At 72.4% G+C, this 57671-nt stretch carries 50 protein-coding genes (2 of these 50 cut by a window edge); 34 read left to right on the top strand and 16 right to left on the bottom strand.

What is annotated here, in order from left to right; translation table 11 throughout:
- The 8 genes from G7072_RS19680 to G7072_RS00310 all read left to right on the top strand — a co-directional run.
- Nucleotides 1-234: the final stretch of a hypothetical protein gene (locus tag G7072_RS19680; protein ID WP_206063229.1), read on the top strand. 594 nt of this gene lie to the left of the window's left edge; the window shows 234 of its 828 coding nt (coding positions 595-828); its start codon lies off the left edge, out of view; the stop codon is at nucleotides 232-234.
- A 166-nt stretch (nucleotides 235-400) separates the two neighbouring features.
- Nucleotides 401-688: a DUF2516 family protein gene (locus tag G7072_RS00280; protein WP_166083659.1), complete on the top strand. Its 288-nt coding sequence runs from the start codon at nucleotides 401-403 to the stop codon at nucleotides 686-688.
- 398 nt (nucleotides 689-1086) lie between these two features.
- Nucleotides 1087-1716: a TetR/AcrR family transcriptional regulator gene (locus G7072_RS00285; RefSeq protein ID WP_166083660.1), complete on the top strand. Its 630-nt coding sequence runs from the start codon at nucleotides 1087-1089 to the stop codon at nucleotides 1714-1716.
- A 70-nt stretch (nucleotides 1717-1786) separates the two neighbouring features.
- Entirely contained in the window at nucleotides 1787-2770 is a 984-nt protein-coding gene (locus tag G7072_RS00290) for an ATP-binding cassette domain-containing protein (protein WP_166083661.1), read from the top strand.
- The gene (locus tag G7072_RS00295; RefSeq protein WP_166083662.1) at nucleotides 2767-3630 is read left to right on the top strand and encodes an ABC transporter permease; all 864 of its coding nucleotides are present in this window, start codon (nucleotides 2767-2769) and stop codon (nucleotides 3628-3630) included. The genes G7072_RS00290 and G7072_RS00295 overlap by 4 nt, the downstream gene beginning before the upstream one ends.
- 212 nt (nucleotides 3631-3842) lie before the next feature.
- Nucleotides 3843-4643 (top strand): hypothetical protein, encoded by an 801-nt coding sequence (locus tag G7072_RS00300; protein ID WP_166083663.1) that lies wholly within the window; start codon nucleotides 3843-3845, stop codon nucleotides 4641-4643.
- Nucleotides 4644-4647: 4 nt separating this feature from the next.
- On the top strand, nucleotides 4648-6420 hold the full coding sequence (locus tag G7072_RS00305) for a serine/threonine-protein kinase (protein ID WP_166083664.1): 1773 nt from the start codon (nucleotides 4648-4650) through the stop codon (nucleotides 6418-6420).
- A gap of 65 nt (nucleotides 6421-6485) precedes the next feature.
- A complete protein-coding gene (locus G7072_RS00310) occupies nucleotides 6486-7103 on the top strand; it encodes a calcium-binding protein (protein ID WP_166083666.1) in 618 nt (205 codons plus the stop codon).
- A 683-nt stretch (nucleotides 7104-7786) separates the two neighbouring features.
- On the opposite strand, the gene G7072_RS00315 is transcribed toward G7072_RS00310, so the two are convergent.
- On the bottom strand, nucleotides 7787-8092 hold the full coding sequence (locus G7072_RS00315) for a GIY-YIG nuclease family protein (protein WP_240917069.1): 306 nt from the start codon (nucleotides 8090-8092) through the stop codon (nucleotides 7787-7789).
- 229 nt (nucleotides 8093-8321) lie between these two features.
- Nucleotides 8322-9518 (bottom strand): phosphoglycerate dehydrogenase, encoded by a 1197-nt coding sequence (serA, locus tag G7072_RS00320; RefSeq protein WP_206063230.1) that lies wholly within the window; start codon nucleotides 9516-9518, stop codon nucleotides 8322-8324.
- A 49-nt stretch (nucleotides 9519-9567) separates the two neighbouring features.
- Here serA and G7072_RS00325 point away from each other — a divergent pair, with 49 nt between their 5' ends.
- The 4 genes from G7072_RS00325 (at nucleotide 9568) to G7072_RS00340 (ending at nucleotide 13173) form a co-directional block, all read left to right on the top strand.
- Nucleotides 9568-10089, top strand: a complete 522-nt coding sequence (locus G7072_RS00325) for a macro domain-containing protein (RefSeq protein WP_206063231.1) — start codon at nucleotides 9568-9570, stop codon at nucleotides 10087-10089.
- Between the two features lie 463 nt (nucleotides 10090-10552).
- Nucleotides 10553-11164 carry a TetR/AcrR family transcriptional regulator gene (locus G7072_RS00330; RefSeq protein WP_240917315.1) on the top strand — a complete coding sequence of 204 codons (612 nt, stop codon included), beginning with the start codon at nucleotides 10553-10555 and terminating at the stop codon, nucleotides 11162-11164.
- A gap of 245 nt (nucleotides 11165-11409) precedes the next feature.
- Nucleotides 11410-12741 carry an MFS transporter gene (locus G7072_RS00335; protein WP_166083669.1) on the top strand — a complete coding sequence of 444 codons (1332 nt, stop codon included), beginning with the start codon at nucleotides 11410-11412 and terminating at the stop codon, nucleotides 12739-12741.
- 75 nt (nucleotides 12742-12816) lie between these two features.
- Nucleotides 12817-13173 carry a phosphomannose isomerase type II C-terminal cupin domain gene (locus G7072_RS00340; protein WP_166083670.1) on the top strand — a complete coding sequence of 119 codons (357 nt, stop codon included), beginning with the start codon at nucleotides 12817-12819 and terminating at the stop codon, nucleotides 13171-13173.
- A 154-nt stretch (nucleotides 13174-13327) separates the two neighbouring features.
- Here the strand turns inward: G7072_RS00340 and G7072_RS00345 are convergent, their stop codons facing one another.
- Nucleotides 13328-16765, bottom strand: coding sequence for an adenylate/guanylate cyclase domain-containing protein (locus G7072_RS00345; protein WP_240917070.1), 3438 nt, complete (start codon nucleotides 16763-16765; stop codon nucleotides 13328-13330).
- Nucleotides 16766-17350: 585 nt separating this feature from the next.
- Here G7072_RS00345 and G7072_RS00350 point away from each other — a divergent pair.
- The 4 genes from G7072_RS00350 (at nucleotide 17351) to G7072_RS00365 (ending at nucleotide 20632) form a co-directional block, all read left to right on the top strand.
- Nucleotides 17351-17797, top strand: a complete 447-nt coding sequence (locus G7072_RS00350) for a MarR family transcriptional regulator (RefSeq protein WP_166083673.1) — start codon at nucleotides 17351-17353, stop codon at nucleotides 17795-17797.
- A gap of 118 nt (nucleotides 17798-17915) precedes the next feature.
- Entirely contained in the window at nucleotides 17916-19127 is a 1212-nt protein-coding gene (fdhA, locus tag G7072_RS00355) for a formaldehyde dehydrogenase, glutathione-independent (RefSeq protein WP_166083674.1), read from the top strand.
- A 97-nt stretch (nucleotides 19128-19224) separates the two neighbouring features.
- Nucleotides 19225-19803, top strand: a complete 579-nt coding sequence (locus tag G7072_RS00360; RefSeq protein ID WP_166083675.1) for a hypothetical protein — start codon at nucleotides 19225-19227, stop codon at nucleotides 19801-19803.
- A gap of 7 nt (nucleotides 19804-19810) precedes the next feature.
- Nucleotides 19811-20632, top strand: coding sequence for a hypothetical protein (locus tag G7072_RS00365; RefSeq protein ID WP_166083676.1), 822 nt, complete (start codon nucleotides 19811-19813; stop codon nucleotides 20630-20632).
- A gap of 33 nt (nucleotides 20633-20665) precedes the next feature.
- On the opposite strand, the gene G7072_RS00370 is transcribed toward G7072_RS00365, so the two are convergent.
- The 3 genes from G7072_RS00370 to G7072_RS00380 are packed head-to-tail and all read right to left on the bottom strand — an operon-like array spanning nucleotide 20666 to nucleotide 25597.
- A complete protein-coding gene (locus tag G7072_RS00370) occupies nucleotides 20666-21001 on the bottom strand; it encodes an antibiotic biosynthesis monooxygenase (RefSeq protein ID WP_166083677.1) in 336 nt (111 codons plus the stop codon).
- A gap of 34 nt (nucleotides 21002-21035) precedes the next feature.
- Nucleotides 21036-22931, bottom strand: a complete 1896-nt coding sequence (gene typA / locus G7072_RS00375; RefSeq protein WP_166083678.1) for a translational GTPase TypA — start codon at nucleotides 22929-22931, stop codon at nucleotides 21036-21038.
- Between the two features lie 53 nt (nucleotides 22932-22984).
- Complete coding sequence (locus G7072_RS00380) at nucleotides 22985-25597, bottom strand: PxKF domain-containing protein (protein ID WP_166083679.1); 2613 nt, start codon at nucleotides 25595-25597, stop codon at nucleotides 22985-22987.
- 287 nt (nucleotides 25598-25884) lie between these two features.
- On the opposite strand from G7072_RS00380, the gene G7072_RS20160 reads away from it, so the two are divergent.
- The 3 genes from G7072_RS20160 (at nucleotide 25885) to G7072_RS00395 (ending at nucleotide 30326) form a co-directional block, all read left to right on the top strand.
- Nucleotides 25885-28005, top strand: coding sequence for a GAF domain-containing protein (locus G7072_RS20160; protein WP_166083680.1), 2121 nt, complete (start codon nucleotides 25885-25887; stop codon nucleotides 28003-28005).
- Nucleotides 28006-28097: 92 nt separating this feature from the next.
- Nucleotides 28098-28880, top strand: coding sequence for a 3-hydroxybutyrate dehydrogenase (locus G7072_RS00390; RefSeq protein WP_166083681.1), 783 nt, complete (start codon nucleotides 28098-28100; stop codon nucleotides 28878-28880).
- Between the two features lie 81 nt (nucleotides 28881-28961).
- Nucleotides 28962-30326, top strand: coding sequence for an MFS transporter (locus G7072_RS00395; protein ID WP_166083683.1), 1365 nt, complete (start codon nucleotides 28962-28964; stop codon nucleotides 30324-30326).
- Nucleotides 30327-30438: 112 nt separating this feature from the next.
- Here G7072_RS00395 and G7072_RS00400 read toward each other — a convergent pair whose 3' ends face one another.
- Nucleotides 30439-31869 (bottom strand): cation:dicarboxylase symporter family transporter, encoded by a 1431-nt coding sequence (locus G7072_RS00400; RefSeq protein ID WP_240917071.1) that lies wholly within the window; start codon nucleotides 31867-31869, stop codon nucleotides 30439-30441.
- Between the two features lie 155 nt (nucleotides 31870-32024).
- On the opposite strand from G7072_RS00400, the gene G7072_RS00405 reads away from it, so the two are divergent.
- Complete coding sequence (locus tag G7072_RS00405) at nucleotides 32025-33614, top strand: sensor histidine kinase (RefSeq protein WP_206063232.1); 1590 nt, start codon at nucleotides 32025-32027, stop codon at nucleotides 33612-33614.
- A complete protein-coding gene (locus tag G7072_RS00410; protein ID WP_166083684.1) occupies nucleotides 33611-34321 on the top strand; it encodes a response regulator in 711 nt (236 codons plus the stop codon). The genes G7072_RS00405 and G7072_RS00410 overlap by 4 nt, the downstream gene beginning before the upstream one ends.
- A gap of 126 nt (nucleotides 34322-34447) precedes the next feature.
- Here G7072_RS00410 and G7072_RS00415 read toward each other — a convergent pair whose 3' ends face one another.
- Nucleotides 34448-35821, bottom strand: a complete 1374-nt coding sequence (locus G7072_RS00415) for a cation:dicarboxylase symporter family transporter (RefSeq protein ID WP_166083685.1) — start codon at nucleotides 35819-35821, stop codon at nucleotides 34448-34450.
- Nucleotides 35822-35937: 116 nt separating this feature from the next.
- Between G7072_RS00415 and G7072_RS00420 the strand changes: the two genes are divergently transcribed.
- Nucleotides 35938-36702 carry a Sir2 family NAD-dependent protein deacetylase gene (locus G7072_RS00420; RefSeq protein WP_166083686.1) on the top strand — a complete coding sequence of 255 codons (765 nt, stop codon included), beginning with the start codon at nucleotides 35938-35940 and terminating at the stop codon, nucleotides 36700-36702.
- A gap of 751 nt (nucleotides 36703-37453) precedes the next feature.
- Nucleotides 37454-37738 (top strand): DUF559 domain-containing protein, encoded by a 285-nt coding sequence (locus G7072_RS00425; RefSeq protein ID WP_166083687.1) that lies wholly within the window; start codon nucleotides 37454-37456, stop codon nucleotides 37736-37738.
- Between the two features lie 48 nt (nucleotides 37739-37786).
- On the opposite strand, the gene G7072_RS00430 is transcribed toward G7072_RS00425, so the two are convergent.
- The gene (locus tag G7072_RS00430; RefSeq protein ID WP_166083688.1) at nucleotides 37787-38476 is read right to left on the bottom strand and encodes an amino acid racemase; all 690 of its coding nucleotides are present in this window, start codon (nucleotides 38474-38476) and stop codon (nucleotides 37787-37789) included.
- Nucleotides 38477-38546: 70 nt separating this feature from the next.
- Between G7072_RS00430 and G7072_RS00435 the strand changes: the two genes are divergently transcribed.
- The 6 genes from G7072_RS00435 (at nucleotide 38547) to G7072_RS00460 (ending at nucleotide 45956) form a co-directional block, all read left to right on the top strand.
- Complete coding sequence (locus G7072_RS00435; protein WP_166083689.1) at nucleotides 38547-39395, top strand: methyltransferase domain-containing protein; 849 nt, start codon at nucleotides 38547-38549, stop codon at nucleotides 39393-39395.
- Between the two features lie 210 nt (nucleotides 39396-39605).
- Complete coding sequence (locus G7072_RS00440; protein WP_166083690.1) at nucleotides 39606-40373, top strand: GntR family transcriptional regulator; 768 nt, start codon at nucleotides 39606-39608, stop codon at nucleotides 40371-40373.
- Complete coding sequence (locus G7072_RS00445) at nucleotides 40370-41044, top strand: sterol desaturase family protein (RefSeq protein ID WP_166083691.1); 675 nt, start codon at nucleotides 40370-40372, stop codon at nucleotides 41042-41044. Before G7072_RS00440 ends, G7072_RS00445 begins: the two co-directional genes overlap by 4 nt.
- Nucleotides 41045-41181: 137 nt before the next feature.
- Nucleotides 41182-44121, top strand: a complete 2940-nt coding sequence (locus tag G7072_RS00450; RefSeq protein ID WP_166083692.1) for an AMP-binding protein — start codon at nucleotides 41182-41184, stop codon at nucleotides 44119-44121.
- A 43-nt stretch (nucleotides 44122-44164) separates the two neighbouring features.
- Nucleotides 44165-45415, top strand: coding sequence for a D-inositol-3-phosphate glycosyltransferase (gene mshA, locus G7072_RS00455; protein ID WP_240917317.1), 1251 nt, complete (start codon nucleotides 44165-44167; stop codon nucleotides 45413-45415).
- Nucleotides 45416-45473: 58 nt separating this feature from the next.
- Entirely contained in the window at nucleotides 45474-45956 is a 483-nt protein-coding gene (locus G7072_RS00460) for a YbjN domain-containing protein (RefSeq protein ID WP_240917318.1), read from the top strand.
- A gap of 111 nt (nucleotides 45957-46067) precedes the next feature.
- On the opposite strand, the gene G7072_RS00465 is transcribed toward G7072_RS00460, so the two are convergent.
- Nucleotides 46068-46745 carry a response regulator transcription factor gene (locus G7072_RS00465; protein WP_166083693.1) on the bottom strand — a complete coding sequence of 226 codons (678 nt, stop codon included), beginning with the start codon at nucleotides 46743-46745 and terminating at the stop codon, nucleotides 46068-46070.
- Complete coding sequence (locus G7072_RS00470; protein ID WP_240917072.1) at nucleotides 46742-47950, bottom strand: ATP-binding protein; 1209 nt, start codon at nucleotides 47948-47950, stop codon at nucleotides 46742-46744. The genes G7072_RS00465 and G7072_RS00470 overlap by 4 nt, the downstream gene beginning before the upstream one ends.
- Before the next feature lie 132 nt (nucleotides 47951-48082).
- Here G7072_RS00470 and phoU point away from each other — a divergent pair, with 132 nt between their 5' ends.
- Both phoU and G7072_RS00480 read left to right on the top strand, forming a co-directional pair.
- Nucleotides 48083-48739: a phosphate signaling complex protein PhoU gene (gene phoU / locus G7072_RS00475; protein WP_166083694.1), complete on the top strand. Its 657-nt coding sequence runs from the start codon at nucleotides 48083-48085 to the stop codon at nucleotides 48737-48739.
- A gap of 65 nt (nucleotides 48740-48804) precedes the next feature.
- A complete protein-coding gene (locus tag G7072_RS00480; protein ID WP_166083695.1) occupies nucleotides 48805-49626 on the top strand; it encodes a maleylpyruvate isomerase N-terminal domain-containing protein in 822 nt (273 codons plus the stop codon).
- Nucleotides 49627-49739: 113 nt separating this feature from the next.
- On the opposite strand, the gene G7072_RS00485 is transcribed toward G7072_RS00480, so the two are convergent.
- Genes G7072_RS00485 through G7072_RS00495 form a run of 3 tightly spaced genes read right to left on the bottom strand, consistent with a single transcriptional unit; the run spans nucleotide 49740 to nucleotide 51862 of the window.
- The gene (locus G7072_RS00485; RefSeq protein WP_166083696.1) at nucleotides 49740-50492 is read right to left on the bottom strand and encodes a phosphoglyceromutase; all 753 of its coding nucleotides are present in this window, start codon (nucleotides 50490-50492) and stop codon (nucleotides 49740-49742) included.
- A gap of 4 nt (nucleotides 50493-50496) precedes the next feature.
- Nucleotides 50497-51096 carry a hypothetical protein gene (locus G7072_RS00490; protein ID WP_166083697.1) on the bottom strand — a complete coding sequence of 200 codons (600 nt, stop codon included), beginning with the start codon at nucleotides 51094-51096 and terminating at the stop codon, nucleotides 50497-50499.
- A 49-nt stretch (nucleotides 51097-51145) separates the two neighbouring features.
- The gene (locus G7072_RS00495; protein ID WP_166083698.1) at nucleotides 51146-51862 is read right to left on the bottom strand and encodes a UbiA family prenyltransferase; all 717 of its coding nucleotides are present in this window, start codon (nucleotides 51860-51862) and stop codon (nucleotides 51146-51148) included.
- A 180-nt stretch (nucleotides 51863-52042) separates the two neighbouring features.
- Between G7072_RS00495 and G7072_RS00500 the strand changes: the two genes are divergently transcribed.
- Nucleotides 52043-52528, top strand: coding sequence for a CarD family transcriptional regulator (locus G7072_RS00500; RefSeq protein ID WP_166083699.1), 486 nt, complete (start codon nucleotides 52043-52045; stop codon nucleotides 52526-52528).
- 183 nt (nucleotides 52529-52711) lie between these two features.
- Here G7072_RS00500 and ispF read toward each other — a convergent pair whose 3' ends face one another.
- Entirely contained in the window at nucleotides 52712-53212 is a 501-nt protein-coding gene (ispF, locus tag G7072_RS00505; RefSeq protein WP_166083701.1) for a 2-C-methyl-D-erythritol 2,4-cyclodiphosphate synthase, read from the bottom strand.
- Nucleotides 53213-53313: 101 nt separating this feature from the next.
- Between ispF and G7072_RS00510 the strand changes: the two genes are divergently transcribed.
- On the top strand, nucleotides 53314-54960 hold the full coding sequence (locus G7072_RS00510) for a molybdopterin-dependent oxidoreductase (protein WP_240917073.1): 1647 nt from the start codon (nucleotides 53314-53316) through the stop codon (nucleotides 54958-54960).
- A gap of 3 nt (nucleotides 54961-54963) precedes the next feature.
- On the opposite strand, the gene G7072_RS00515 is transcribed toward G7072_RS00510, so the two are convergent.
- Nucleotides 54964-56304, bottom strand: coding sequence for a peptidase C39 family protein (locus G7072_RS00515; protein WP_166083703.1), 1341 nt, complete (start codon nucleotides 56302-56304; stop codon nucleotides 54964-54966).
- A gap of 94 nt (nucleotides 56305-56398) precedes the next feature.
- Between G7072_RS00515 and cysS the strand changes: the two genes are divergently transcribed.
- Nucleotides 56399-57671: the 5' portion of a cysteine--tRNA ligase gene (cysS, locus tag G7072_RS00520; RefSeq protein WP_166083704.1), read on the top strand. 134 nt of this gene lie beyond the right edge of the window; the window shows 1273 of its 1407 coding nt (coding positions 1-1273); its start codon is at nucleotides 56399-56401; its stop codon lies off the right edge, out of view.

A 57671-nucleotide genomic window follows, 5' to 3' on the forward strand; every position in this document is an offset into this window, starting at 1 on the left:
AAGGCCGCCGCCAAGAAGTCGCAGGCGAAGTCGGCCGTGACCAAGAAGTCGTCCGCCGCGAAGTCGACCGCCGCGAAGAAGTCGTCGGCCGCGAAGTCGACCACGGCGAAGAAGACCTCCGCCGCGAAGTCGACGGCCACCAAGAAGACCTCCGCTGCGAAGTCGACGGCGACCAAGAAGACCTCCGCTGCGAAGTCGACGGCCGCGAAGAAGGCTCCTGCCACTTCCGCGTGAGCCGCTCGCCGGCGCTGACGCCGGTCGATCCCGGACCAGTCGAGCTCGTCTGACCCTCCACATCGGCGATCTCGACTGCCAGCAGGGCGTGACCTCGACCTCCCGTGAGGTCGGGGTCACGCTGCGTCTGAGGAGGTTGATCGGCCTCGGCGGCTAGGCTGAGGCGGTGGACCTCTTCGCCCTGCCCAGCCTGATCCTGCTGGTCGTCAAGCTGGCGACCTTCGTGCTGCAGGCGTTCGCGTTCGTCGACGCGTTGACCCACCGTGCCGAGGCCTACGTCGCAGCGGACAAGCTCACCAAGCCGGCCTGGTGCATCATCCTCGGCGTCGCCACCGCGTCGCAGCTCGTCTTCCGTGACCCGATCAACCTGTTCAACCTGGCGGGCACGATCGCTGCTCTGGTCTACGTGCTCGACGTACGCCCCACCCTGCGCGAGCTGACGCGTCGTCGCTGAGCCGGGCTCTCGTCTCGGGGACGGGCGTCAGTCCGACGGGCGGTCGGTGCCCGCTGTGCTGCCGCCCTGTCGCTGGCGCGGGACGCTGATGCTCGTCTCCGTGACCGTGTAGGGCGCCAGGCGCAGCTCGAGCCGGTCGCAGGGAGAGTCGATCGTGGTCGCCTCCGGCTGCTGACGGTGACCTACGACGCTGGCAAGCGCATCTCTGATACTCATCTGGATCCCCCGTGATCCTTCTAGTGCATCGGACCGATTGCCGAGTGCCATCGGCGAGCGCTAGGTGGCTTCGACGGTAACACCGACGGGTGGTGCGATCACCACCCGAAAGGGCCACGGGTCGGTCTCGTTCTCGCATCGCCCCTGGACGCCGTACCAACTGGTTGGTATGTTCCGTGGCCATGACGACGCGCACCGCCCGGGGGACCGCACGCACGCGGCTGCTCGAGGCTGCCCTGCGCGTCATCCGCGAGCGCGGTCTGCACGCCACCACGGTCGACGACCTCTGCGCCGCGGCCGGCGTCACCAAGGGAGCGTTTTTCCACCACTTCGCCTCCAAGGACGAGCTGGCCGTCGCGGCCGCCGACCACTGGAGCTCCTCGACCGGCGCGATGTTCGCCGCCTCCGACTTCCGCGCGCTCACCACCCCGTGGGAGCGCATCATGGGCTACCTCGAGCTGCGGGAGAACCTGCTCGACGGCGACGTCGCGGAGTTCACCTGCCTGGTCGGCACCATGGTCCAGGAGGCCTACGCCACCCACCCCGAGGTCCGCGACGCCTGCCGGGCCAGCATCCTCGGCCACGCCGGCACGCTGGTCTCCGACTTCGGTGACCTCATCGCGACGTACGGCGCGCCCGCCTCGGTCACCGCGACCGGGCTGGCCGAGCACACCCAGACCGTGCTCCAGGGCTCGTTCGTGCTGGCCAAGGCCACCGACGACGCCTCCGCCGTCATCGTCGCGATCGACCACCTGCGCCGCTACCTCGAGCTGCTCTTCCCCGCCGCTGCCGCCCCCAAGGAGACCCCGTGACCGTCGCCGTCCTGCTTCCTGTCCCGTTATCCGCTCGCATCCTGTCGGTGCCGTCTGTTGAGGTGTCCTCATGACCACGTACGCAGTCGAGGCCGACGACCTCGTCAAGAAGTTCGGCGACACCCTGGCCGTCGACCACGTCAGCTTCCAGGTGCCGGAGGGCTCGGTCATGGGCGTCCTCGGGCCCAACGGAGCCGGCAAGACGACCACGGTGCGGATGCTGACCACGATGTCGCGCCCCACCAGCGGCACCGGACGGGTCGCCGGCCACGACATCGTCGGCGACCCCGAGGCGGTCCGGCGGTCGATGGGGCTGACGGGCCAGAGCGCCACCGTCGACGAGCTGCTGACCGGGCGGGAGAACATCCGCCTCATCGGCCGCTTCGCCGGCCTCTCCAGCGCCGCGGTGAAGCGCGTCGGCGACGACCTGCTCGAGCGGTTCTCGCTCACCGACGCCGCCGACCGCACGGCGAAGACCTACTCCGGCGGCATGCGGCGGCGCCTCGACCTCGCGGTCAGCCTCGTCGCCACCCCGCCGGTGCTGTTCCTCGACGAGCCCACCACCGGGCTCGACCCCCGCAGCCGCACCGAGCTGTGGGAGGTGCTGCGCGGGCTGGTCCATGACGGCACCACGCTGCTGCTGACCACGCAGTACCTCGAGGAGGCCGACCAGCTCGCCGACGACATCATCGTCATCGACAAGGGCCGCATCATCGCCCAGGGCACCCCGACCCAGCTCAAGCAGCAGTCGGGCCAGGCCAGCGTCGTCGTCCACGTCGCGACGGCCGCGGACCTCGAGCGTGCCGCCGCCGTCGTACGCCGCTGCGCGCCCGAGGTGCACGTCGACGACGCCTCGCGCCGCATCACCGCGAAGGCCGACGGGCTCGGCGACATGATCCTGATCAGCGAGGCGATCAACGCCGACGGTGTCGATGTCGACGACATCGGCCTGGCGCGACCCAGCCTCGACGACGTGTTCCTGCACCTCACCGGCCACCGGGCCGAGGACGAGACCGACGGCTCCGCGGAGCTCATCGAGGAGGGTGTCCGATGACGACCACCACCACCCCGGCCCACCTGGGCACCCAGCCCGCGGAGGGGCGCGAGCCGCTGTCGCCGCCGAGCTACGCGGCCGCCTGCCTCCTCGTGGTGCGGCGCAACCTGCTCCACATCAAGCGGATGCCTGAGCTGCTGCTCGACGTCACCATCCAGCCGGTGATGTTCGTGCTGCTCTTCGCGTTCGTCTTCGGCGGCGCCATCGCGATCCCCGGCAGCGACGTCGAGTACCGCGAGTACCTCATCCCCGGGATCATGGCCCAGACGATGGTGTTCAGCTCGTTCATCGTCGCGCTCGGGCTCGTCAACGACCTGCAGAAGGGCTTCGTCGACCGGCTGAAGTCGCTGCCGATCGCGCGCTCCTCGATCCTCGTGGGACGCAGCATCTCCAGCATCCTGCACTCCTCGATCGGCATCACCGTCATGGCGCTCACCGGTCTGGCCATCGGCTGGCGGATGCACGAGGGCGTCGGCAAGGCGGTGCTCGCGTTCGGGCTGTTCCTGCTCGTCGGCTTCGCGATGATCTGGGTCGGCATCCTCGTCGGCTCGACCTTCAACTCGGTCGAGGCCGTGAACGGCTTCATGTTCACCGTGATGTTCCCGCTGACGTTCCTGGCCAACACGTTCGCGCCGCCGGAGGCCATGCCCGACGTGCTCCGTGTGATCGCCGAGTGGAACCCGGTCTCGTCGCTGACCCAGGCGGCTCGCGAGCTGTGGGGCAACGGCCCGGTCGCGTCCCCCGACGCGCAGCTGCCGCTCCAGCACCCGGTGCTCTTCACCATCGGCTGGGCGCTGCTCATCACCGCCGTGATCGCCCCGCTGGCGCTGCGCCAGTTCCGCAACAAGGCCCGCGACTGACCCCAGCGTTCGTCGATCTCGACGAGCTCGATCCAAGGAGCAGCGAGCGCCAGCGAGCGTCGTCGGGACCCGGGGAGCGTGGCGGTCCCCTAGGCCTTTCGACCCCCGGGCCCTTGCCCTTCGGCCCTGCATCTGAGATTCCCGGCGGCGGAGTCTGGCTGGAGGGGGAGGTCAGGCGGGCTCATGTCATCGGACAAGGGGGGTGGACGGCTGTGCATCTCGGGCAGCAGGCGGCGAAGCGGTCGACCCATCTCGAGTACTCCGTGCTCGACGGCGAGGCACGCTCCGTCGACCTCGCGGCGGGTGAGCCCTGGACCTTCGGCCGCAGCCCCGGCTGCTCCGAGACGCTGGCGCTGCCCGCGCTGAGCCGGGTCTCGCTGGTGCTCCAGCACGTCGAGCCCGGGCTGCTCCGCGTCGTCTCCCGCCAGAGCAACCACGGACGCGTCCTGGTGAGGTCCGAGGACGAGGTCGAGCAGCACGTGATCGGCCTCGGCTCCGGACCGGTCCACCTCGCCGGCGGCAACTACACCCTCAAGGTCGAGCTGCCGCCCGTCGTGCTCCGCCTCCATGCCGCCGTACCGCTGCCCGTGGGCGACGCACGCAGCGTGCCGCGGCCGCGCGGGGTGAGCCCCGCCGCCGAGCGGACCGGTCTGAGCTGGGAGCCCCGTCCGAGCGCCTCCGCCGGACCGGACTGGATCGCCGTCACGGCGCTGGCGGTGACCCTGGCGCGCTACCCCCGGCTGCGGCAGCCCGGACCGGGGGAGCCCGGTGCCGGCGCCACCCGCACCAGCGAGACGCTGCGTCGCGCGGTCGCGCTGTGGTGCGGCCACACCAGCAGGTACTGGGTGAACGAGCGGCTCAAGGAGGCGGCCGAGGCCGCGGACCTCGACGTCAAGGACGGCGGCGACCGGGTCGCGGCGGTCGTCGCCCACTACGCCCCGATGTTCCCCGACGTCGTCCTGCGCGGAGTGCGCGACGACCTGCTGCGGCTGGGACTGCAGGAGGCCGGGTGAGCTGATGTCCTTGAACCTCGCGCCCGGCTCCGTCCTGGGCCGCTACCGCATCAGCGGCACGCTCGGCCGCGGCGGCATGGGCGTCGTCTACGCCGCGGTGCGCGAGGACCTGGACCGCAAGGTCGCCGTCAAGGTGCTCGCGCCGGAGCTGACCGGGGACCCGGCCTTCCGCCGCCGCTTCGCGCGGGAGGCGCAGACCCTGTCGGAGGTCTACTCCCCGCACATCATCGACATCTACGAGCACGGCGAGCAGGACGGCTGTCTCTTCATCGCCACCCCGCTCGTCAACGGCGGGGACCTCCGGGGTCTCCTGACCGAGCACGGCGGGCTGCCTCCTCTCGAGGCGCTCGACCTCGTCCAGCAGGTCGCCTCCGCGCTCGCCGACGCCCACGCCGCCGGCGTCATCCACCGCGACATCAAGCCCAGCAACGTGCTGCTGCACCGGTCCCCGGACGGAGAGCGCTTCGCCTACCTCGCCGACTTCGGGATCGCGCGCAGCCTCGACGACGAGGCCACGCTGACCGGTCGCCTGTCGGGCACCCGGGGCTACCTCGCCCCGGAGTGCCACGCCGGGGCGCGGTCCACCGTCGCCTCCGACGTCTACGCGGTGGGCTGCCTGCTCGTCGCCACCCTCACCGGCGCCCCTCCCTACGACGGCACGGACGTGCAGGTCGCGATGCAGCACCTGCGTGGACCCGTGCCGCACTACCCCGAGCCCGGGGTGGTGGCCGGGGCGGTCAACGCGATCCTCCAGCGCGCGATGGCCAAGGACCCCCGGGAGCGCTACGACTCCGCTGCCGAGCTGCGGGCCGACCTCCGGCGGGCGTGGGCGCTGGCGCAGAGCCACCCCGGCGAGGTGCTCGACGCGGACAGCCTGACCAGCGACCCGGAGCCGACGGCGCCTGGACTCGCCCCGCTCCCGCCGTACCGATCCAGCGGGACGCAGCGGCGCCGTCCCGGGGCCCGGCCGCAGGCTCGGCGCCCGCGCGGCGCCCGCGCCGTCTGGACCGCCACCTTGGTGGCCGCCGCTGTCGTGGCTGCCGTCCTCGTGCCGTGGGAAGGCTTCGTCGACCTCCGGGCCGAGCCGGGCCTCGACTGCGTGGCCGCCGACTCGGCCGGCACCGTCACCAGGCTCGGCACGGCCGGCGGCGCCGTGCGGGGCGCCGGCCGCAGCGGCGGCGCGACCGGGGCCGACTGCCAGCAGGCGAGCTCGAGCACCCCGACCCCTCGGGGCAAGCACACATGCTGGGACGGGACGCCGGTGCAGCACCGCGTCGACTGCCTCGAGCCGATGGGTCTGCGCGGCCTGCTCTGGGTCTTCCCGTCGCTGCGCCGCGACCTCGGCCGCTGCGAGCAGCTCGTCGACCCGACGGTGGACCCGTCCCTGCGGCAGTGGCGCTGCACGGTGCCGCTCGGCAGCGACGACCCGGTCGGTGCGGTCACCTACTCCGAGTGGCGCGAGCCCCGCGACGCCTGGGAGTACTTCGACGGCCGCTTCGCGCGGCCCGCGGTGAACTTCCGGGTGGGCGACAAGGCGGCCGGCTACCGCTGGTGGTCGGAGACCCGGGACGAGGCCGGCCGGCTGGCGATGGCGGTGGCCTACCTGCAGATCGGGTTCTCCGCCACCATGGTCTCGCGCACCTCCGAGGGTCTCGACCGCGTCTGCAGCACCGTGCGCGCTCGCTCGCCGCGCACCTTCTACGGCGAGCCCATCGTCTGCACCCGCCAGACTCCCAGGCCGCCCCAGGTGCCTGGGTGGAGTCAGAACGCGGTCTGACGTCGCTGGGCCTGCGCGCGGTCCCGCTCCATGCTGCTGCTCCACGAACTACCGAGGAGGCAGACATGAGGAGCACCAGGATCCTGGCCGGGGTGGCCAGCGCATGCGGGTTGCTGATGGTCGCGGCGAGCCCGGCCCAGGCCGAGTTCATCGGAGGCACGGACGGGGCCGACACCCTCGTCGGCACCCGCTTCTACGACGCCATGCTGGGACGGCACGGTGACGACGTACTCCGCTCGCTGCGGGGACCCGACGAGGTCTACGGGCAGGGGGAGAACGACCGGCTCGAGCTCGGCTACGGCGACGACTTCGGCCACGGCGGCAGCGGGAACGACGTGATCGCCGCCGGCCCGGGCGCCGACTACGCGGTCGCCGGTGGTGGGACCGACACGCTGTACGGCGGGCCCGGGGGCGACGCGCTGTGGAGCGGGGCCGGCAGCACCACGATGGTCGGCGGCGACGGTCGCGACCGGATCTTCATGGAGCCGGGGAACCACGAGGCCTCCGGCGGGGACGGCGACGACGTGATCCGCGTCCTGGCCGACGCCACCGACGCCCGGGACGACATCGCCTGCGGGCCCGGCGAGGACACCGTGCGCTACCTCGAGGACTTCGGGGAGCCCGGACCGACCGACCCGACGGACGTGCTGACCGGCTGCGAGAACGTGCTGGCGGCGCCGTGACCTGACGCACCAGGGGGCGAAACAGGGCGGTGCGCCAGGGGGGCGCACCGCCCTTCCCGGTGGTCGAGCAGCGAGCGCCAGCGAGCGTCGTCGAGACCCAGTCCCGGTGGTCGAGACATGGTCCCGGTGGTCGAGCAGCGAGCGCCAGCGAGCGTCGTCGACCCAGTCCCGCTGGTCGAGCAGCGAGCGCCAGCGAGCGTCGTCGAGACCTGGTGAGGGTCTCGACAACGGTTGCTGCGCAACCGGCTCGACCACCGTGCGTCGTCGAGTCCCGGTCCCGGTGGTCGAGCAGCGAGCGCCAGCGAGCGTCGTCGACCCAGTCCCGGTGGTCGAGCAGCGAGCGCCAGCGAGCGTCGTCGAGACCTGGTGAGGGTCTCGACAACGGTTGCTGCGCAACCGGCTCGATCACCGTGCGTCGTCGAGACCCCAGTCCCGGTGGTCGAGCAGCGAGCGCCAGCGAGCGACGTCGAGACCTGGTGGGCATGGGGTGGATCTCGACAGCGGTCGCTGCGCGACCTGCTCGATCACCGTGAGTCGCGACCTGCTCGATCGCCGTGAGTCGTCGAGACCCAGTCCGGGTGGTCGAGCAGCGAGCGCCAGCGAGCGTCGTCGAGACCTGGTGGGCATGGGCTGGATCTCGACAACGGTCGCTGCGCGACCTGCTCGATCATCGGGGTTCACGATCACAGCGGTCGGCGGTTGTGGCCCCGCGCAAGGCGAGGCAGGGCGTCGTACTCGCCCTTGATCAACGCCTCACGCTTCGCGCGTGACCAGTTCTGGTACTGCTTCTCGAGGCCGAAAGCCTCGGCTACTGACTCGCACTCCTGGGACCAGGCGAGCTCGACGGGGAGTCGGCGGCGGGTGTAGGCCGCACCTCGGCCCTGCTGGTGCTCGTAGACGCGGACCTCGAGGTTCGTGGTGCTGCCGACGTAGTAGCTGTCGTCTGCGCAACGCAGGATGTACACCCAGGCCATGGGGGAGTTGAGCATGGCGGCGGGGTGGGTGCGGGGGCTGTGGTGATGACTGTGGAGAACTCGATGGGTCTCGACGACGCTCGCTGCGCTCGCTGCTCGACCACCGGGTGGGTCCCTGCCTGGCTTGCGGGGTCTCGACGACGCTCGCTGCGCTCGCTGCTCGACCACCGGGTGGGTCCCTGCCTGGCTCGCGGGGTCTCGACGACGCTCGCTTCGCTCGCTGCTCGACCAACGGGGTGGGGGGTCAGGTCAGGGAGCGCATGCGGATGGTGCCGTCGAGGTCGCCCAGGGCGGTGAGGGCCTCGGGCGTCACGGGGGAGTCGGTGTCGGTGACGACGTACCCCTGGTGGCCACGGGTGGCGAGCACCTGGCCGATGATGTTGATGTGGTGCTCGGCCAGCCGCTGGTTGATGCAGCCCAGGACGCCGGGGTTGTTCTCGTGCAGGTGCGCGATGCGCTGCGCGAAGGGCGCGGTCGTCGGGGTCAGGCCGGGCAGGTTCACCGACAGGGTGGTGCTGCCCAGGGCGACGTAGTCGCGCAGCTTGCCGCCGACGAAGCGCCCGATGTCGGCCTGCGCCTCCTCGGTGGAGCCGCCCACGTGCGGGGTGAGGATGACGTTGGGGATGCCCTGCAGCGGCGACTCGAACGGGTCGCCCTGGTGCTTCGGCTCGGCGGGGAAGACGTCGATCGCGGCCCCCGCGATGTGGCCCGACTTCAGGCTCTCGGCCAGCGCGTCGTAGTCGGTGACGAAGCCGCGCGAGAGGTTGAGGAACAGCGAGCGCGGCCGCATCATCGCGAACTGCTCGGCGCCGAAGATGCCCGCGTTGCCCAAGCGTCCGTCGACGTGCAGCGTGACGGTCTCGACCGTCTCGAGGAGCTCCTGCAGGGAGCCGCAACGGCGGGCGTTGCCGAGCGCCAGCTTGTCCTCGGCGTCGTAGAAGTAGACGTGCATGCCGAGGGTCTCGGCCACCACGGACAGCTGTGAGCCGATGTTGCCGTAGCCGACGATGCCGAGCTTGCGACCGCGCACCTCGTGGCTGCCGACGGCCGACTTGTCCCACACGCCGGCGTGCATGGCCTTGTTCTTCTCGGTCAGCTGCCGGCCCATCGCGATGATCTCGGCGATCGCCAGCTCCACCACCGAGCGGGTGTTGGAGAACGGCGCGTTGAACACCGCGATGCCGCGCTCGGCGGCCGCGGCCAGGTCGATCTGGTTGGTGCCGATGCAGAAGGCGCCGATCGCGGTCAGGTGCGGGTGGGCGGCCAGGACACGCTCGGTGACGACCGTCTTGGAGCGGATGCCGAGCAGGTCCACCTCGCCGAGGGAGGAGAGCAGCTCCTCCTCGTCCATCGCCCCCGAGCGGGCGTCGACCTCGTGGCCGGCGTCTGTGAGGATCTTGGTGGCCAGGGGATGCAGGTTCTCCAGCAACAGTGCGCGCACACCGAGACTGTAGTCGCGGCGCGACCGGCACCCGGACGGAGGGAACAGCGTGGACATCGAGGTCGTCCGTGGGGACATCACCCGCCTGCAGGTGGACGCGATCGTGAACGCCGCCAACAACAGGATGCGCGGTGGAGGAGGTGTCGACGGGGCGATCCACGCCGCCGCGGGGCGCGGGCTGCTGGCCGAGTGCGTGGAGCGCTTCCCCGACGGCCTGGCCACCGGTGCCGCCGGGTGGACCACCGGTCACCGGCTGCCGGCGCGCTGGGTCGTGCACGTCGTCGGGCCGGTCCACGACGGCACGGGGCGCAACCGCGACCAGCTCGTCAGCTGCTACACCTCGGCTCTCGCGGTGGCCGACGAGCTCGTCGAGCAGCACGGTCTCGCGTCGTTCACCATGGCCTTCCCGTTGGTCAGCGCCGGCGTCTACGGCTGGCCGGTCGAGGACGCCGTACGGGTGCAGGTCGAGACGCTGTCGACCACGCCGACCGCGGTCGACCGGTGCGTGCTCGTGGGGTTCTCCGAGTCGACCACCCGGCTGCTGCAGGCGGCCGCCGACGCTCGGTCCTGACCCCGGCGTGGCGGGCCGAGGGCCCGATGGGCTGACTCGCGAGTCAGCCTAGGGTCACGATCGACGCGAAGTTGACTGGACCGGTCGCGAAGCGTCCCGACAGCTGCCGAAATGGTCCATACCGGGGGTTTCGAATGCGGCATCCGTTGCGCAGAGCCGGTTGCACGACGTTCGACTGACCACGCCCGTGCCCTTTTCATGACATGGTCGGGTCGAGCTCGTCCTGGTCGCTTGACCAAGACCCTCGTCCGGTGCACGCTTGTCCCCAGCGTGACTCTCCTGTCTTGGGAGGACAGAGGATTCCGCTGTACGGTAGTTGACGGCTGATGCCCGGTCTGACCCCCCGCAGACCGCGCGTGAACCGCCCCGGTGCACCTGTCGGGGCAACGTCAAGGGAGCAGCGTCCGGCCTCTCGGTAGCCGGACGTTCTCCACGTCCGAGGGGAGCTGTGCCCGTGAGTCGCATGTCGGTCGAGCAAAGGCGACGCCTGCTCATCGATGCCGCCATCAACGTGATGTCCCGCGAGGGGGTGGCCAACACCGGCACCCGCGCCATCGTCGCGGAGGCCGACATGGCCATCGGCGTCTTCCACTACTGCTTCCGCTCCAAGGACGAGCTGGTCATCGAGGTGCTGCGCAGCATCAACAAGCGCAGCTTCGCCGCCGCGGGGGACATCCTGAACTACAGCACGGACCCGAGCGAGGTCATCCAGCGCGGTCTCGAGGCCTACTGGAACCACGTCGAGGACCACCCGTCGGAGCGGATGCTGCTCTTCGAGCTCACCCACTACTCGTTGCGCAACGCCACCGAGCGGCACGCTGCGCAGGAGCAGTACGGCACCTACATCACCGGCATGCAGCGCTTCCTGAACGCGGTCGGCGAGCTCGGCGGACTGACCTGGCGCTCCGACGTCGAGGACCTGGCGCGCTACACCGTGGCCACGCTGCAGGGCATCTCGATCCAGTGGCTCGTCAACCGCGACGGGAAGCACGCCCGCGCCATGCTCAGCCACATCGCCTCCCACCTCCTCGACGACGCCGGGCTCGAGCGCACCGGCTGGGTGCCGACGGAGTAGCAGCTCCGGGGTCGTCTGGTCTCGACAACGGTCGCTGCGCGACCTGCTCCTTGGATCGAGCCTGTCGAGATCGACCACCGGGGGGTCGCTGCGCGACCTGCTCCTTGGATCGAGCCTGTCGAGATCGACCACCGGGGTCGCTGCGTCGAGGTCGCCTGGTCTCGACGACGGTCGCTGCGCGACCTGCTCGACCACCGACCACCGGGCAGGAATGCAAAGGGGCCCGGCGGTGTTGAGTCCTGTCGATGTCTGCCACCTCCCGCTCCGACGCCGCCCGCGTCGCCGTCGTCCTCGGTCTCCTCTTCGGCCTGACCGGCATGGGCAGCGCGGCGGCGGCCATCGCGGTCGTCCCGATGGCCGAGGCGTACGGCGTCAGCGACGGGGCCGCGACCTGGACCATCAGCCTCTACGCCCTGATGCTCGGCATCGGCACCGCGGTCTACGGCCGCATCGCCGACCTCTCCGGCCCCCGGACCCCGATGACCGTGGGCATCACGCTGATGAGCGTCGGCGCGCTGCTGGCCGCGCTGGCGCCGAGCTTCCCGATCCACCTCGTCGGCCGGCTCGCCCAGGGCGCCGGCGCGGCCGCCGTACCGACGCTGGGGGCCGCCGTTCTGTCGGCGCGCTACTCCGGCGACCTCAAGTCGACCGCGCTGGTGAAGCTGGCCAGCATCGCCGCCGCCGTCACCTCGCTCGGCCCGCTCGCGGGCGGCATCGTCATCGACACCCTGAGCTGGCGCTTCGCGATCGCGCTGCCGATGCTCGGACTGCTCGTGCTGCCCTTCATCTGGCACGCGATGCACGTCGGAGGCACCGGCGCGCGGCTGGACTTCATCGGCGCCGCCCTGACCGCGCTCGCCGCCGGGGGAGCGGTGCTGCTCGTGCAGTCGCCCTCCACCGGGGTCGTGGTGGCCGTCGCCGGCGGCCTGCTGCTCGCGCTCGGTGTGCCCGCGGTGATCGCGTGGGTACGACGCCACCCCGGCGGCTTCCTGCCGCGCGAGGTCATCGGCAACCCGGTCGTCGTACGCAGCGCCTTCGCCGCGGCCGCCGTGCCGGCGTCGTGGTTCGCGCTCCTCATCGCCGTGCCGGCCGTGCTGCTGGACCGTGGCTGGGAGACCTGGGCGGTTGGGCTGACGCTGGTGCCCTCCGGCGTCGTGAGCCTGCTGATGCCGCGCGTCGTCGGACCGCTGCTGACCCGGCTCGAGCCGTCCGGCTCGCTGATGCTGGCCTCGGTCATCTCCGTGGGCTCGCTCGGCCTGGCCGGGCTGGGCGCGGGTCTCGGCTCGCCGCCCCTGCTCGTGGTGGCCGTGGTCTTCGTGACCGTCGCCTTCGGCATCGGCCAGCCGGCCCTGTCGGCGGCCGTCGGGGGCGCCGTCGAGGAGTCCGTGCGCGGGGTCGCGCTCGGCGTGGCCACGCTGGTCTTCATGGTCGGCGGCAGCATCGGCTCCGCCGTCGTCGGTGGCCTGGGGCACGTGCTCGGGCTCGGTCCGGCGATCGGTGCGCTCGCGCTGCTGCCGCTCGTCGGGGTGTTGGTCGTGGCTCCCACACGGCGGGCGGTGTCCGAGCCGGTCGTGTGAGGCTCGCCATCGTGGTCCCGTCGAGGTCTCGACTCCCCTAGAGTTGAGCGTCGACAAACTCAGGGGACATCAGCAATGGCACTGGACTTCGAAGAGCGACCGTGGGGGTCGTGGCACGTCATCGACGTGGACCGCGGCTACAAGGTCAAGCGCATCCACGTGAAGCCGGGCGCGCGGCTGTCCTACCAGACCCACGAGCACCGCTCCGAGCACTGGGTCGTCGTCTTCGGCATCGCCACCTGCGTCATCGACGGCGTCACCACGACGGCCGGGCCCGGGCACTCGGTCGACGTACCCCTCGGGGCGAAGCACCGACTGGCCAACGAGTCCACCGAGGAGCTCGTGATCGTCGAGGTCCAGCGCGGGTCCTACACCGGTGAGGACGACATCTGCCGGCTCGAGGACGACTACGGCCGCAACGAGGTCCACTGAGCCGGCCGTCACCGGGTGCGGGGTCTCGACGACGCTCGCTGGCGCTCGCTGCTCGACCACCGGGTCGGGTTGCGGGGTCTCGACGACGCTCGCTGGCGCTCGCTGCTCGACCACCGGATGGTGCTCGACCACCGGGATTTGCTCGACGACCCGGTCAGGTTGCGAGGTCTCGACGACGCTCGCTGGCGCTCGCTGCTCGACCACCGAGACTTGCTGCTCGACCCTCAGCCGCGTCGACGTCTGCCAGCCAGGTGACCGCGCCCAGCTCCTCGTACGTCGAGCGCGCGGCGGCCAGGTGCCCGGCGGCCTCGTCGTGGCGGCCCTGTGCCTCCAGCCACCGACCGAGGTGGAGCTCGGCGTGGGCGACTGACGGAGTCGAACCCCAGGCCCGGTAGTGCTCCAGCGCGCGCGTGAAGGCTGACTCGGCCTCCTCGACGTGACCGTCCCGAGCGGCGAGCCGGGCTCGCAGCAGCTCGCGGTGCCCCTCGAGACCGCGGGGAAGGCGGGGCCGCCCGTCGTCGGTCAGCTCGACGAGTCGCGTGACGGCGGCGTCGTCGCCGAGACGAACCGCCAGGTCCGCCGCCGGCCCCCAGAGGTGGGTCAGGTCGTCCCACACCCCGGTGACGGCGAACGACAGCTCGACCCCGGCCATTCCCGAGGCCAACGCCGCGCGGAGGTCGCCGTGGGACACGTGGATCGCGGCCTCGTGGAACCGCACCCACGCGAGGCTGGCCTCGTCGTCGCCAGCGCGCTCCACCGCGGTCTGGGCGGGAGGGGTCGGGGTCTCGCCGCGGACCACGGCCAGCATCGCGGTGAGCGCCAGCGTCGTCTCGTCGTCGGCGGAGTCCTCGACGACGGCCGAGCACCGGGCCCGTGCGGGCTCGAAGCGGTCCCACTCGCCGGCCGACCAGAGCGCGATGCAGTAGTTGGCCAGCCCGAAGCGGATCTGGAAGGCGTGGCCCATGCGCAGCGCGACGTCGACCGCCGCGAGTCCGGAGGTCAGCGCCTCGGGGACGTCGCGCGGGTTCTCCTGGGCGGCGATGTTGTTGAGCGCCATCGCTTCGGCGCGCGGGTCGTGGTGGCGTCGCGCCAGCTCGACCGAGGCACGCAGCAGCACGTCGCTCAGGGAGACCAGGCCACGGTTGGCGTAGTAGACGCCGAGGCCGTTGTAGCCGTCGGAGATGACGCCGAAGTCCTTCTCGACCTCGCCCAGCGCCAGCCGGGCCTCGATGATGTCGTGGATGTCGCCGTCGGTCCACAGCCGGGCGCGCGTGATGACGTAGGTGAGGGTCATCTTCGCCTCCAGCGCGTCGTCGCGCTCGCGCAGCTCCTCCCACCACGGCTCGCACAGCGCCAGGGCCGCCTCGCTGTCGCGGGCGCCGTTGAGGACCGACTCACCCCAGGTGGCCACGGCCAGCCCGGCCGAGGGGCGGTCGTCGAGGGTGACGAAGAGGTCGTGGGCCTCACGGGCGTGCGCGACGGCCTGGTCGAAGTCGCCCGCGTCGGCCTCGGCCCGGCCCAGCAGGAGCAGGACCTGCGCCCGGTCGGCCGGGTCGTTGGCCAGGGGCAGCGCCGTGCGCAGGTGGCGCACCGCCTCCGTCGGCGAGCCCAGCCCCCGGGCGCGGGTCGAGGCGCGGGTCAGCTCGTCGAGCGCCCGGGCCCGCAGGTCGGCGTCGTCGGGACCACTGCCGGCCTCCAGCGCGTCGAGCAGGTGCTGGGCGCGGATCGCGGCGGTGTCCTCCCCGGTCTCGCCCCGCGTCACCATCTGGGCCAGCACGGCCAGGTGGATGGCGCGCCGGTCGCGACGTGACAGCACGCCGTAGGCGACCTGGCGCACGGCCGACTGCACGAAGCGGAAGTTGCCGTAGCCGGCGCTCATGCGGCTGGCGTCCTGGCTCAGGATCTGCAGCCGGACCAGGCTGCCCAGCACCGTGGCGGTGTCGGCCACCTCCGGGCACAGGTCGGCCAGGGCGTCGGGTGCGAAGGTGGTGCCGAGCACGCTGCCGCGGTCGACGACGAGCCGCTGCTCGGTCGACAGGGCGTCGAGGCGGGCGGCGATCAGCGCCTGCAACGAGGCCGGGGCGGCGAGCGAGTCGAGGTCGAGCCGGGCGCCGTCGGCGAGGACGTACTGCCCGCCCCGCGGCACGACGAGGTCGCGGTCGATCAGCGAGCGCACCGTCTCGACGGCGAAGACGGGGATGCCGTCGGAGCGGGCGACCAGCTGGTCACGGACCTCGTCGGGCAGCCCGGCGACCAGCCCGTCGAGCAGCGCCGCGACGTCGCGGTCGCTCAACGTGGGCAGGTGGATGACGGTGGCGCGTCGGTGCGTGGCCAACGACGTACGCCGCTCCAGGAGCCCGGGGCGGGTGAGCACCATGACGAAGCACGGGAACGAGGCGACTGTGATGAGGTGCTCGAGGAAGCCGAGCAGACCGTCGTCGGCGTGCTGGGCGTCGTCGATGACCAGGGTGAGGACCTCGTCGTCGGCGACCCGCTCGAGGAAGACCGTCCAGGCCGAGAAGAGGTCCTCGCGGGGGAAGCCGCTGATCGCGCCGATGCCGAGCAGCGCCGCCATCCGGTCGCGCAGCCAGTCGCGCTCGGAGGTGTCCGGCACGTGACGCTCCAGCGCCCAGGCGAGCAGCTGCTCGGTCGGGGCGTCCTGCTCGGCGTCGTCCAGCCCGGCCAGCAGTCGCCCCCGGACGGCCTCGGCCAGCGCGAAGTAGGCGACGCCCTCGCCGTAGGCCACGCACCGGCCGGAGTGCCAGCGCACCAGGTCGTTGAGGCCGTCGACGTACTTCTCGAACTCCCACGCCAGCCGGCTCTTGCCGACGCCGGGCTCGCCGTCGATGACCAGCAGGGCAGGTCGTCCGGACTCCTCGGCGTGGTGGAACAGCTCCTTGACCAGCCGCAGCTCGCGGTCGCGCCCGACTAGGGGCGCCTCGAGGCCGTCAGCACGCTGGGCCCCGCCGGTGGCCGCGACGACGGCGCGCACCGACCACAACGGGACCGGGTCGGCCTTGCCCTTGAGGGCGTGGGAGCCGGCGTCGGCGTACGTGATGGCGGCGGTGGTGAGCAGGCGGGTGGTCTCGTCGACGAAGACGCTGCCGGGCTGGGCGGCCGACTGCACGCGCGCCGCGGTGTTGACGGCGTCGCCGGCGACCATGCCCTGCTGGGTCGCGCCGGTGGTGACGGCGACCTCGCCGGTCACCACGCCCACGCGCAGCGCGAGCGAGGGGGCGCCGACGTCCTCGCCGAACTCACGCACCGCCGCGACCAGCTCGAGCCCGGCGCGCACGGCCCGCTCGGCGTCGTCCTCGTGGGCGGTCGGGACGCCCCAGACCGCCATCACGGCGTCGCCGATGAACTTCTCGACCGTGCCGCCGTAGCGGGCCACGATCTGCCGGCACTCGTCGAAGTAGCGGCTCAGCAGCTCCCGGACGTCCTCGGAGTCGCGCGTCTCCGACAGCGTGGTGAAGCCGACGAGGTCGCCGAAGAGGATCGACGTCGTACGGCGGCTGGACGCGCCGGTCTGCTCCGAGGGAGTCGTGCGGGGCGCGCCCGGGCCGGCCCCGGTCGGCGTACCGCACTCCATGCAGAACTTGGCGGACGGCGGGAGGGGAGCGGCGCACCCGGCGCAGGAGACGGACTGGGGTGTGCCGCACTCGAGGCAGAAACGGGCGCCGTCGGGCAGCTGCGTCCCACACCCCGAGCAGCCCGCCACCGGGTACCCCCCTTCGTCGAGGGCCACGCTAATCGAAACATGGTCTCGACGACGGTTGCTGCGCAACCTGCTCGACCACCGGGGGTGGTGAGTGGGGCACCGGGGTCTCGACGACGGTTGCTGCGCAACCTGCTCGACCACCGGGGGTGGTGAGTGAGGGTGGCACCGGGGTCTCGACGACGGTTGCTGCGCAACCTGCTCGACCACCGGTGGGGTCGGCCTGCTCGACCACCGTGCGGGAGTGAAGCCCTCGGCCGCCGCGGGCGGGCGGCGCGTGCGGCGGCCGAGGGGGACTGGAGGAGGGCTGTCGAGGTCCGACCGAGGGTGGAAGACCCTTCGCGCGCGGACCGGTCGTGCTCGCCCTCGTGGTCATATTCTGCCCATATCGGTGACGCACAATCAAGTTGCCCGCGAGTAAATGTCTCGCGCTCGCGTGGAGGTGGCTACTCTGATTTGGTGACCCGCTTCCGTGTCGACGACCAGCTGTGCTTCGCGTTGTACGACGCGTCGCGCGCCATCGTCGGCCGCTACCGGGAGGGTCTGGCCCAGCTCGGGCTGACCTACACGCAGTACCTCGTTCTCCTGCGGCTCTGGGAGACCTCGCCGCTCACCGTGGCCGACCTCGGCGACGCCCTGAACCTCGACAGCGGGACCCTGTCCCCGCTGCTGAAGCGGCTCGAGACCCAGGGGCTCGTGACGCGACGCCGGCTGCCGACCGACGAGCGGTCCGTCGAGGTCGCCGTGACCTCGGCCGGGCGCGACCTCAAGCCGCTGGCACGACGCGTCCAGGTCGACGTCGAGAACGCCACCGGACTGGACGGCGAGAGCATCACCGCGCTCCGCGACGACCTGCACGAGCTGGCAGCCGAGCTGCGCGGCGAGAACGACGAGCTCAGCGCCTGACGGGTTTGAGACCCGCGGTGGTGTGGCAAGTAAAGGACGTGGCGCGCGTCACACCTCGAGCACCGCGCCGCTCCTACTGAACGCCGCTCCACGCTCGGGAGCAGGACGGAGACAGCACATGTCAGGCAACCGGATCGTCGTCTACAAGGGCCCGGGTGAAGTCGCCGTCGAGAGCGTCGACTACCCCAAGCTGGAGATCCCCGCCGAGGTCGCGCAGGGGATGGGCATCAAGCAGGCCGCCCCGCACGCGGTCATCCTCAAGCTCGTCACCACCAACATCTGCGGCTCCGACCAGCACATGGTGCGCGGCCGCACCACCGCCCCCGAGGGCCAGACGCTGGGCCACGAGATCACCGGCGAGGTGGTCGAGGTCGGCGACGACGTGCTCTTCGTCAAGGAGGGCGACATCTGCTCGGTGCCGTTCAACATCGCCTGCGGCCGCTGCCGCATGTGCAACGAGGGCAAGACCGGCATCTGCCTCAACGTGAACCCGGCGCGCGCCGGAGCGGCGTACGGCTACGTCGACATGGGCGGCTGGCTCGGCGGTCAGGCGGAGTACGTCATGATCCCGTTCGCCGACTTCAACCTGCTGCCGTTCCCGGACCGCGACGCGGCGCTGGAGAAGATCCTCGACCTGACGATGCTGTCGGACATCTTCCCGACCGGCTACCACGGCGCCTACACCGCCGGGGTCACCACCGGGTCGACGGTCTACGTCGCCGGAGCGGGCCCGGTCGGGCTGGCAGCGGCGTACTCCGCGCAGCTGCTCGGCGCCGCCCACGTCATCGTCGGCGACATGCAGGCCGACCGGTTGAAGCAGGCGGAGAGCTTCGGCTGCTCCACCGTGGACCTGTCGTCGGGCAACTCGCTGGTCGACATGATCGAGCAGATCGTCGGCGAGCCCGAGGTCGACGCCGCCGTCGACGCCGTGGGCTTCGAGGCGCGCGGTCACGGGGAGGGCGCCTCCGAGGCGCCGGCGACCGTGCTCAACGACATGATGACGGTGGCGCGGGCCGGTGCCTCGCTCGGCATCCCGGGGCTCTACGTCACCGGCGACCCGGGCGCCGTCGACGATGCCGCCAAGGAGGGTCAGATCGGCGTGAAGCTCGGCCTCGGCTGGGCCAAGTCGCACGCCTTCGTGACCGGTCAGTGCCCGGTGAAGCAGTACAACCGCAAGCTGATGAACATGATCCTGGCCGACAAGGCGCACATCGCGAAGGCGGTCAACGCCAAGACGATCTCGCTGGACGACGCCCCCCGCGGCTACCAGGAGTTCGACGCCGGCGCTGCCACGAAGTACGTCATCGACCCGCACGGCATGGTCGCCTGACGCCGCACGTTTCGTCCGAGAGAACGTTCAGCTCCCCCTACGGTCGCCGTACGGGGGAGCTGGACGTTCGTGTGCGTGACATCGGGAGGGGTGAGCGGTGGAGCCGCTGAGGCAGGGGGACCCGGACGTGGTCGGGCGGGCGACGGCCATGACGGCCGTCGGCACGGACGTCGCGATCGCAGTCACGCGCAGCGCGGCGCCAGGACCGGAGGAGCGGGAGTACGTCGTCCCGCTCGGGTCGCGCGCGCTGAAGGTCCGCTGGCGCGACGACGGACTCGACGCGACCGCGCCCACGCGCTCCACCCTGCTGCCGACACGGTTGCGGCTGCAGCTCGGGACCGACCCTGGCGGACCCGTGCTGCGGGGCACGGCGACCAACCGCACGCCGTGGGTCTGGACCGTGCTGCTGGTGCCGCTCGCGGCGTGGTTCGTGGTGCAGCTCGTCGACGCCCTCGGTGACGGGTCGACGGCGCGCACCGTCACCTCCGGGCTCGTCCTGCTCGCGTGCCTCGTCGGGCTCGTCGTCGCCGGGACGCCCCGCTCCACCCGCCACGTCCGCACGCTCGACCTGGTCGACCTCGCGCAGGCCCTGTGGGAGCGCGACCCCGCGGATCGCGGCAGGGCTCCCGTCCGGACCGCCCGGCCCCCGCGGCGATCGCGGACGCGGCGGCGGTGAGCTGACGGTGACGGCCCGGGAACCGCTCCACCCGCGGCAGCTCGCCGGAGGGCCCGGCCCGGACCTGCACGCCGCGGCCGAGGAGATGCTGCTCGAGGGCGACGCCTTCGCCGTCTCGCTCGCGCACGCCACCCCACCGGCCGAGCGCGACTACACCGTCACCACCCTCATGGGGCGCATGCGCGTGCGCTGGGACGACTCCGGCGAGCTGCGCGCCGTGGCGTCGACCCCGCGGGCCGGCATGGCCACCCGCTTCCGCGGCCGGCTGTCGACCGAGGCCTCCGGCCCGGTCCTGCGCGGGACCTCCCACAACCGGTCGCACTGGTTCTGGCGGGCCGTGATCGCGCCGATCGGGGTGGGCTTCACGCTCGTCGCCGCCACCTCCGCGGTCGACGGGGTGTGGGGCGTCCTCGCCCTCAGCCTGGTCGTGCTGGCCCTCTGCGTGCTCGGTCACCACCAGCTCGGTCGCCGCGCCAGCACGGTCGAGCTGCAGTCGGCCCACCTGGCCGACCTGGCCCGCACGCTGTGGGACCGCGAGGGCTTCTCGCCCTTCGGCCTGGACCTCGACCTCGACGCAGCCGTCCCGGGTCCGGACGGGGAGACCCCGCGCGTGCGGCCGGTGACCGCGGCCGAGCGTGAGCTGCTCGACGAGGTCGTCCTCGCGCTGCGCGAGGCGGACGCGGCGGCGTGCCGGCGGGTCGTCGAGGAGTACGACCCCATGACGCCCGACGAGCTCGCCGACCTCTTCGCGACGTTCATCACCGAGGAGCTGGTGCCCGACGAGATCGTCGAGGCTGCGCGCGACGTACGCCGCCGTCTGGGTGGGTAGGCGACCCCGGACGCCGTACGCCGTGCGCTCGCGTCAGGGGCGCTCGAAGTGGCTGGCGTACGACGTCGTCCCGACCGCGATGGAGTACGTCGCGTAGTAGTCGGCGATGCCGTGGCGCTGCGCCTCGCGGTGCCTCGGGTGGTCGCGCCAGCCGCGGTGCGACGACTCGTCGGCGAAGGTCACGATCGTGGCGCGCTCGCCGTCGTCGGCGACGAAGAGCTTCGTCTCGACGAACCCCGGCATCGACCGCGCCAGCTCCACGACGACCGCCAGCTCGTCGGCGTACGCCGCCTGCATGGCCTCGTCGTCGCGCAACCGGTTGCGGAAGACGGTGACGACCTGGCCGACGGCGGGTGGGACGCGCTCCATGCCCACCATGGTGCCTCGTGGGTGAGGCCCGGCGTCAGCCGGACTTGCGGGCGCGGGAGGCGGTCTTGGCGCGGGCGTTGGCGTCGAGGACGACCTTGCGGATGCGGACCGTGTGGGGCGTGACCTCCACGCACTCGTCCTCGCGGCAGAACTCCAGGCACTGCTCGAGGCTGAGCTTGCGCGGCGGGATCAGCTTCTCGAAGTTGTCGGAGGTGGCGGACCGGATGTTGGTCTGCTGCTTCTCCTTGGTGATGTTGACGTCCATGTCGTCGGCGCGCGAGTTCTCGCCGATGATCATGCCCTCGTAGACCTCGGTGGTCGGCTCGACGAACATCGTGCCGCGCTCCTGCAGGTTGGTCATCGCGTACGCCGTGGCCGCACCCGAGCGGTCGGCCACCATCGACCCGTTGGCGCGCGAGCGGATCTCGCCGGCCCACGGCTCGTAGCCCTCGAAGACGTGGTGGGCGATGCCGGTGCCGCGGGTGTCGGTGAGGAACTCGGTGCGGAAGCCGATGAGGCCGCGCGCCGGGACCAGGAACTCCATGCGGACCCAGCCGGTGCCGTGGTTGGTCATCTGCTCCATGCGGCCCTTGCGGACGGCGAGGAGCTGGGTGATCGCGCCGAGGTATTCCTCCGGGGCGTCGATGGTCAGGCGCTCAGTCGGCTCGTGGACCTTGCCGTTGATCTCGCGCGTGACCACCTGCGGCTTGCCGACGGTCAGCTCGTAGCCCTCGCGACGCATCTGCTCGACGAGGATCGCCAGGGCCAGCTCGCCACGGCCCTGGACCTCCCACGTGTCGGGGCGCTCGGTGGTGAGGACCTTGATCGACACGTTGCCGATCAGCTCCTTGTCGAGGCGGTCCTTGACGAGGCGGGCGGTGACCTTCGAGCCCTTGACCCGGCCGGCCAGCGGGCTGGAGTTGGTGCCGATGGTCATCGAGATGGCCGGCTCGTCGACGGTGATGAGCGGCAGCGCGACCGGGTTCTCCGGGTCGGCCAGCGTCTCGCCGATCATGATCTCGGGGATGCCGGCGATCGCGCAGATGTCGCCGGGACCGGCCGACTCCGCGGGCAGGCGCTCGAGGGCCTTGGTGACCAGCAGCTCGGTGATCTTGACGTTCTGCTTGGTGCCGTCGCGCTTCATCCACGCGACCTGCTGGCCCTTGCGCAGGGTGCCCTCCTTGATGCGGACCAGCGCGAGGCGGCCGAGGAAGGGGCTGGCGTCGAGGTTGGTGACGTGGGCCTGCAGCGGCGCGCCCTCGGTGTGGACCGGGGCGGGGATCGTCTCGATGATCGTGCGGAACAGCGGCTCGAGGTCCTCGCTGTCGGGCATGCCGCCGTTCTCGGGCATGGTGGTCGACGCGCGGCCGGCCTTCGCGCTGGCGTAGACGACCGGGAAGTCGAGCGCGTCCTGCGAGTGGCTGTCGTCGAGCAGGTCCATGAACAGCTCGTAGGTCTCGTCGACGACCTCGCTGATGCGGGCGTCGGAGCGGTCGACCTTGTTGACCACGAGCACGACGGGCATGTCGGCGTTGAGCGCCTTGCGCAGCACGAAGCGGGTCTGGGGCAGCGGGCCCTCGGAGGCGTCGACGAGCAGCACGATGCCGTCGACCATCGACAGGCCGCGCTCGACCTCGCCACCGAAGTCGGCGTGGCCAGGGGTGTCGATGATGTTGATGGTCATCGGCTCGCCGCCGGTCGCCTCGGCCGCCGCCGGTCCGGCGTACGCGACCGCGGTGTTCTTGGCGAGGATCGTGATGCCCTTCTCGCGCTCGAGCTCGCCGGAGTCCATGGCGCGCTCGTCGACGTGGGCGTGGGCGCCGAAGCTCCCTGCCTGCCAGAGCATGGCGTCCACCAGGGTCGTCTTGCCGTGGTCGACGTGCGCCACGATGGCGACGTTGCGGAGGTCGGAGCGGGTCTTGTTCGGCACCGGCCGAGTCTACGGTGACTTTTCGGCCGTCCTGACCACGGGCGTGACCTGCCTCACCGCAGGGCGACCGTGACGTAGCGGGTGGTCCCGTCGTCGAGGCGGGCTCCGATCCGGTACTCGTAGCCCGCGGCCAGCTTCTTGGTGGACCAGTCGAACTGCCAGCGGTCCTTCTTGCGCAGGAAGGCGGATCCCGTGGTGCCCGGGGCCGACGGCACGCTCTCGTTGACGCGCGCCGTCGTCGGGTTGCGGCGTTCCGGCGTCACCCACCGGGGTGCGTCGGCGGGCGTGATGACGGTGCCGTCGGCCCGGCGCAGCACGAACGAGACCGGGACCGTGTCGCCGGCGCGGAAGACGCTCAAGGGTGCGGTGGGACTGGTCCTCGGGTCGTTGATCGGCTGACCGAAGCCGTCGAAGCGGTAGACGACGTCGTAGTCGGCCGTCGCCTGTGCCGTGTTCCCGGCACGGTCGGTCGCCGTGGCCGTGCTCGTGAACGAGCCGGTCCCGTTGCTGCGTCCACCCGTCGTCGAGGTCGTGCAGGGGCCGGTGAGCCCGGACAGGACGTCGGAGGCGGTGCAGGCGAGGAGCGGGACACCCCCGACGACGTACGTCGCGCCCGACGCGCGGCCGGTCAGAGTGACGACAGGCGGTGTGCGGTCGATGTCGATGCCTTCGACGGTGCCGGTGGCGCAGTTGTCCGCTTGGTCGCAGACCTCCTCGGAGGTGGTGCTCAGGTCCCCGCCCTCGCCGGTGAGGACCGTGTCGGGCGGGTCGGAGACGTCGGACTGGTCGTCGGTCGCGGTCCAGGCAACCGTGACGTCGTCGTCGTACCAGCCGCTGGCGTTGGGCTCGCTGGTCGCCGTTCCTGTGACCTCGGGCGGCGTGGTGTCGCGCGGCGTCGTCACCTGCGCCGGACCGCCGGGGTCGACGATCCTGCCGTTGGCTTCGCCGTCCGCGTCCCCGATCCCACCATCGGTCAGCCGGACCACGAGGTGGTCCTCGACGAACGCCACCCGGTCGCGCGGCAGCAGGGACCACGTCCGGGTGTCGGGGTCGTACTTCGCGTAGTCGCTGACCCTGGGGACTGCCGACTTGTGCAGGCTGATCGTCTGGGTCGAGCCGACCGGGATGTCCGCCACGGTGAAGGACACCAGACCAGCGGGCAGGAACACGCCCTCCGGCGGCTCGGCAACGTCGGCGAGGTCCAGCGTGGAGACGTCGAGGAGGGTGGACTCGTCGGGCCCCACGACGGTCAGGAAGCTGGACGGGTCCCGTGGGTTCGGGTCCTCGCCATTGATGGGCAGGGTCGTCACGTGGTCCTGCAGGTAGTCGAACACCCCGTCGCGGTTGCCGTCCCCGGACTCCGGCCCCAGGGCCTCGACCTGTGCGTCGACCCCGTCCGCGTCGACTGCCGCGTCCGGGTCGCCGTGGATGAGCGCCTCGGTGTCGGTGAAGTAGGTGACGTCGCCGCCATCGGGACCGACGGTGACGGGCCGCGACGTTCGCCAGACATCCGGGTCCGGGAACCTCACCCGGCAATAGGTCGCATTCGGCAGAGCCTCGAGAGTGACGTCCGGTCCGACGGCTGTGTGAGCCAGACCTTCGCGATTCGCTCCACTGAAGCGGGAGCACTCCATCTCGATCGGGATGCTGCCGTCGCCGGCCGGATCGACGACGTACACCTGCAGCGGGACCGTGTCGACGCTCAACGTCACATTCTCCGCGTCGCCAGGGATGGTGCGTTCGAGGTCCATGCGGGTGTTGGATCCGCGAGCGCTGGCGCTGATCGATCCGGCGCCGACGGGTGCGCGCAACGAGAAGGCGCCGGTAGCGGTGTCGATATCCGTGGAGGCCAGCGATCCTTCGCTGTTGGTCACGCTCACCGTTCCCGAGTCGATCGCTCCGAAGGGGAAGTCGACCGTGCCAGACACAAGTCGGCTGGCGAGATCGAACGAGATCTCGTTCGGGACGGTGTCCCCAGGTTCCATGGAGAAATGCCGAAACCGGGATCGGACGCCGTCGTCACTCGTGGCCCCCACGCGACAGTCCGCCCAGTCGGTGATGGCCACATAGAGGGTGAGTGGGGTGCTCCCCGAGACGGTCCATGACGAGGAGACCTCAAGGACGTAGCCGTTGTCCGTGTAGCTGCCTTGCTCACAGGCGACGGTCGCGGAGCCTGAGACGGGCTGCTCGGCGCTTCCGCCCAGCGAGACCGTGAAGGACTCCATCGGCGCCTCGATCACCGGTGACCTGCCTGACTCGACCCAGAGTGAGGCAAGGAACTCCGCTCGGTTCGGAAATCCCTCTGGATCGCCCGGGAACGACAGATTGACCCGCGCGAGGTGCCAACCGGGGTCCGCTGCGAAGCGGAATTCACCGCTCGCGGAGAGCTGAGCGCCAACCCCCGTGGGCTCGATACCGAACTCGGTGTACTCCACCAGACTGATCGACCCGGAGTCGAGGGGGCCGCCGATCCAGGTCACCGTGCCGTCGACCGTGACGGGTCCGGCGGCGTGGGCGGGCGGTCCGAGCAGAAGGAGGCTCGAGCTGACGATCAGGATCAGGGCGATGAGTCTGTTCTTCATGGGGACCCCCGTGAGGCTCACGGGCGGGCGACCGCCGGCCCGTGCAACCCCTCCACAGAACGCCTGTGGCCGGTCCGTGGCCACCGCCCTATGTCCCGCGTGGTCCGGGACTTGTGTCGGCGCCCGTGTCCATCAGGGACAGATGTGGCCCGGAGCACCTGTAGTGGTGCTCTGCCACGTGTCATCAGTGGCCCGGAGGTCACGTGCTTGGCAGCGACGGGTCCGACGGACGTGCAGTTCGGCCGAGATCGGCACTGTTCCGGGCGCCAGGGGCCGAACTGCACGTCCGACGGTCCGCACCGGCGGGAGCACACCGCGGTCGAGGGCGGCAGAGGACCTCCGACGGCCAGCGGGCGGACTAGGTTGAGGCCGTGTCCGCGTTCCTCGACCTCCTCTACGCCGGGGCGGACGAGTCGGCGTTCGACCGGGTCGTGGCCGACGCCGTGCGCGACGGGGTGAGCGGGCAGGACCTCGCCGACCTGGAGCGCCAGCGCGACATGGCGGTGCGGCTGCGCGAGCAGATGGAGCGCCAGCGCAGCCGCGAGGCCGAGCTCACCGCGCTCTACGAGACCGCCAACGACCTCATCGCGATCCGCGACGTCGACGCCATCCTGGCCGCGATCGTGCGCCGTGCCCGGCAGCTGCTCGGCGCCGACATGACCTACCTGTCGTTGAACGACGAGGCCGAGGGAGCCTCCTTCATGAAGGTCACCGACGGGTCTGTGTCAGCGGAGTTCCGCAACCTCCGGCTGCCGCTGGGGACCGGGCTGCTGGGCCTGGTGGCGCAGACCGGCGCGCCATACCACACTGACGACTACCAGCACGACAGCCGCTTCGTGCACCGCGAGTACATCGACCACGCCGTCAACGACGAGGGGATCCGCGCGATCCTCGGCGTGCCGCTGCTGGTCGAGGGCACGGTCATCGGCGCCCTGCTGGCCACGCACCGGACCGTGCGCGCGTTCCCGCCGAGCGAGATCTCGCTGCTCACCTCCTTCGCTGCGCACGCCGCTGTCGCGCTCGAGAACGCCCGGCTCTTCGAGGCCACCCGGGCCGCCCTGGCGGAGCGCGACGAGACCAACCGACGGCTCGAGGCCCAGACCGCCGCCGTCAGCTCCGCCGCCGCCGCCCACGACCGGCTGACGTCGGTCCTCCTGCTCGGCGGGGAGGTCGCCGACGTCGCGGCCGCGCTCGGCGACGTGCTCGGTGGGCGGGTCAGCGTGTACGACGTCGACGGCCGGGTCGTTGCAGCCGGGACCGACGTCGACGGCCGGGTCGTCGCAGCCGGGAGCGACGGCGCGGGCGGGGAAGGCGGCGCGGGCGGGGAAGGCGGCGCGGGCGGGGAAGGCGGCGCGGGCGGGGAAGGTGGCGCGGGCGGGGAAGGTGGCGCGGGCGGGGAAGGCGGCGCGGGCGGGGAAGGCGGCGCGGGCGGGGACGGCGGCGCGGCCGGCGCGGGCGGTGCGGGCGGCGCGGCTCACGGGTCGGAGGACGTCGAAGCGTGGGAGCCCGGTCTGGCCGCGGCGGTCGAGGACGCCCGGGGCTCCGGGCGCGCCGTCGACGCCGGGCGTGGCGTCTGGGTGGCCGCCGCGCTGGCCGGTGCCGAGCACCTCGGGTCCGTCGTCATCCGCGACGTGCTGGCGCCGCTCGACCTCAGCGCCCGGCGCACGCTCGAGCGCGGCGCCATGGTGACGGCGCTGGTGCTGACCTTCAACCGGTCGGTGGCCGACGCCGAGGAACGGCTGCGCGGCGACCTGCTCACCGACCTGCTGGCGGGGGAGGAGGTCGACCGGGCCCGCCTGGCCGGCCTGGAGCGGCGCCACGAGGTCGACCTCGACCGGCCCCTCGCCGTCGTGCTCGCCGTGGTGGGCGCCGACCTGCCGGCCCGTCCCTCGCAGCGCCGCCGGGTGGCCGAGGCGGCGTCCCGGTTCGCCGCCGACCACGACGGGCTCGGCGGGGCGCACCAGGGCCGGGCGGTGGTCGTCGTACCGGACACCGACGACCGGCTCGCGCTCGCTCGCGACCTGCACGCCCGGCTCTCGGCGCTGGACCTCGGGACGGTCACCACCGCCGTGGCCGGTCCGGTCGCGGGCGCTGCTGCGGTGGCCGGCGCCCGTGCGGAGGCCGACGAGGTGCTGCGCACGCTGCTGACGCTCGGGCGGGCCGGCGAGACCGGCGACGCCGCCGGGCTCGGACTGGCGCGACTGGTCCTGGGCCACAACGGACCCGACGAGCTCGCCGACTTCGTGGCGGCGACGCTCGGACCCGTCCTGGAGTACGACGAGCGCCGGGGGACCGAGCTGCTCGCGACGCTGGAGGCGTGGTTCGCCGACGGCTGCTCACCCTCGGCGGCCGCCGCCCGCCTGCACGTGCACGCCAACACCGTCACCCAGCGGCTGGACCGCATCGGGTCGCTGCTCGGGGACCGCTGGCGGGACCCCGACCGCGCCCTCGAGCAGCAGCTCGCCCTCCAGGTCCACCGGCTGCGGCGCTGAATCGCGACATGTGTTCCCACCACACTCAGAAGGGGGGCGAGTGTGGGTCCGAACACATGGAAGGTGACGTCGACCATCCCTAATCTCGAGGGATGCCCGATTCCTCCCCTCTCCCTGCGCCGACGCCCGACGCCCTGACCGGCCGCACGGCGCTGGTCACCGGCGCCGCCAGCGGCATCGGCCGCGCGGTGGCCCACCGGCTGAGCGCCGCCGGCGCCCACGTCGTCGCCCTCGATCGCGACGAGGCCGGGGTGAAGGCGCTCGCCGCCGACCTCGGCTGCGACACCCTCGTGGCCGACCTCGCCGACCCGGCGGTCATCGACGACCTCTCGCTCGGCGAGGTCGACATCCTCGTCAACAACGCCGGCCTCCAGCACGTCGCCGCCGTGGAGGACTTCGACCCCGACCGGTTCCGGCTGATCCAGGCCGTGCTGCTCGAGGCGCCGTTCCGCTTCGCCCGCGCCGTGCTGCCCGGCATGTACGACCGGGGCTGGGGGCGGCTCGTCCACGTCACCTCCGTCCACGGGCACCGCGCGTCGGCCTACAAGGCCGGCTACGTCAGCGCCAAGCACGGCCTCGAGGGGCTGTCGAAGGTGATCGCGCTCGAGGCCGCCGGCCGGGGCGTCACCAGCAACACCGTCGCCCCCGGCTACGTGCGCACGCCGCTGGTCGAGGGCCAGATCGCCGACCAGGCGCGCTCGCACGGGCTGCCCGAGGAGGACGTCCTCGACCAGGTCCTGCTGGCCCGCACGCCCGTGAAGCGGCTCGTCGAGCCCGACGAGGTCGCGGCCGTCGTCGCGTTCCTCTGCGGCCCGGGCACCGACTCGATCACCGGCACCTCCCAGCTCATGGACGGCGGCTGGACCGCCGCCTGAGCCGGCCCGCGCTCGCCTTACCCCCCGCACGCACGCACGCCACCCACGCACGGCACCACCCCCTCACACCAGGAGATGCACATGAGCACCACCACCGGGGCGCACCAGCCCCCCGAGACCGAGACGTCAGGACCGGGCATCGTCAAGGTCGTCTTCGCGAGCCTCATCGGCACCGCTGTCGAGTGGTACGACTTCTTCCTCTACGGCTCGGCCGCCGCGCTCGTCTTCGGGCAGCTGTTCTTCCCCGAGGGCGACGAGGTCACCGGCACCCTGCTCGCCTTCGGCACCTACGCCCTCGGCTTCGTGGCGCGGCCCTTGGGAGGGGTCGTGTTCGGCCACTTCGGCGACCGGGTCGGCCGCAAGAAGATGCTCGTGACCTCGCTGCTCATGATGGGGGTCGCGACGTTCGCCATCGGCCTGCTGCCGACGTACGCCACCATCGGCATCGCCGCGCCGATCCTGCTGCTGGTCTGCCGGCTCGTGCAGGGCTTCGCCGTCGGCGGCGAGTGGGGCGGCGCGGTGCTCATGGCCGCCGAGCACGGCTCGGACGACAGGCGCGGCTTCTGGTCGTCGTGGCCGCAGGCCGGCGTCGCGCTCGGCAACCTCTTCGCGACCGGCGTGCTGTTCCTGCTCGCGCTGGTCCAGAGCGAGGAGACCTTCGAGGCCTGGGGCTGGCGCATCCCGTTCCTGCTGTCCGCGGTGCTCGTGATCATCGGCCTCTGGGTCCGACTGTCCATCGAGGAGTCGCCGGTCTTCAAGGAGGCGCACGCCCAGATCGAGGAGAAGAAGGACACCGCCCGTCACATCCCGATCGTCGAGGTCTTCAAGAAGTACCCCCGCGAGGTCTTCTCCGCCATGGGCATGCGGCTCGCGGAGAACACGTCGTACTACATCTTCACGATCATCGTCATCACGTTCGTCACGACGTACGACGACCAGGAGCGCGGGCCGATCCTGCAGGCGCTCCTCATCGGCTCGGTCGTGCACTTCATCTGGATCCCGATCGTCGGGCTGCTCTCGGACCGCATCGGCCGCAAGCCGCTCTACCTCGCCGGTGCCGTGGGCGTCGCGGTGTGGACGTTCGTGTTCTTCCCGCTCGTCGAGAGCGGCGAGCCGGGCAAGCTGACCCTCGCGGTCGTCGTCGGCCTGATGCTGCACGCGCTGATGTACTCCCCGCAGGCGGCGTTCTTCTCCGAGCTGTTCGGCACCTCGGTGCGCTACACCGGTGCGTCCGTCGGCTACCAGCTGGCCTCGATCCTGGCCGGTGCGATCGCGCCGATCGTGGCGCTGGAGCTGCTCGGCTCGGTCGAGGAGTCCAACACCACCGCGGTCGGCATCTACGTCACCGTGACGTCGGTGCTGACGATCATCGCCGTGCTGGCCGCCAAGGAGACCCGCAACTCCTCGCTGCGCCACGACCGGGTGCTGGAGCACTCCGACCGCTGAGGGCGGTTTCCCACGGTATGCAGACGAATTGACACTCCCCATGGGCCACAACCCATGGGGAGCGTCAGTTTTCCTGCATACCGTGGGAAACCGGGGCCGGTCCCGGTCCCGGTCAGACCGTGGCGGGCGTCTTCGCCTCGCTCTGCGTCGGCACGGCGACCGGGGCCGCCACGGCGTCGGTGACGGTCTCGGCGCGCTCGTCGAACGAGCCGTGGTCGTCGAGCATCGTGGTCTCGTCGAACGGGTTGCGGCCCGAGAGGACCTCGCGAATCCGGTCCTTGTCGAGGCTGTCGGTCCACGAGCCGATGACCACGGTGGCGACGGCGTTGCCGGCGAAGTTGGTGACCGCGCGGGCCTCGCTCATGAAGCGGTCGATGCCGACGATGAGGCCGACGCCGTCGACCAGGTCGGGCCGGTGGCTGGCGAGGCCGCCGGCCAGGGTGGCCAGGCCGGCGCCGGTGACGCCGGCGGCGCCCTTGGAGGCGATGATCATGAAGACCAGCAGGGAGACCTGCTCACCGATGCTCAGCGGGTCGCCCATCGCGGAGGCGATGAACAGCGACGCCATCGTCAGGTAGATCGCGGTGCCGTCGAGGTTGAACGAGTAGCCGGTCGGGACCACGACGCCGACGGTGCTCTTCTCGACGCCGGCGTGCTCCATCTTGGCGATCAGGCGGGGCAGGGCCGACTCGGAGGACGAGGTCGAGACGATCAGCAGGAACTCACGCCCCAGGTAGCGCAGCAGCGAGAAGATGTTGATGCCGGTGGTGACCTTGAGGACCGCGGCGAGGACGCCGAAGACGAAGACTGCGCAGGTCAGGTAGAAGGCCAGCATGATCACGGCCAGGCTCTTCAGGGCGTCCATGCCGGTCTCGCCGACGACGGCCGCGATGGCGGCGAAGGCGCCGACCGGGGCGAGCCACATGATCATGACGAGCACGCGGAAGACGACGCGCTGGATGTGCTCGACGCCGCGCAGGACCGGCTTGCCGGCCGCGCCCATCGCCTGGACCGCGAAGCCGACGAGCAGCGCGACGAGCAGCGTCTGCAGGACCGAGCCCTCGGTCAGCGACGACAGCATCGAGGTCGGGATGATGCCGAGCAGGAACTCGGTGGTGGTCTGGTGCTCGGCCACCGCGCCGGCGCCGGCCGCCGCGACCTCGCCGTTGATGTTCAGGCCCTCACCGGGGTGGATCAGGTTGCCGACCACGAGGCCGATGACGAGCGCGAAGGTCGACATCGTCACGAAGTAGCCCAGCGCCAGCCCGCCGACCTTGCCGACCTTGGCCGCGCTGGCCACCGAGCCGACGCCGAGCACGATGGTGCAGAAGATGATCGGGCTGATCATCATCTTGATCAGCGCCACGAACGCCGTACCGATCGGCTTGAGCGCCACCCCGAGGTCGGGGGCGGCGAAGCCGACCGCGATGCCGAGGGCGACGGCGACGATGACCGCGATGTAGAGGTAGTGGGTGCGGTCGCGCTTCGGCGCACCGGAGGCGGGTCGCGCGGTCGGCGACGGCCGGGACAATGAGCTGGACACGGGAACCTCCGGGGTTCGGGGTGGTGGTCTGACTGGTTCACTGTCGGGCAGGCTGTGACCCGGGTCACCCTTGTGTTCGTTGAGTTCATGACGGGCGTCACAACGGCCGTACGTCGAGGCAGGCGGGAGCCCGGCGCGGAGGAGCGGAGGAGCGCGTGGAAGGTCGGCGTACGGCGCCGCGCTCGTCGGTCGCGCGCCAGGTGTTCACGCTCCAGCTCGTGGTCGTGGGCGCGCTCGTCGTGATCGCGACGGCGCTGGCGTACGTCGACGCGCGCGCCTCGCTGCTCTCCGACGCCCGCACCCGCGCCGTCGACATCGCCCAGACCGTGGCGGACTCGCCCGCCGTCGTGCGTGCCCTGCGGACCCCCGACCCGATGACGCGGATCCAGCCCTTCGCCGAGCAGGTCCGTCGCGACACCGGCACCGACTTCGTCGTGGTGATGGGCCTGGACCGCACGCGCTACTCGCACCCCAACCCCGCGCTGCTGGGCAAGCCGTTCATCGGCGACCTCGGGGGCGCGCCCGACGGCGAGGTCTTCACCCAGGAGGCGACCGGGACGCTCGGGCCGTCGATGCGCTCGGTGGTGCCGGTGGTCGACGACGACCGCGTGGTGGCGCTGGTCTCGGTCGGCATCACGCTCGACAAGGTCTCCGAGGCCGTGTGGGAGCGCGTGGCGCGGCTCGCCGTCGTGGCGGTCGGCCTGCTGGCGCTGGGGACCGCGGGCGCGTGGCTGATCAACCGGCGGCTGCGGCGGCAGACGCACGGGATGGGTGAGCAGGAGATCACCCGGATGTACGAGTTCTACGACGCGATGCTGCACGCCGTCCGCGAGGGGCTCGTGCTGCTCGACACCGACGGCCGGCTGCAGCTGGCGAACGACGAGGCGGTGCGGCTGCTCGGGCTCCCCGCCGACTGGCGCGACCGGACGCCGGCCGAGCTGGGGGTGCCGGCCTCGCTCGCCGGGGTGCTCGGCGACGGCCGTGAGCGCGACGACGAGATCCACCTGGTCGACGACCGCGTGCTGCTCGTCAGCCAGGGGCCGGCGACCTGGGACGGTCGTGTCCTGGGGTCGGTGGTCACGCTGCGCGACCACACCGAGCTGACGGAGGTGTCGGGGCGGCTCGACACCGTGCAGCAGCTGACGGACACGCTGCGGGCGCAGACCCACGAGGCGGCCAACCAGCTGCACACCGTGGTGTCGCTCATCGAGCTCGGCCGGCCCGAGGAGGCTGTCGGCTTCGCGACGTCTCAGGCGCGGGCGGCCCAGGGTCTGGCCGACCGCGTGCACGGGGTCGGGGAGGAGCCGGTGCTCGCGGCGATCCTGCTCGGCAAGACCGGTGTCGCGTCCGAGCGCGGGGTCGAGCTCAGCATCGCGGAGGGGTCGGCGGTCGAAGGGCTGCCGTTGGAGGCAGGAGAAATTGTCACGGTGGTAGGAAACCTGTTGGACAACGCGTTCGACGCGGTGGCGGAGCAGCCGGAGCGGCGCGTGGTGCTGCGGATCGAGGCCGACGCGCGGTGGTTCGCCCTCGACGTGTCGGACAACGGTCCGGGGCTCGACGCCGAGGCCGCCGAGCGGGCCTTCGAGCGGGGCTGGTCGACCAAGCCCGGCGAGTCGGGGGTGGGCCGCGGGCTCGGCCTGGCCCTGGTGGCCCAGGTGGTGCGGCGCCACGGCGGGACCATCGAGGCCGGCCGCTCGTCGATGGGCGGCGCGGTGTTCTCGGTCCGCATCGGGGACGAGCCGTGAGCGGGGGACCCGGCAGCGAGCCGCGCGGGATCGGCGTACTCGTGGTGGAGGACGAGGAGATCGCCGCCTCCGCGCACGCGGCGTTCGTCGAGCGGGTTCCGGGCTTCCGCCTCGTCGGGGTGGCGCGCTCGTGCGCCGACGCCCGCCGGATCCTTCGGCGCGAGCCGGCCGACCTGCTGCTGCTCGACATGCACCTGCCCGACGGGCACGGCCTCGACCTGCTCGCGCAGCTGCGCCTCGACGGCCACCTCAGCGACGCCATCGCCGTGACCTCCGTGCGCGAGCTCGAGGTGGTGCGCCGCGCGGTGTCGCAGGGCGTCGTGCTCTACCTGCTCAAGCCGTTCACGTTCGCGGGGCTGCGCGCCAAGCTCGAGCAGTACGCCGACTACCGCTCGCGCCTGCGGACGACGAGCACCGACGTGGTGCAGGGAGAGATCGACCAGCTGCTCGGGGCGCTGCGCACCGCTGACGGCGGAGCCGGGCTGCCCAAGGGCATGTCGCCGGAGACGCTGGGACTGGTGACCGAGCGGCTGCGCTCCGCTGGTGCCGCGATGTCGGCGAGCGAGGTGGCCGAGGAGTGCGGGGTGTCGCGGGTGACCGCGCGCCGCTACCTCGAGCACCTCGAGGAGACGCGGGTGGTCGAGCGACGTCCCCGGTACGGCGGCGGTGGCCGCCCGGAGGTGGAGTACCGCTGGCTCTCGCGTTGAGCGTGGGGGACCCGTCGGTTTCCCAAGGTATGTCGGCAAACTGGCGCTCCCCATGGCGTCGGGAGCATGGGGAGTGCCAGGTTGCCGTGGGGAGCAGCGTGATCCGCGGCGTACGCCCGCCCGCGGCTAGCGGTCCGCGACCGCCTTCTCGGCCTCGGAGTGGTCGTCGAGCATGGTCTGCTCGTCGAAGGGGTCCTGGCCGTCGAGGACCCGCTGCAGCCGGTCCTTGTCGTAGGAGTCGGTCCAGTGGCCCACCAGGATCGTGGCGACCGAGTTGCCGGCGAAGTTGGTCAGCGCGCGGGCCTCGGACATGAAGCGGTCGATGCCGACGATGAGACCGACGCCCTCGACCATCTCCGGGCGGTGGCTGGCGAGGCCGCCGGCGAGGGTGGCGAGGCCGGCGCCGCTGACGCCGGCGGCGCCTTTCGAGGCGATGATCATGAACAGCAGCAGGGAGATCTGCTCACCGATGCTCAGCGGGTCGCCGAGCGCCTCGGCGATGAAGAGCGACGCCATCGTCAGGTAGATCGCGGTGCCGTCGAGGTTGAACGAGTAGCCGGTCGGGACCACCACGCCGACCGTCGTCTGCTCGACGCCGGCGTGCTCCATCTTGGCGATGAGGCGGGGGAGCGCGGACTCCGAGGAGGACGTCGAGAGGATCAGCAGGAACTCGCGGCCGAGGTACTTGAACAGCGACCAGATGTTGATGCCCGTGACGACCTTGAGGATCGCGCCGAGGACGCCGAAGACGAACACCGCGCACGTCAGGTAGAAGGCGAGCATGACCATCGCCAACGACTGCAGGGCGTCCCAGCCGGTCTCCCCGACGACCGCGGCGATGGCGCCGAACGCGCCGATCGGGGCGGTCCACATGATCATCGACAAGATCCGGAAGATGACCCGCTGGAGGTGCTCGATGGTCACCAGCACCGGCCGGGCGGCCCTGCCCATCGTCTGCAGGGCGAAGCCGAAGAGCAGCGCCACGAGCAGGGTCTGGAGGACCTCGCCGTCGGTCAGCGCGGAGAAGAGCGAGGTCGGGATGATGCCGAGGATGAAGTCGGTGGTCGACTCCTTCTCCGCGACCTGGGCCGCGCCGGCCGCCGCCGACTCTTCGGTCAGGTTGATGCCGTCACCGGGCTGGATGATGTTGCCGACCACGAGGCCGATGGCGAGGGCGAACGTGGACATGGTGAGGAAGTAGGCGAGCGCCAGGCCACCGACCTTGCCGACCTTGGCCGCGCTGGCGACCGAGCCGACGCCCAGGACGATGGTGCAGAAGATGATCGGGCTGATCATCATCTTGATGAGCCCGATGAACGCGTCGGCCAGCGGCTGCAGCTTCACCGCGAAGTCGGGGAAGAGGAAGCCCACGGCGATGCCGAGGACCACGGCGATGATGACGCCGATGTAGAGCCAGTGCGTCTTGTCCCGCTTCTTCGGGGCGCCGCTGGACCCGCGGGAGGGATCCGGGTTCGTGGGGTCGTCCTGCGAGGTGCTCATGCCATGCCTCCGGGGCCACGCCGCGCCCCCGTGGGCCACAGCCGTTGATGTCCGTTGCCCCGTCGTCGTCGCCGCGAAACCCGCGCGGCTCGTCGTACGGCTCGTAGCGTGGCTGCATGGACACCCTCACCGACCTGCTGCGCGAGGCCGCGGTGGTGGTCGGCTTCACCGGCGCCGGCGTGTCCACCGAGTCCGGCATCCCGGACTTCCGCTCGCCGGGCGGGGTGTGGACGCGCTACGACCCGCGGAGCTTCGAGCTCGACCGGTACGTCGCGGACGCGTCGGTCCGGCGCGAGTCCTGGCAGATGCGGCGTGAGTTCTTCGCGACCTCGGTGGCGCCCAACCCGGCCCACCGGGCCTTCGCCGCGCTCGAGGGCGCCGGCCGCTCACCCGGCGTGATCACCCAGAACATCGACGGCCTCCACCAGGAGGCGGGGTCACGGCGGGTCGTGGAGCTGCACGGGACGGCGCGCGAGGTCATGTGCCTGGGGGAGCGGCCCGTCGGTGCTCCGGACGGGTGCGGCTGGCGGTCGCCGTACACGTGGGCCTTCGAGCGGCTCGACGCCGGGGAGGACGACCCGCGGTGCCCGCGGTGCGGCGGGCTGGTGAAGTCGGCGACGGTGTCGTTCGGGCAGCAGCTGTTCCCCGGCGTGGTCGAGGAGGCGGTCGGGCTCGTGGAGCGGGCCGATCTCCTGGTGGTGGCGGGGTCGTCGCTGCAGGTCTACCCGGCTGCCGCGCTGCCGCTGCACGCGCTGGACCACGGGGCCAGGCTCGTGATCGTCAACGACGAGGAGACGCCGTTCGACGACGTCGCGGACCTCGTGGTGCGCGGCCGCGCGGGCGAGGTCCTCGGTCCGGCCGTGACCGCCGCGCTGTCCTGATCCGCTCGGAGGGGGCCGACGGACGTGCAGTTCGCGGTTCCTGGCCCCGCAGCCGGCCGATCTGTGCTGAGCTGCACGTCCGTCGGCCCCCTGTGGAGAGCGAACCCGCCGCCGCAGCGAAACTGTGACGCTGTCCCCGTGCACCCGGTGGAAGCCCTCACCCGACTCGGCGGCACCGCCGAGCGGTCGGTCCTGCTGCGGGTGACCTCACGCAAGCAGCTCGAGCGGGCGCTCGGCCGGGGCGAGATCCAGCGGGTCGGGAGGGGCCGCTACGCCTTGCCGACGGCCATGGTGGGGCTGAAGGTAGCTCGGCGACTGACTGGTGCGGCGTCCCACCGCAGTGCGGCGGCCGCGCACGGATGGCGTCTCGCTCATCAGCCGGATCGGCCCGAGGTCGTGGTGCCGCGGAATCGGAAGGTGCCGCCTCCTCGGCAGGTCGGGGTCGAGCTCAGGTGGCGTCCGTTGTCACGCGACGAGCGGGCCTCGGCGCTCACCGAGCCGTACCGCACGGTGCTCGACTGCGCGCGCGACCTCCCCTTTCCCGAGGCGCTCGCGATCGCGGACTCGGCGCTCCGGGCCGGGGCCGTCGACGCCGAGGTCCTCGAGGAGCGCGCTCTCTTCCTGCCCCGCACCGGAAGGACTCGGGCGTTGACGGTGGTGTGCGCGGCCACCCCGCTCGCGGCGAACCCTTTCGAGTCAGTGCTCCGGGCCCTGGCGTCGCAAGTGACCCGGGCTTCACGTGACTCCCCAGGTGCTGCTGCAGGACCGAGGGTTCCTCGGGCGGCCTGACCTCGTCGACGTCGAGCGCCGTCTGGTCCTCGAGGCGGACTCCTGGGAGTTTCATGCCAGCAAGGAGGGATTCCGGCGCGACTGCGAGCGCTACAACGCCTTGGTGCTGCGGGGCTGGACAGTCCTGCGCTTCACATGGTGGCAGGTGATGCATCGGCCGGACTATGTGCTCGCGGCGCTCCGTGCCGTCGTGGAGGGGTCCGACGGACGTGCAGTTCGGGCGCCCGAACTGCTTTGGACGGCCTGATCAGCCCAACTGCACGTACGTCGGCCCCGGGGCCGGGAGCCTGGTCCGTCAGGCCAGGGCGCGGTCGAGCGCGGCCTGCACGTGCACGGTGGTGCAGGGGAAGACCGGCAGGTCGGAGTCGGCCTGCTTGATCAGCGCCTCGAGCTCGGTGCAGCCGAGGATCACGCCCTCGGCTCCCTGGTCCCAGAGCCGGCCGATGAGGTCGACGACCGTGCGGCGGGACGGGTCGAGGACCTTCCCGTGCACGAGCTCGTCGTAGATGATCCGGTCGAGCGTCGCGTGGTCCTCCTCGGCGGGGGTGACCACGGAGATGCCGTGCGTCTCGAGCCGGTCGGTGAAGAAGCGACGACCCATGGCGAACGCCGTGCCGAGGAAGGCGACCTTCTGCAGCTCCGCGGCCGCGACGGCGTCGGCGACGACGTCGGCGAGGTGCAGCATCGGCACACCGAGGCCGGCGGAGACCTGCTCCGCCACGCGGTGGAAGGACGTCGTGCACAGCAGCACGAGGTCGGCGCCGGCGGCCTCGACCCCCGAGGCAGCGGCGCCGAGGATCGCGGCGACCTCGTCCCAGCGCTCCTCGCGCTGGAGCCTGGTCAGCTCGTCGAACTCGACCGACGCCATCACCGTCCGTGCCGAGTGCAGGCCTCCCAGGCGTTGCTCGACGCCCTGGTTGAGCAGGCGGTAGTACTCGGCTGAGCTCTCCCAGCTCATGCCTCCGACGAGTCCGATGGTCAGCACGCGCAGAAGTCTGGCACGTCGGGACCTTCGGGGTCTTCCGGTCCCCTCAGCCCGAGGTCGACCATGAGGCATGGACGAGCTCCCCGAGGCCGTCGCGCTCACCCCCACCTCCTTCCGGACCGACCACCGGACGGCGGACGCAGAGGCGGAGCTGGCCTCGCTCGTCTTCGTCCTCGACCTGCAGGCCGCGAACCCGGCGGTACGCCGGCTGCGGGCCTGGGCGCGTGACGAGCTGGCCGCGCGGCCGGGTGACACCGCGGTCGACGTCGGGGCGGGCACGGGCGAGGAGGTGCAGGCGCTGGCGTCCCTGGTCTGGCCGACGGGTCGCGCCGTCGGGGTCGAGCCGCACGCCGGTCTGCGCGCGGAGGCGCAGCGGCGCGCGGCCGGGACCTCAGCGACGTACGTCGACGGAGACGCGCGGGCGCTGCCGTTCGAGGACGGCAGCGTGGACGTGCTGCGGTGCGAGCGGGTCTGGCAGCACCTCGTCGACCCGCAGGAGGCGGCCGACGAGGTGGCGCGCGTGCTCGCTCCCGGAGGACGCGTGGCCGTGCTGGACACCGACTGGTCGACGGTGGTGGGCCGCGCCGGCGACCCGGACGTGCAGCGGCGGCTCAACGAGAGCACGTGGCGGCGGATGGCGAACCCGTTCGCGGGGCGGCACCTGCGGGCGCAGCTGCAGCGGGCGGGGCTGACGGTGCGCGCCGACATCGGCTCGTCGGCCCTGGTGATGCCCGACGAGGTGATGGCCAGCCCGATGATGGTCGACCTCGACCTGCGCCTCGGCGTCGAGGAGGGCGTGGTGTCGCAGGACGAGGCGGACGCCTACCGGCAGGCGGTCGTCGAAGCCGCACAGCGCGGTGAGGGGTTCATGGCGGTGACGATGTTCGCCGTCGTGGGCGACAAGCCTGGATCTGGTTGACCAGCGCGGAGCGTGCCGCGGCGGGCGCAAGTGACGTCTCGGTGCGGCACAGGTGACGTTTCGGCGCGACCGGAGTGACGCTTCGGCGGGGCAGGAGTGACGCTTCGGCGGGGCAGGAGTGACGCTTCGGCGGGGCAGGAGTGACGCTTCGGCGGATGTAGTGGTCTGACCAGTTGACCAGCGGACGAGTGTCGGGGCAGGATGACGGACATGAACCTGCAGCCCGTACGCCGCCACACGGTGGCCGACGACGTCTTCGAGCAGCTGGTCGCCGAGGTCAGCGGCCTGGCGCCCGGCGAGTCCCTGCCCAGCGAGCGACGCCTCACCGAGGTCCTCGGGGTCAGCCGCCCCGTCGTCCGGGAGGCGCTCCAGCGGCTCTCCCACGCGGGTCTCGTCGAGGTGCGCCAGGGCGACGCGACGACCGTGCGCGACTTCCGCCGCGACGGCGGGCTCGACCTGCTGGCCCGGCTGCTCGTGCCGGCCCGCGGGCTCGACGTCGCGGTCGCCCGCAGCATCGTCGAGGCCCGCCACCTCGTCGGCCCCACGGTCGCCGAGCTCGCGGCGAGCCGCCCCGACATCGACGACGCCGCCGTACGCCTGACGCAGCTGGCGGCCGCCCTGCGCGCGACCACGGACCCCGTCACGCGCCAGCGGCTGGCGCTGGAGTTCTGGGACGTCGTCATCGACGCCGCCGACTCCCTCGTCTTCCGGCTGATGTTCAACAGCCTGCGCGCGGCCTACGAGCCGATGCTCGACGCGCTGGCGTCGCTGATCGACGGCGCCGACCAGCCCGAGCGGTACGACGCCCTGGCCGCGGCCCTCGCCGACCGCGACCCCGCCCGGGCCCGGGCAGCCGCCGAGGACCTCCTCGGGCCGGCCACGACGGCGCTGCTGAGCGCCCTCGACGACCTGGACGCCCCCGGCCCCGGAGCCCCAGCGCCCGCCGGCGCAGACCGGGACGGGCAGGAGGACGCATGACCACCGTGCTGCCCCGCGCCCAGCGCGGCCTGTCGCTCGGCGATGCGGCCCGGGAGTTCGCCCGGCACCCGTCGCCGTGGATGCTCGGCGGTCTGCTCGTCGCCGCCGCGGCCGCCCGCCTCCTGCTGGAGGACTGGAGGCTCAGCGACCTGCTCGCTCCGGCCGCCTTCCTCGCGCTGTTCCCGGTCGTCGAGTGGCTGGTCCACGTCTTCGTGCTGCACTGGCGCCCCCGCCGGCTCGGCCCGGTCACCCTCGACACCCAGCTCGCGCGCAAGCACCGCGAGCACCACGCCTCGCCGCGCGACGTACCGCTGGTGTTCATCCCGTGGCAGACCCTGGCCGGGCTGGTCGTCGTCGTACCGGCCCTGGCGCTGCTCGCCTTCCCGCGTCCGCACCAGGCGCTGGCCTTCGTGGTGACCGTCGCAGTGGTCGGGCTCGTCTACGAGTGGGTCCACTACCTGGTGCACAGCGACTACCGGCCGCGGAGCCGCGCCTACCGCGCGGTCCACCGCCACCACCGGCTGCACCACTTCAAGAACGAGAACTACTGGCTGACGGTCACCTCGGCCCACACCGCGGACCGGATCTTCGGCACCGACCCCGACCCGGCCGACGTCCCCACCTCGGCCACCGCCAAGGACCTGCACGGCCTGCAGGGAACTGGTCACTGACCGCAGCCGGCACGCGTGGCCGCCTGCACGCGGTGACCGGAAATCCGGGTCGGCTGCGGGGAGCGACCAGGAGCCGGCCGGGCGACGTGGGAGCGGTCACGTTGGCGTAGGTAAGGCTTACCTAATACTCTTCGTCGGTGACTGCCGCCGTCGAGACCCGACCGTTCTGGGACCTGTCCCGGCACGCCGCGGGCACGGCGCTGGTCGTCGATGGGGACGAGGTCGGCTACGACGACCTCGCCGACCGGGTGACCCGGCTCGCCGCGCGCCTGGGGGGGACGCGGCGGCTCGTGCTGCTCGAGGCGGCCAACGACCTCGACACCGTCGTCGGCTACCTGGCCTGCCTCGTCGGGCACCATCCGGTCCTGGTCACCGCCCCGGGCCCGGCTGCTTCCGCCGCCTGCGCGGCGTACGACCCCGACGTCGTCCTGGCCGGCGACGCGCTCGCCGAGGAACGCGCCGGCACGCGCCACGACCTGCACCCCGACCTCGCCGTCCTGCTGTCGACCTCCGGGTCGACCGGCTCGCCCAAGCTCGTCCGCCTCTCCCGTGACGCCGTGGCCGCCAACGCCCGTGCCATCGCCGAGGCGCTCGCGATCCGACCTGACGACGTCGCGGCGGCAGCGCTGCCGCTGCACTACTGCTACGGGCTGTCGGTGCTCACCAGCCACCTCCAGGTCGGCGCCTCGGTGCTGCTGACCTCGGCCTCGGTGGTCGACCCCGACTTCTGGCGCGAGGCGCGCCGCCACCGCGTCAGCACCGTCCCGGGCGTGCCCCACACCTTCGACCTGCTCGACCGCGCCGGCTTCGCCGACCTCGACCTGCCCTCCCTGCGCTACCTGACCTGCGCCGGCGGCCGGCTGCCCGCGACGACCGCGACCCGGTACGCCGAGCTCGGGCTGCGTCGCGGCTTCGACCTCTTCCTCATGTACGGCGCCACCGAGGCGACCGCGCGGATGGCCGTGCTGCCCCCGGACCGGGTCCTCACGGGCCCGACCCTCCTGGGCGACCCGGTGCCGGGTGGCTCGTTCGCGGTCCGACCCGTCGCCGGTCTCCCGGTCGGGCAGAGCGGTCTGGGTGCGCCGGACGTCGACGGCGAGCCGGTGGGTGAGCTGGTGTTCCGCGGGGAGAACGTGATGCTGGGCTACGCCGAGACCCCGGCCGACCTTGCTCGGGGCCGCGAGGTCGACGAGCTGCGTACCGGAGACCTCGTGCGCCGTACGCCGGACGGGCTCGAGGTCGTGGGGCGGCTGGGCCGGATCGCCAAGGTCTTCGGGCTGCGGATCGACCTCGACCGCGTCGAGGCTCGCCTCCGGGCGGCCGGGATCGTCGGCTACGCCGCCGACGCCGGCGACCGCGTCGTCGTCGCGGTCGACCGCTCCGCCCGCCCGCTCTCCGATGCCGACCTCGAGCGCGTGCGCGACGCCGCCGAGGGTGCCGGCGTGCCGCGGGCCGGCTGCCTGGTCGTCGAGCTCGACAGCGTCCCGCGGCGCGGCAACGGCAAGGTCGACCACGCCGCGATCGCAGCTGCAGGGCACCGCGCCCGCGCCGACGCGGTTGCCGGTGTGCACGCGACCCCTGGCCGCGACGCGGCTGTGCCCGACGCGCCCGCGCAGGCGGGACCCCGTCCCGACGCGGCTGTCTCCGACGCACGTGCGCTGGCAGGACCCGGTCCCGACACGACGCCTCGCGCGGGTCGGCACGCTGCCGCGACTGCCGGCACCGGTCCCGACGTTGCGGCCCGGGTCGGGGAGGTCCTGGCGGCCGTTGGCCGAGGACCGCTGCGCCCGGAGGACACGTTCGTGTCCAGAGGCGGCGACTCGCTGTCCTACGTCGAGACGTCCCTGCGGCTGGAGCGGGTCCTGGGCCACCTTCCGGTGCGCTGGCACCTCCTGACCGCCGCCGAGCTGGCAGGACGCGCAGCCGGACGCACGGTCGAACGGGCAGCTCTGCCCGGATCCGCGCCGCACGGACCCGGGGGAGCGAGAGCTGCCCGTCCGGACGGTCGCACCGGCGCAACAAGCGCGCGCCGAGGCGACCCCGCGACCCGGCGCACGCGCTCGGTCGAGACCAACGTGCTGCTGCGCGCCCTCGCGATCGTGCTGATCGTGGGGTCGCACTCGAACCTCTTCATGGTCCTCGGCGGCGCGCACGTGCTCGTCGGGCTCGCCGGCTTCAACCTCGCCCGCTTCCACCTCGTCGACCGCGAGCGGGTCGACCGCGTCCGGAGCATGCTGACGAGCGTCGCCCGCGTCGCCGTACCGACCGTGCTGTGGCTGACGTTCGCCGCCGCCACGTCGGCGAAGTACGACTGGCGCAACGTCGTCCTCCTCAACGGCGTCCTCGGCACCCGCGAGTGGAGCGAGGCCTGGCACTACTGGTTCGTCGAGGCGCTGGTGTGGACGCTGCTCGCCGTCGTGGCGCTGCTGGCGGTCCCGGCGGTGCACCGGCTCGAGCGCCGCGCGCCGTTCTGGTTCCCGGTCGGGCTGGTCGTCCTCGCGCTGCCCGCACGCTACGACGTCGGGCGCCTCCTCGACGGCGACTACATCCACCGGGGCCACGTGATCTTCTGGCTCTTCGCGCTCGGCTGGGCGACCGCCCAGGCCCGCCGCCCGCTCCACCGCGTCGTCGTGTCGGTGCTCGCCCTGGCCACCGTGCCGGGGTTCTTCGAGGGCGACCTCGCCCGCGAGGCGGTCGTGGTCGCGGGCCTGCTCCTCCTGGTGTGGGTGCCGTCCCTGCGGGTCCCCGCGGCCGTGGCGCGGCTGGCCGGCACGCTCGCCGGCGCGTCGCTGTACATCTACCTCTGTCACTGGCAGATCTACCCCGCCTACGAGTTCAGCCTCCCGTGGCTGGCCACCGGCCTCTCGCTCCTCGCCGGGGTCGTCTTCTGGCGCGTCACCGTCGCGGCGACGCCGTACGTCGAGCGCGGGCTGGCCCGGGCGGGCCACCGGCTCGGAGTGACCCGGGTCACACCGGAGGTCGTGGAGGAAATAGCGCACGCCCGGCCGCGGTTCAGTCCGCGGAGGTGTCTGACCCGTGATGCAACGTCCGCCCGTGAGGCCCGAGTCGTCGGCTGAGCCGCTCGACCTCTCCGTCGCGCGCTCACCGCGCCGGGTGGCGATGATCAGCCTGCACACCTCGCCGCTCGACCAGCCCGGCGTCGGCGACGCCGGCGGCATGAACGTCTACGTCCTCGAGCTGTCGCGCCGGCTGGCCGAGCGCAACCTCGAGGTCGAGGTGTACACGCGTGCCACGTCCTCCACGATGGACCCGGTCGTCGAGGCCGCTCCCGGGGTCCGCGTGCACCACGTCGCCGCCGGGCCCTACGAGGGGCTCGGCAAGGAGGAGCTCCCGGCCCAGCTGTGCGTGTTCGCCCGGCACCTGCTGCGGGCGGAGGCGGGGCACGAGCAGGGGTGGTTCGACCTGATCCACAGCCACTACTGGCTCTCGGGCCAGGTCGGCGCGCTCGTGCGCGACCGGTGGTCGGTGCCGCTGGTCCACACCATGCACACCATGGCCAAGGTCAAGAACGCGCTGCTGGCCGAGGGCGACACCCCCGAGCCGACCGCCCGCCTGCTCGGCGAGGACCAGGTGGTCGAGGCCGCCGACATGCTCATCGCGAACACCGGGCTCGAGGCCCAGCAGCTGATCGACCTCTACGCCGCCGACCCCGCCCGTGTCGAGGTCGTCCACCCCGGCGTCGACCTCGGGATGTTCGTGCCCCGCCCGCAGCGCGACGCCCGCGCCCGGCTCGGTCTGCCCGCCGACGCGATCGTGCCCCTCTTCGTCGGCCGGTTGCAGCCGCTCAAGGCCCCCGACGTGCTGCTGCGCGCCGTCGCCCTGCTCGTGCGCGACGACCCCGCGCTGCGCTCGCGCCTGGTCGTGCCGGTCGTCGGTGGCCCGTCGGGCTCCGGCCTCGAGCACCCGACCGCGCTGGCCGACCTGGCCGGCGAGCTGGGCATCGGTGACCTGGTCCGCTTCGTGCCGCCGGTCGGGCGGGCCGAGCTCGTCGACTGGTACGCCGCGGCCACGGTCGTGTGCGTGCCGTCCTACAACGAGTCCTTCGGGCTGGTGGCCATCGAGGCGTCCGCCGTCGGGACGCCCGTGGTGGCGGCCGCGGTGGGCGGGCTGACGACCGCCGTACGAGACGGCGAGACGGGCCTGCTCGTCGACGGTCACGACCCCGCCGACTACGCCGCGGCCCTGCGGCGGCTGGTGAGCGACACGGCGTACCGTGAGCGACTGGCGAGCGCCGCGGCTCTGCACGCGCGCGACTTCGCCTGGGAGCGCACGGCCGAGCGCACGCTCGAGGTCTACCGGAAGGCGGCACACGCGATGAGGCACGACCTGCAGGACGTCGTCCGTGCCTGAGGCGGGAGAGCCGGGCCACCCGGGGCGCGAGGACCTGCGTGAGCAGGCGGTCGCGACCGTGCGCGCCGTGCTGGCCGACAACGAGCTCGAGCACACCGAGGTCTCGCCCGGCGTCTTCAGCGTGACGCTGCCGGGGGAGAAGAAGCTGCAGACGCCGTGCCGCCTCGACGTCGGGCCGCACGCGCTCGGCGTACACGCGTTCGTCGCGCGGCACCCCGATGAGAACCACGCGCGCGTCTACCGGTGGATGCTGGAGCGCAACCTGAAGCTGTACGGCGTCGCGTTCGCCGTCGACCACCACGGCGACATCTACCTCGACGGCCGGCTGCCGCTGTCGTCGGTGACCCCCGAGGAGCTCGACCGGCTGCTCGGCGCGGTGCTGAGCTACGCCGACGAGTCGTTCAACACGCTCCTCGAGCTCGGCTTCGGCAGCTCGATCCGCAAGGAGTGGGAGTGGCGCATCTCGCGGGGCGAGTCGACCCGCAACCTCGACGCCTTCCGGGGCTGGCTGGAAGCCACCGGCACCCCGACGGAGCAGTAGGGGGTCGTCGGTTTCACTGGGTACCTAGTGAAACCGGCGCTTCCCGCACGAAACTTCGTTCGGGAAGCGCCAAATTCACTAGGTACCTAGTGAAACCGACAGCCCGCACCCTCAGGCGTCGAACTTGTAGCCCAGCCCCCGGACGGTGACGAGGTGGACGGGGTTGGCCGGGTCGGGCTCGATCTTGGCGCGCAGGCGCTTGACGTGGACGTCGAGGGTCTTGGTGTCGCCCACGTAGTCGGAGCCCCAGACCCGGTCGATGAGCTGACCGCGCGTCAGGACCCGGCCGGGGTTGCGCAGCAGCATCTCGAGCAGCTCGAACTCCTTGAGCGGCAGCGGGGTGTCGGCGCCGTTGACCGACACCAGGTGGCGCTCGACGTCCATCCGGACCGGTCCGGCCTCCAGCGCGGCTGGAGCCGCCTCGACCTCGTTGCCGCGCCGCAGCACGGCCCGGATCCGGGCCACCAGCTCGCGCGGGGCGTAGGGCTTGGTGACGTAGTCGTCGGCGCCGAGCTCGAGCCCGACCACCTTGTCGACCTCGTCGTCCTTGGCGCTGACCATGATGACCGGCACGTTGGACACGGCGCGGATGCGGCGGCACACCTCGGTGCCGGACAGCTCGGGCAGCATCAGGTCGAGCAGCACGATGTCGGGGCCGCTGCGGTCGAACTCCTCCAGCGCCTGCAGCCCGGTGGCGGCGAGGCTGACCTCGAAGCCCTCCTTGCGCAGCATGTACGCCAGGGCGTCGCTGTAGCTCTCCTCGTCCTCGACGACGAGCACTCGGGTCACGATGACTCCTTCACAGACGGAACAGGGGTGGGTACGGCGGAGGCCCGGTCCGGCGCCGGGCCGGGGGCCGGAGCGGGGGTGGCGGTGTGGCGGGGCAGCCGGAGGGTGAAGCTCGAGCCCTTGCCCGGCTCCGACCAGACCTTGACCTCCCCGCCGTGGGTGGCGGCGACGTGCTTGACGATCGACAGCCCGAGGCCGGTGCCGCCGGTGGAGCGGTGCCGGGCCGGGTCGACGCGGTAGAAGCGCTCGAAGATCCGGTCGAGCTCGGCGCGCGGGATGCCGATGCCCTCGTCGGTCACGGTGATGTCGACCATCAGCTCCTGCTGGAGCGCCGAGACGACCACGCGGCTGCCCTCGGGGGAGTAGGCGATGGCGTTGGCCACCAGGTTGCTGACCGCCAGGGACACCTGGTCGGGGTTGCCGAGCGCGGAGAGCCCGCGGCGCCCGTCGTACACGACCTCGATGCCCTTGGCCGTCGCCTCGATCTCGTTGAAATCGATGGAGCGCTCGACGACGCGGTCGACCGGGACCATCGCCGGCCGCTCCAGCGCCTCGTCGCCCTGGAGCCGCGAGAGCTCGATGATCTGCTGGACCAGGCGGTTGAGCCGCACGGCCTCGGTCTGCATGCGTGCGGCGAACCGCTGCACCGCCTCGGGGTCGTCGGCGGCCTCGCGCACCGCCTCGGCCAGCAGCGTGAGCGCGCCGACCGGCGTCTTCAGCTCGTGCGAGACGTTGGCGACGAAGTCGCGGCGGATGGCGTCGACACGGCGCTCGCGGGTGCGGTCCTCGGTGAGCACCAGCACGAGCCGGCTGCTCAGCGCGGCGACGCGTGCGTTGACGTGCACCGGCTGCTGGCCGGTGCGGTGGATGTCGAGGTCGACCTGGCGGATCTCGCCGTCGCGCCGCACCTTCGCCACGAGCGCGGCGAGCTCGTCGTTGCGCAGCTCGCCGTCGCGCACCAGCCCCAGCGAGTACGCCGGAGCCGACGCCTGCACGACCCGGTCCTCGGCGTCGACCACGAGCGCGCTGGAGCGCAGGACGTTGAGGACGGTCGCCACCCCGGGGGGTACGACGTCCGCGGCCGGCTCCTCGGGCGGCTTGCGGCCGCGCAGCTGCCGCTCGCTGGCGTGCCAGGCGAGCACCGGCAGGGCGCCGAGGAAGATGCCCAGCAGCAGGAGCATCACGCCCTCGGTGTTCGGGTCCACGGTGCGATCCTAGGACGGTCCGCGGAGGGGCCGCCCCGGATGATGGCCCCTGACCTGCTGTTTCGTCAGCAGTTCACCCGTGGTTCACCACCAGTTGGACGGCTGTCCGTCTGCCATAGAGACTGTTGACCCATGCGTACGGCCTACCACGACCAGCTCGACGCCATCGTCGACGACCTCGTCCGTCTGACCGGCATGGTGCAGGACGCCACCAGCCAGGCCACGACGGCCCTTCTCTCCGCCGACGCCGGCGTCGCCGAGCAGGTGCTCCGCGGCGACGCGGCCATCGACGCGCTCCGCAACGACATCGAGGGCCGCGCCTTCGAGCTGCTCGCGCTGCAGCAGCCGGTGGCCGGCGACCTGCGGATGCTCATCGCGACCGTGCGGATGGTCGCCGACCTCGAGCGGATGGGAGACCTGGCCGTGCACGTGGCCAAGGTCGCCCAGCTGCGCGTGCCCGAGGTGGCCGTCCCGCCGGACCTGATCCCCACCGTCGAGCGCATGGCCGCGGTCGCGGTCCACATGATCGGCTCGGTCGCCGAGGTCATCAAGAACCGCGACGTCGACGCCGCTCGCTCGGTGGAGTCCGACGACGAGGAGATGGACGAGCTGCGTCGCCGCTCGTTCCGCCTCATGCTCGGCGAGAGCTGGGCGTACGGCGTGGAGCCGGCGATCGACAACGCGCTGCTCGGGCGCTACTACGAGCGCATCGCCGACCACGCCGTCTCGCTCGCGCGCCGGGTCGTCTACCTGGTCACCGGCGAGGTGCCGACCGCGCTCGACGGCTGACGCGCCGCCCGTGGCGGACCGGCCCACCGGCGGGGGGTTCGTCCCAAACGTGCCACCATGGGCGTATGGACTCCGCGACCCCGGCTGAGCCCGGGCTGGACTTCGTCGAGGAGTTCGCCTCGGCGGCGGAGTGGTTCGCCACCCACCTCGGGCGTACGTCGGCACGGGCTCCGGTCCCGGCCTGCCCGGACTGGAGCGTGCTCGACCTCGTCGCCCACCTGGGCAACGTCCACGCCTGGGCCGCGACCGTCGTCGAGACCGGCGCGAAGGCCGAGCAGCTCGACGACCGCCCCTCGTCGGCGCGCTCGCGCCGGGTCTCGGAGTGGTACCTCGCCAAGGCCGAGGACCTCTACGAGGTGCTGCGTGCCGCCGACCCGTCCGCCCCCTGCTGGACCTTCGTCGACGACGCGGGGACCGCCGCGTTCTGGGCACGTCGGCAGGCGCACGAGACCGTGGTGCACGGCTTCGACCTCGCGGTCGCCGGCGACCACGAGCCGCGGGTGCCGCCCCGGCTGGCCGTCGACGGCGTCAGCGAGGTGCTCGAGGTGTTCCTCGGCCGCATGCACCGCCGCGGCCACCCCGCCGTGCTGCACCGGGCCCTCGAGCTGCGGGCCACCGACGCCGAGGAGTCGTGGGTCCTGGAGCCGGCGCCGGTCGGCATCCCCGCCCAGGGCGCCTCACCGGAGCAGCGCGAGGAGCGACCGACCACGCGCGCCGTACCGGTGGTGACACGGGGGTCGCGTGACGACCTCGACCGCATCGAGGCGCCCGCCGCGACGCTGCTCACGCTGCTGTGGCGACGGACCCGGCCCGACGCCGCCGACGTCCGCCTCGTCGGCAACGAGGACCGCCTGCGGGCGTTCTTGCAGTCCCGCCTGACGCCCTGAGACCGCGGCGGGCGCTGGTTTCCCACGGTATGCAGAGGAACTGGCACTCCCCACGGTCTGTACGCCATGGGGAGTGCCAGTTCGCCTGCATACCGTGGGAAACCGGCAGGGGCTCAGCGACCCTGCGAGGCGACGGCCTTGATGGCGTCCGCGGCGGCGTCCGGGTCGAGGTACTGCCCGCCACGCTCGGTCGGGTGCAGGTCCTCGTCGAGGCGGTAGACCAGCGGGATGCCGGTGGGGATGTTGAGTCCCACGACCTCCTCCTCGCTGATGCCGTCGAGGTGCTTGACCAGCCCGCGCAGGCTGTTGCCGTGGGCGGCGACGCACACGGTCCGGCCGTCGCGCAGGTCTGGCACGATCGCGTCGTACCAGTAGGGCAGCATGCGGTCGATGACGTCGGCGAGGCACTCCGTGCGCGGCATCAGCTCGCCCGGCAGCAGGTCGTAGCGCGGGTCGCCGACCTGCGACCACTCGTTGTCGTCGTCGAGCGCCGGCGGGGGCGTGTCGTAGGAGCGGCGCCAGAGCATGAACTGCTCCTCGCCGTACTCCTCGAGCGTGGCCTTCTTGTCCTTGCCCTGCAGGGCGCCGTAGTGGCGCTCGTTGAGGCGCCAGGAGCGGCGTACCGGCACCCAGTGCCGCTCGGCCTCCTCGAGCGCGAGCTGCGCGGTCGTGATCGCGCGCCGCAGCAGCGAGGTGTGCAGCACGTCGGGCAGCACGCCGGCCTCGGTCAGCAGCCGGCCGGCCCGCGCCGCCTCCTCACGCCCCTTGTCGGTCAGCGCGACGTCGACCCAGCCGGTGAACAGGTTCTTGGCGTTCCAGTCGCTCTCGCCGTGGCGGAGCAGGACCAGGGTGTACGGCGCGCTCATGGGCTCAGCCTTCCGAGGAGGGGGATTCCGAGGGGGACTCCGACGGCTCGGCGGAGGGCTCCTCCGAGCTGCTCTCCGAGGAGCCGGAGCTGGGCAGGGTCACGTCAGCGAAGTCCTCGCCCGGCACGACGACCGGCACGTTGAGGTCGACCTCGTCGCCGTTGCTGAACGACATCGTCAGGCGCACGTAGTCGCCGATCTCGACGCCCTCGCCGGTGGCGCTGATGACCGCGGAGCCCTCGTCGGCGAGCTGCAGGAAGCCGCCGGCCGGGACGACCGTGTCGCCGCCATCGCTGCCGAACTGCACCTCGGCGTCCTCCTCCACGCCCTGGACGCCCTGCAGCTCGACGTCCTCGTCGGCCTGGCTGGCGAGCCCGGCGATGAGGCGGCCGGAGCCGTCGGACTCGGCGACCACGAGCGCGTTGAGCACGTCGATGTCGGTGCTGCGGTCGTTGACGCCCTGCGCCGGCGTGTACACCTGGTCGGTCTGGGCGCCGAAGTTCACCGAGCAGGCGGCGAGCAGCGGGGTCGCGAGGGTGAGAGCGAGCAGGCGGCGGGCCCGGGACCGCGGCGCGGCGACGGGGCGGAGGCGAGAGGCGGTCACGCGCCCGAGTCTAGGGGAACCGGTACGCCGAGGGGCGGCCCCGTCCGGGCTACTGGGTCAGCCCGGGGCCGAGCCCGGCCGCGACGATCCCGCCGAGGACCGCGACCGTCCAGACGCCGGACAGCACGAGCAGCTTCCCGGCCCCGATCTTGAGCGCGATCATCAGCGGGAAGGTGCGCAGCCCGATGCGGTTGTCGCCGACGAGGTCCTGCAGGGCCAGGATCACGTGGACCCCGACGCCGAGCAGCCCGGCCAGCACCGTCATGAGGACGGTGGGCGGTCCGCCGTGGACACCGCCGCCCCACCCGCCGTACGACAGGAAGGCGGGGAGCAGGGCGAAGCTGATCGCCCACGGCAGGAAGGACAGCCGCGTGGTCTTGATGCGCGTGCAGTAGGCCCACGCCGCCAGCACCGACAGCAGGTGCGCGACCCCGGCGACCGTGCCGTTCGAGATCGACAGCGGGACGAGCACACAGGTGGCGCACGCGACGGTGAACGTGACGGTGCCGCCGTCGACCCAGCCCTGGGCCACCGGCTTGTCCAGACGGCCGGCCGCCGCGTCGCGTCGGCGGTCGGCGGCGTCGTTGAGCCAGCCCGCGGTGAGGCGGCCGAGGAGGACGGTGGCGAACACCAGCGCCACCTCGCGCAAGGGCCGCCCGATCAGCACGGCCCCGAGGGTCACCCCGACCGCGATGACCAGCGATTCTCCGGGGTGGGAGGCCCGGAGGAGGGACAGGGCGAAGCCGGGCCGCTTGCGTTTGGACATGGCCCGAAAACTAGCGGTCGGAGGCACCCGCGCGAGGCCGAACGGGGCCCGCAGGAGCCGCCGCCAGCACACGGATGCGGGACCTGTCAAGCCCTCGCACCGCCTCTGACCTGCGGAAACGGTCTCCTACCACTCCGATCGGCGTGTTAAACTGGTCACCTAGGAAAGGGTTCTTCACATATGACTTTCACCGTCGGCGAAACGGTTGTCTACCCCAACCACGGCGCAGCCGTGATCGAAGATATCGAGACCCGCACGATCAAGGGTGAGGACCGCGAGTACCTCGTCCTCCGGATCGTCGCCCAGCAGGACCTGGTGGTGCGCGTCCCCGCGTGCAACCTGGATCTCGTGGGGGTCCGCGACGTGGTCGACAAGGAGGGACTCGACAAGGTGTTCGACGTCCTCCGCATGGCCCACGCCGAGGAGCCGACCAACTGGTCGCGCCGCTACAAGGCCAACCTGGAGAAGCTGCACTCCGGTGACGTCATGAAGGTCGCCGAGGTCGTGCGCGACCTGTGGCGCCGTGAGCGTGACCGTGGCCTCTCCGCCGGCGAGAAGCGCATGCTGGCCAAGGCCCGGCAGATCCTGGTCTCCGAGCTCGCGCTGGCCGAGAGCACCAACGAGGACAAGGCTGAGGCCCTCCTCGACGAGGTCCTCGCCTCCTGAGGGTCGCCCCCTCACTGTCATCGACGGCCGTCTCCCGCCGGGGAGGCGGCCGTCGCCGCTTTTGTCGGGGGTCGGTGGGCTGTCGGTTTCACTAGGTACCTAGTGATTCTGGCGCTTCCCGAGCGAAGTTTCGTCAGGGAAGCGCCGGTTTCACTAGGTACCCAGTGAAACCGACACCACCCCTCAGCGCGCGACGAGGGCGGTGGCGATCGCGGCGACGCCCTCACCACGGCCGGTCAGGCCGAGACCGTCGGTGGTGGTCGCCGAGACGGTGACCGGGGCGCCGGCGGCCTCCGAGAGGGTGGCCTCGGCCTCGGCCCGACGTGGTCCGAGCCTCGGGCGGTTGCCGATGACCTGGACCGCCACGTTGCCGATCGTGAACCCGGCCTCCCGCACGCGACGGGCGGTCTCGGCGAGCAGGGCGACCCCGGAGGCGCCGGCCCACGCCGGGTCGGAGGTGCCGTAGTTCGACCCCAGGTCGCCGAGCCCGCAGGCCGAGAACAGCGCGTCGCACGCCGCGTGCGCGGCCACGTCGGCGTCCGAGTGCCCGTCCAGGCCGTGCGTCTCGTCCTCGAAGTGCAGCCCCGCCAGCCACATCGGGACGCCCTCGGCGTAGGCGTGGACGTCCACGCCGATGCCGGTGCGGGGCAGGGGGAGCGGGGCCGAGACGGCGGGGTCGTCCATGGCCGCATCATGGCACCGCCGGGCCGGGCGTGAGCGCGCCACGACACCGCGCGCCCGCAGCGGCGACCCTCCGCCGACCGCCCATGGGCCACCATGGAGCGGTGAGCCCGTCCCCGACCCCGCCTCCTGCGGACGCGCGCGCCTCCCGCCGTACGTCGATCCCGGGGCAGTCCCTGCTCGCGGGGGTGCTGACCGGCGTGGCAGGCCTCGCCGTCAGCCTGGCGGCCGCTGCGCTGCTCAACGAGCGGCTGTCCCCGGTGACGGCGGTCGCCGAGGGGATCGCCGAGATCACCCCCGGCAAGCTCGTCGAGGTCGCCATCTCTGCGGTCGGCACGTGGGACAAGCCGCTGCTGGTCGGCGGGGTCGTCCTCGGGCTGCTCGGACTGTCCGCCGCGGCCGGTGCACTGGCCGGGCGCAGCGTGCGCCGCGGCCAGCTGGTCTTCCTCGTCATGGGGCTGCTCGCGCTCGCCGCCGTGCTCGGCCCCGGCGGCGGGGCGACCTCGGCGGTCGTGCCGGTGCTGGCCGGGACGATCACCTGGCTGGCCGTGCTGCCCGTCCTCGTGCCGCCGTCGGCCAGCCGCGGCGAGACGGTCGGAGAGCCCGCCCGCCACCGCGAGACGGCCGGCGGGACGGAGGAGCTCGGCGGGACAGCGGGCCGGGCAGCGCCGGCCAGCGACGCGAGCCGGCGGACGTTCCTGGTCCGCGCCGGGGTGGTCGCCGGGCTGTCGCTGGCCGTCGGGGCCGGCGCCCAGCTGCTGGGGCGCCGCCGCCGGCTGGTCGAGGCGGCCCGGTCCCGCCTGCGGCTGCCCGCCTCGCGCGGCGCCCTGCCGGACGGCGTCGAGCTGGGTCCCGACGGACCGGCGGGGCTGACGCCGTGGCGCACCCCGAACAACGACTTCTACCGCATCGACACCGCCTTCGCGGTGCCCGCCGTCGACGTCGACACCTGGCGGCTCCGCATCCACGGGATGGTCGAGGAGGAGGTCACCGTCAGCTTCGCCGACCTGCTCGACGCGGAGCAGACGGAGGCCTGGGTGACCCTGTGCTGCGTGTCGAACGAGGTCGGCGGCGACCTCATCGGCAACGCCTGGTGGAGCGGCGTCCGGGTGGCCGAGCTGTTGGCCCGCGCCCGACCGCTGCCCGGCGCCGACGCGGTGCTGCAGACGTCCGAGGACGGCTGGACCTGCGGCACGCCGCTGAGCGCCCTCACCGACGACCGCCACGCCCTCCTGGCGGTGGCGATGAACGGCGAGCCGCTGCCGCTCGAGCACGGCTTCCCGGTGCGGATGGTGGTGCCGGGGCTCTACGGCTTCGTCTCGGCGACCAAGTGGGTCGTCGACCTCGAGGTCACGCGCTTGGACGAGATCGAGGCCTACTGGACGACCAACGGCTGGGCCGAGCAGGCGCCGATCCGCACGCAGTCGCGCATCGACGTGCCGCGGGCCAACCAGCGGGCCGACTCCGGCACGCTCGCCGTCGGCGGCGTGGCCTGGTCGCAGCACCTCGGCATCGAGCGCGTCGAGGTCCGCCTGGACGGCGGCGCCTGGACCGAGGTCGGGCTCGCCGCCGCCGGGCCGGACGACGACACGTGGGTGCAGTGGGCCGGCAGCGTCGAGGTCGACCCGGGCGTGCACACGCTGGCGGTGCGGGCCACCGACCGGTCCGGCTACACCCAGACCGGCGTGCGCCGCGACGTCGTGCCGGACGGCGCCACCGGCTGGCACACCGTGGAGCTCACCGTCGAGTAGGGCTCACCAGTTGCTCTGCACCATGTTGTCGGGCAGCGGGTGCTCCTCATCGTGGACGACGTAGACGATGCCGCCGGAGCCACCGGTCCCGGAGGAGTCGCGGCGCAGCCAGGCGGTCTCGAACTGGGTGCGGTCGTAGACGCGGCGCACGCCGGCCCTCGAGTCGGCCGCCGGGTCGTTGACCACGACGTCGCCGGCCCGGGTGAAGCCGGCGATGACCAGCAGGTGGCCGTTCGACGAGGAGATCGGGGCGCCGCGCAGCTCGCCCGCCCCGAAGCGGATCGAGGCCACGAGCGGGATGCCTACGTTGACGAACCGCTCCACCTCGCGCAGGTTGCGCAGGCGCGTGACGAAGGCCGAGCCGGTGCGCGAGGCGGCGTACGCGGTGTTGAACGGCCACGTCCCCGTGCCGCCGTACGACGTGTCGTAGGTCGCCCGCGCGACCTGGGCCACCTCGGGGTCGGGGTGGCCCGCGCGCACCCAGGAGTACGACGACTCCGGCGGCAGGGCGTCGTAGTAGGCCAGCACCATCGCGGTGGCGGTCGGGGAGCACCAGGCCTCGCCACCGCCGCCGTACTGGCGGTAGCTGCCCTTGTGGACCATCTGGCTGTAGCGCGGGACCGGCAGCACCGCACCGAGCGCCTCGCCGCGGTGCGAGCCGGCCAGCGAGGTCGCGACGCGCTGCACCGACGGCAGCCGCGACACCATCGCGCCCACGGTCTCGACCCGCGGGGAGACGGCGTCGACGCCCGGGCGCTTCAGCGCGACCCGGACCTGCCAGGCGGAGGCACCCGGCGCCAGCCAGGTGTCGTAGAGGACGCGGCCGAGGTCGTCGCTCTGGGAGGCGCCGCTGCTGCGGCGGACGTGCTCGTCGCCCTTGGCCCAGACGGAGATGGTGTCCCACGAGGAGACGCCGTCGGTGGACCGGGCCCGGACCTCGACCTCGATCGAGGACGCGCCGGGGGTGGCCGCCTCCCAGGACGGAACGAGCTCGGTGAGGGAGAAGCCGGGACGGACCCACGGCGAGGTCCAGCGGCCGGTCAGTGCGCGGTCGCCGGCGGCGTTGGTGCCGATCTTGAGGGCGCCGCCGCGCACCTCGGTGCGGGTGAAGGTCCCGCGGTCGCCCAGGTCGTCGGTCGCGTCCGTCAGGCCGGTCGTCGGGCCGGTCGTCCACTGCCGGAAGGCGACGTCGCGGGGGAGCGGGCGCTCGAGCGAGGCCAGGTGCGGCGGGTCGGCCGTCGCGGTGGCGAGGACGGGGAGGCCGGACAGGCTCGCCACGCCGGGCAGCGCGGAGGCCACCGCGGCGAGGCTCAGGGGAAGAATGAGGTGACGGAGGGGACGCATGGGCTCCAGGCTAGTTCCCATCCGTCACACAGGTGTACTTCTGTCCCATTCGTCGCTGGGATGGACAGGTCCGCGCTCGCCGTACGATTGACCGGTGACGATCAGGCTCTACGACTCGGTGACCCGCGAGGTGCGCGACTTCGTCCCCCAGCAGGAGGGACGGGCGGGCGTCTACGTCTGCGGCCTCACGGTGCAGTCGGAGCCTCACGTCGGCCACGTCCGCTCGGGGGTCAACTTCGACGTGCTGCGCCGCTGGCTGACGCACCGCGGGCTCGAGGTCACCTTCATCCGCAACGTCACCGACATCGACGACAAGATCCTCGTGAAGTCGGCCGAGCAGGGCCGGCCCTGGTTCAACCTCGCCTACGACATGACCCGCGCGCTGACCTCGGCGTACGACGCCCTCAACGTGCTCCCCCCGACCTACGAGCCGCTGGCGACCGGGCACGTCCCGGAGATGCTGGCGCTCATCGAGCGGCTGATCGAGCGTGGCCACGCCTACCCGGCCGCCGACGGCTCCGGCGACGTCTACTTCGACGTGATGTCGTGGCCGGCGTACGGCGAGCTCTCGGGGCAGCGGGTCACGGAGATGGAGGCGGCGGCCGACGCCGACCCGCGCGGCAAGCGGGACCCCCGCGACTTCGCGTTGTGGAAGGGCCGCAAGGACAGCGAGCCGGAGACCGCGTCGTGGCCCTCGCCGTGGGGACCGGGGCGTCCCGGGTGGCACATCGAGTGCTCGGCGATGGCGCGGAAGTACCTCGGCCCGTCCTTCGACATCCACGGCGGCGGCGACGACCTGCGCTTCCCGCACCACGAGAACGAGCAGGCGCAGTCGCGGGCGGCCGGCGACGGCTTCGCCACCACCTGGATGCACAACGCCTGGATCACCACCGCCGGCGAGAAGATGAGCAAGTCGCTCGGCAACTCCCTCACGATTCCCGCCGTGCTGCAGCGCACCCGCGCGATCGACCTGCGCTTCTACCTCGTGGCGGCGCACTACCGCTCGCACGTCGAGTTCAGCTTCGAGGCGCTCGACGAGGCGGCCGCCGGGTTCGGCCGCGTCGAGAACTTCCTCGAGCGGGCCGCGACCGTGCTCGGCGAGGTGCCGCTCGGCACGCCCTGCGCCGACTTCGTGACGGCCATGGACGACGACCTGGGCACCCCGGCGGCCGTCGCGGCCGTCCACGAGGTCACCCGTGAGGGCAACCGGCTGCTCGCCGGGGGCGCCTCCGACGCGCTGCGCGGCGCCGCCGGGTCGGTGCGCGCGATGCTCGGCGTGCTCGGCGTCAACCCGTTCGACCCCCACTGGGCGAGCGGCGGGTCCGACGACGCCCGGCTGCGCGAGGCCGTCGACGTCCTGGTCGCCG

The organism is Nocardioides sp. HDW12B (genome assembly GCF_011299595.1).
Taxonomy (GTDB): domain Bacteria; phylum Actinomycetota; class Actinomycetes; order Propionibacteriales; family Nocardioidaceae; genus Marmoricola_A.

Coding starts and splice junctions, on each gene's coding strand:
- G7072_RS00285 (WP_166083660.1), top strand. CDS start 1,087: ATGACGACGCGCACCGCCCGGGGGACCGCACGCACGCGGCTGCTCGAG.
- G7072_RS00290 (WP_166083661.1), top strand. CDS start 1,787: ATGACCACGTACGCAGTCGAGGCCGACGACCTCGTCAAGAAGTTCGGC.
- G7072_RS00295 (WP_166083662.1), top strand. CDS start 2,767: ATGACGACCACCACCACCCCGGCCCACCTGGGCACCCAGCCCGCGGAG.
- G7072_RS00305 (WP_166083664.1), top strand. CDS start 4,648: ATGTCCTTGAACCTCGCGCCCGGCTCCGTCCTGGGCCGCTACCGCATC.
- G7072_RS00310 (WP_166083666.1), top strand. CDS start 6,486: ATGAGGAGCACCAGGATCCTGGCCGGGGTGGCCAGCGCATGCGGGTTG.
- G7072_RS00315 (WP_240917069.1), bottom strand. CDS start 8,092: ATGCTCAACTCCCCCATGGCCTGGGTGTACATCCTGCGTTGCGCAGAC.
- G7072_RS00330 (WP_240917315.1), top strand. CDS start 10,553: ATGTCGGTCGAGCAAAGGCGACGCCTGCTCATCGATGCCGCCATCAAC.
- G7072_RS00335 (WP_166083669.1), top strand. CDS start 11,410: ATGTCTGCCACCTCCCGCTCCGACGCCGCCCGCGTCGCCGTCGTCCTC.
- G7072_RS00340 (WP_166083670.1), top strand. CDS start 12,817: ATGGCACTGGACTTCGAAGAGCGACCGTGGGGGTCGTGGCACGTCATC.
- G7072_RS00345 (WP_240917070.1), bottom strand. CDS start 16,765: ATGGAGTGCGGTACGCCGACCGGGGCCGGCCCGGGCGCGCCCCGCACG.
- fdhA (WP_166083674.1), top strand. CDS start 17,916: ATGTCAGGCAACCGGATCGTCGTCTACAAGGGCCCGGGTGAAGTCGCC.
- G7072_RS00370 (WP_166083677.1), bottom strand. CDS start 21,001: ATGGAGCGCGTCCCACCCGCCGTCGGCCAGGTCGTCACCGTCTTCCGC.
- G7072_RS00390 (WP_166083681.1), top strand. CDS start 28,098: ATGCCCGATTCCTCCCCTCTCCCTGCGCCGACGCCCGACGCCCTGACC.
- G7072_RS00395 (WP_166083683.1), top strand. CDS start 28,962: ATGAGCACCACCACCGGGGCGCACCAGCCCCCCGAGACCGAGACGTCA.
- G7072_RS00415 (WP_166083685.1), bottom strand. CDS start 35,821: ATGAGCACCTCGCAGGACGACCCCACGAACCCGGATCCCTCCCGCGGG.
- G7072_RS00420 (WP_166083686.1), top strand. CDS start 35,938: ATGGACACCCTCACCGACCTGCTGCGCGAGGCCGCGGTGGTGGTCGGC.
- G7072_RS00435 (WP_166083689.1), top strand. CDS start 38,547: ATGGACGAGCTCCCCGAGGCCGTCGCGCTCACCCCCACCTCCTTCCGG.
- G7072_RS00440 (WP_166083690.1), top strand. CDS start 39,606: ATGAACCTGCAGCCCGTACGCCGCCACACGGTGGCCGACGACGTCTTC.
- G7072_RS00445 (WP_166083691.1), top strand. CDS start 40,370: ATGACCACCGTGCTGCCCCGCGCCCAGCGCGGCCTGTCGCTCGGCGAT.
- mshA (WP_240917317.1), top strand. CDS start 44,165: ATGATCAGCCTGCACACCTCGCCGCTCGACCAGCCCGGCGTCGGCGAC.
- phoU (WP_166083694.1), top strand. CDS start 48,083: ATGCGTACGGCCTACCACGACCAGCTCGACGCCATCGTCGACGACCTC.
- G7072_RS00480 (WP_166083695.1), top strand. CDS start 48,805: ATGGACTCCGCGACCCCGGCTGAGCCCGGGCTGGACTTCGTCGAGGAG.
- G7072_RS00485 (WP_166083696.1), bottom strand. CDS start 50,492: ATGAGCGCGCCGTACACCCTGGTCCTGCTCCGCCACGGCGAGAGCGAC.
- G7072_RS00495 (WP_166083698.1), bottom strand. CDS start 51,862: ATGTCCAAACGCAAGCGGCCCGGCTTCGCCCTGTCCCTCCTCCGGGCC.
- G7072_RS00500 (WP_166083699.1), top strand. CDS start 52,043: ATGACTTTCACCGTCGGCGAAACGGTTGTCTACCCCAACCACGGCGCA.
- ispF (WP_166083701.1), bottom strand. CDS start 53,212: ATGGACGACCCCGCCGTCTCGGCCCCGCTCCCCCTGCCCCGCACCGGC.
- G7072_RS00515 (WP_166083703.1), bottom strand. CDS start 56,304: ATGCGTCCCCTCCGTCACCTCATTCTTCCCCTGAGCCTCGCCGCGGTG.